Source organism: Pradoshia sp. Z4_20 (genome assembly GCF_058216035.1).
Genome location: NZ_JBZAJD010000004.1, coordinates 114,974 through 172,644 on the forward strand (window position 1 = coordinate 114,974; position 57,671 = coordinate 172,644).

A 57,671-nucleotide genomic window follows, 5' to 3' on the forward strand; every position below is an offset into this window, starting at 1 on the left:
TATCGCCAAGTAGTTCTGCTGAATAGAGTAAGGTAGGACTGATAACATTCCATAGCAATTCACCGACTCGATCTTTCGCATAAATAAGCGCTTTCAATTTACTTGCGGCGCCTTTCTCCTGCTTTGCCATATCAAGCGAAGGTGCTTTTAGCTTTTTACGCTCTACATATTCCAGAGTAGACGGGTCGAGCTCCAGTATTTCTTTACCTTTTTTCAGGAAGAATCCCTGCCCTGACTTACTTCCCAACCAGCCGTTATCAAGCATTTTTTTCATAAATTCAGGTACTTCAAATATGGATTTTTCTTCTTCATTATCTACATTGTCATAGACATTTTTAGCTACATGGGCGAATGTATCTAGACCCACTACATCCAGCGTACGGAACGTTGCACTCTTTGGACGGCCAATTAAAGGACCAGTTACAGAATCTACTTCCCCGACACTGTAGCCGCGCTCCATCATTTCACGAACAGTTACCAATAAACCGTAAGTCCCAATGCGATTACCGATAAAATTCGGGGTATCTTTAGCAATTACAACCCCTTTTCCTAAAACATCTTCTCCAAATTGTTTCATCGCTTTAACTATTTCAGGCGATGTTGCTTCTGTCGGGATAATTTCCAAAAGCTTTAAATATCTAGGTGGATTAAAGAAATGAGTGCCAAGGAAATGTTTGCGGAAATCTTCTGAACGCCCTTCCGCCATTGCCTCAATGGAAATTCCGGATGTATTTGAACTAATAATACTGCCCGGCTTTCTATATTCGTCAATTTGTGAAAACACACTTTGTTTAATATCAAGTCTTTCAACAACGACCTCAATAATCCAGTCGCAATCATTAATTTTTGACAAGTCGTCTTCAAAGTTTCCTGGCTCAATTAAAGATAAATTTTTCTTGGAGGTTAACGGTGCAGGTTTTTGTTTAAGTAGTTTTTGAATGGACATTTGAGCCAATCGATTACGGACTTGCTTGTCTTCAAGAGTTAGCCCCTTTTTTTCCTCATCCGCGGTAAGTTCTCTTGGAACAATATCCAATAGCTTAACCGGAATTCCAATGTTGGCTAAATGTGCTGCAATCCCTGAACCCATGACACCTGATCCAAGTACAGCTACTTTTTTAATTTTAAGGTTCAACATTAATCCCCCTTTAATTTGAATGAATACTCATTCATTTTTATGACAAAAAAATATGGAATAAAAATCCTACATCTTTAACTATAAAAGATTTTCGAAAATTCCGCAATTAAAAAAGCCATAAAAATGGTAATTTGTTAGAAAGTTTTTATTTGGTCAAACTACTACTGGAGGTGAATTTAATGGCGAAGCTTAAAAAGAATCCAAGCAAAGAAGGAGTCAGTGCGGCAAGTGTAAAAGGCAATGCTGGTCCGCACCATGAAAAACATTATAATAAGGTAAACAGCCAAAATAACCAGTTTAAAAAATAGTCTGCACCTGTTTTATACTATGTACAAGGCGTACTTTTTCGCTCCTATTAAACGCACATAAAATACCCCAAATCTAATGATTTGGGGTATGTGTTTCATCATTATGCCATTACTGTCTCTTCCTGCATAGATATAATCGTTCCCGCATTTCCTTTCAATGCATCTAATGCTTTTTCGAGAGATGTAATAATAGTAGTACGGCCAGGTCTTGATTCTGCAAATTGAATAGCAGCTTCTACTTTAGGAAGCATACTGCCCGGTGCAAAGTGACCTTCTTCAGCCAATGCCTTTATTTCATTGGTTGAAATAGATTCCAGTTTTTGCTGATTAGGCTGATTGTAGTTTATGTAGATATTGTCTACAGCAGTCAAAATAATTAATGAGTCTGCATCCACTAATTCTGCTAACTTCTCAGAAGCAAAATCCTTGTCGATTACTGCCTCAACACCAATCAACTCGTCGTCAGATTGCATAACTGGGATACCGCCGCCTCCTGTAGAAATAACAATTTTTCCACTTTCCACAAGACTATTAATGCTCTTATGCTCCAGGATGCTGACCGGTTTCGGTGAAGGAACGACTCTTCTCCAACCTCTGCCTGCATCTTCCTTAAAGGAAGCACCAGTCTCCTGGATCAATTTCATCGCTTCCTCTTCTGTATAAAAAGGACCAATCGGTTTTGTAGGATTCTTGAAGGCGCCATCGTTTTCATCAACTACGACCCTTGTTACAATGCCCACTACATCTTTATGAATTCCTCTTTTGCTTAGGGCTTTGTCCATGGCATTTTCCAACCAGTATCCAATCATACCTTGTGACATCGCTCCGCAAGTATCAAGTGGCATTGCTGGATTTTTCTCTGAATCAGCCGCTTTTTGCTGAAGAAGGATATTTCCTACTTGTGGACCATTACCATGCGAAATGATAATATCCATTCCATTTTCAACAAGCGTTGCAAGCTGTTCAGCTGTCTTTTCTAGTGCCAGCTGTTGAGCCTTTGCACTGGCATCTCCGGATTGAATGGCATTACCGCCTAAAGCTATCACTACTTTTTTTCTTTCCATAGTTGATTCAATACCTCCAAAAATCAGTCTGTATTTAGAACTCATTAAATGGAAATAGTTCCATTGATCAATCCAACAATCGCCATACCGGCAAATACAACAAACGCTGCTGCAATAGCCAATTCTGTTTTCGTAAATACTTGTTTAATATTCGCTTCTTTCTGTACAGCTCTGTAAATCAGGATACCTGGTGCATATAAAAGCATAGTTAATAGTAAGTATCCAATACCGGCTGCATAAACCATCCAAACACCATATACACTTGCCACAATACCAACAATAATGTTTTTCACGCGATCTGCGGCAGTATCTTGTAAGGAATATTTCAATTGATAGAATGCTGTAAATGCATACGGAATTAAAATAGCTGAAGATGCCAATGAAAATGCAAAGTTATAAGCTTGCTCAGATACAAGGAATGTCAATAGGAACACTTGAATCAGACCATTTGTAATCCATAAAGAATTAGACGGAGCCCCATTTTTATTAACTTTTGCAAACCATTTAGGGAATAATTTATCCTTACCTGCTAAGTAAGGAATCTCGGATGCCAGCAATGTCCAGCCCAACCAAGCACCTAGGACAGAGACTATTAATCCAAGATTGATGAATGTTGCTCCCCATGGACCTACCATTTCTTCAAACACATATGCCATAGACGGATTAGCCAAACCGGCTACTTCTGCACGATTCATTGCACCGATAGACATAATATTAATTAATACGTAAATGATTAACGTACTAATCAAACCAATGACAGTCGCTTTACCAACATCCTTTTTGTCTTTCGCACGGCTGGATAAAACAACCGCTCCTTCAACCCCAATGAACACCCAAAGTGTTACAAGCATAGTGCTCTTTGTTTGGGACATAACATCACTAAATTTGAAGCCAGCACCAGTTCCCCAGAAGTCGTCTAAGAAAATATCCGCATTAAAAGCAAAAATACCAATAATGATAAATAGGAAAATAGGAACTAATTTTGCAATTGTTGTTATTGTATTTACAAGTGTTGCTGAGTGAACTCCTCGTAAAACTAAAGCATGCACAGCCCATAGCAATACGCTGGCACCAATGATTGCAGCTATGTTTTGTCCACCTTCAAACATAGGGATAAAGTAACCAATGGAAGAGAACAAAAGTGTAGCGTATGCTACGTTACCTAACCATGCAGACAGCCAGTAACCCCAAGCACTGTTGAATCCCATAAATTTACCAAATCCAGCTGAAGCATAGCTGTAAACTCCACCATCAAGATCCGGTCTTTTATCATTCAAGTTTTGGAAAGATAACGCTAGCGCGACCATCCCTATACCAGTAATTGTCCATCCTAAAATAATTGCACCGGGAGAAGCTGCACCAGCCATATCTGAAGCAAGGTTAAATGCTCCTCCTCCAATCATAGAACCTATAACAATGGCAATTAAGGCAAATAAGCCAATCTTTTTATCTTCTGCCATTTTTTCTTCACCTCGTTAATTTGATAATGGTAGCAGGGAATTGTGTAGAACCAATTCCCTGCTCATCTACTTATTCAATATTTCCTAATGTCAATGCCATTACAGATTTGATTGTATGCATTCTGTTTTCAGCTTGATCAAATACTTTGGAATGCTTGCTGCGGAAGACTTCATCTGTAACTTCCATTTCAGCTAATCCGTGCTCTTCATGAATCGCACGACCATAAGAAGTTTCTAAGTCATGGAATGCCGGTAAGCAGTGTAAGAAGATCACGTTGTCATTTCCAGTCATTTTGATCATATCCATATTCACTTGATATGGAGCTAATAAAGCGATACGTTCTGCGAACTTGTCTTCTTCTCCCATTGATACCCAAACATCTGTGTAGATAACATCAGCGCCGGATACTGCCTCTTCAACATTAGATGTGATTGTTACACGGCCTTGGGACTCTTTTGCTAATTCCTTAGCAAGTTCAACAATAGATGCTTCTGGGAATAAAGATTCCGGTGAACAGATACGTACATCCATACCAACTTTTGCACCGCCGACAAGTAAGCTGTTTGCTACGTTGTTACGGCCATCCCCAACGTATACGAATTTAACGCCTTTTAAGTGGCCTACATTTTCTTTCACTGTTAAGAAGTCCGCTAAAGTTTGAGTTGGATGCCATAAATCTGTAAGACCATTCCATACAGGAACTCCGGAGTGCTCAGCCAAAGATTCCACTTTTGCATGTTCAAAGCCACGGAATTCGATACCATCAAACATACGGCCTAAAACTTTAGCAGTATCTTCAATAGATTCTTTTTTTCCAAGTTGGATATCATCTTTTCCAAGATACTCAGGATGAGCGCCTAAATCAGTACAAGCTACCGTAAAAGCACAACGTGTACGAGTTGATGGTTTTTCAAATAATAAGGCAATATTTTTACCTTCCATATAACGGTGAGGAATGCCTTGTTTTTTCTTTTCCTTTAACTCAGCAGCAAAATCAATCATGTGTAAGAATTCTTCTTCAGTGAAATCTTTCTCAGCCAAGAAACTTCTACCTTTAAGGTCTGGTCTTGTTTTAATCATTTTATATACTCCCTCCAACGATAACCTTTTAATCAACTAAATCTTTTATTAAATGTCTTCACGTACTAGAGGCATGCTCATGCAGCGTGGGCCCCCACGGCCACGAGACAATTCAGAGCTTTTGATTTCAATAACTTTTACACCATGTTTGCGTAAGCACTCGTTTGAGATATAGTTACGGTCATATGTAACAACTACACCAGGTGCAATCGCCAGTGTATTGGAACCATCATTCCACTGTTCACGTGGAGCTGCGATTTCATCTCCGTCACCACAAAGGATGATTTCAAGTTCAGGCAAGTTAAGCACTTCTTTTAAAGTCTCTTTAATGTCAGTACGGTGTGTGATATTTACATTAAATTCATCAGCGCCTTTTTCAAGGATGTAAATATTCATTTTACCGCCAGGTCCCTGAATCATCGGATGCATTGTAAATTTATTGTAGTCTACCATTGTAAATACAGTATCCAGGTGCATGAATGCACGGCAGCTAGGTATTTCAATAGCTATTACTTTCTTGAATTGATTTTGTTTATTCAAGATGCTAAGCGCGAATTTTTCGATTGCTTTAGCAGATGTTCTTGCTGAAACACCGATTGCGACTACTTCTGGGCTTAATACCAGTTCATCTCCCCCCTCAATTGGGTTATGATAAGTACGGTCAAGCCATACAGGAACATCTTTACCAGCAAAACGTGGATGATGCTTGATAATATATTCCATGAACATGGACTCTCTGCGTCTTGCAGGTTCGCGCATGTTATTAATTGTTAAACCGTTTCCGATAGCTGCTGCCGGGTCCCGCGTAAAATACAGGTTTGGCATTGGATCTGTATAGAATGGATAATGGTCTTCCATCAATTCATACAAATGTGTTTTTTTGCTGATCTCCAGTTCATTTTTGCGGATACCGGACATAATTTTGTCAACCATGTCTTCATTTGAAAATGATAATAAATACTCTTTAAGATTTTCAAATGTACCCTGTACCTTTGCATTGCTTTCTTCAAGCATGCGGCTAACAAATTCCTCTTTCACTTCAGGATTTGTAAGAGATTCTGCAGCAAGCTTCTCAAGGTATAAAACTTCTATTCCTTGATCTCTTAGTGTATTAGCAAAATAATCGTGCTCTTCCTGAATAATCGGCAAATAAGGAATATCATCAAACAATAGTCTCTCCAGATATTCCGGAGTAAGATTTTCTACTTCTTTTCCGGGACGCTTTAACATTACAGTTTTTAAAGTGCCGATTTCAGAAGTAACATGAATTGGATTTGTCATATTGCCTTTCCTCCTGCACACCTTATTTTTCTTACATTTTTAGTGTAAAGGAACGAAAAAAAGAGATTTGTGATTTTTTACACACAAAAAATGTGTAAATCCTCACATAAATCTCTTTAAATAGAAAAGTTTATGTATGAATATTCAATTAATTATTTTTAATTTCCTATTATTTCGCATAACTATGTATATTTTTTTGCATATCATACTTGAAATATAAAAAAATATTTCTTATAAATTTGCAACTGTTCTTAACCTTTCTTCCAGGGCCTCTGCTTGATGGATTGTACGGCAAATAATCATACAGGTATCATTCCCACATATAGTTGCCGCCTTCTCTTCCCACTCAAGTTCATCTAAAATTGCCCCAAATGAGTGGGCATGGCCAGGTAATACTTTTAGGATAATAAAATATTCTATTCTTTCAATATTTAATAATGCGTCTTGCATTTTTTTACGTAGTTTCATTGTGTCATTGTACTTATGATCTCCGATAAATCCATACTTCGTCCCTCCGGTCTTAGATGGATATTTTACCAGGCTTAATTCCCGGATATCTCGAGAAATGGTGGCTTGTGTAATATGCAACCCTTGCTTAGATAATTCTTCGACCAGCTGTTCCTGAGTTTTAATTTCATTATTCTGAATTACCTGCTTAATAATAGCGAGTCTTTTTTCCTTATTCATAATAAAATACTCCTTTTACTAAGTTCTATAATTCTATTTATACTCATTTGTGCATAGATGAGCAATATATTCATACAAAAGAATATTTTGTATTGACTTTCTATTCGGAATTTCTATACTATTTGTATATAAAATAATAAAGATAATATTTATGATGAAGAATAGTACTTAAAATACAAATTATAGCGAGCCGGGAATGGTGAGAGCCTGGTATTAATGGTTTTAAGGAACGCCCTTCTGAAATGCTCATTCGAACAACTTTAGTAGTTTGGGCCGGACTTTTCCGTTATAAAGTTAAGGTGGTTCATTAGAACAAGCAGAGTGGTACCGCGGGTTTACAGCCCGTCTCTTAAAGATTTTTAAGAGGCGGGCTTTTTTTATTATATTTTACTGGAGGCTGAGGATATGGATATAAAACTAGATGTAGCTTCTCATATGAATGAAGTACTAAAAGGTGACTTAAATCTTGAAACATGCTTGTCTTTGGTCGAAACCCCAAAGAACAAAGAGCATGGAGATTTGGCATTTCCCTGTTTCACTCTCGCAAAACTGTGGAAGCAATCTCCGCAGAAAATTGCAGTAACATTAGCTGACCAACTAAAGGATGAACGTTATGAGGATGTAAAAGCTATTGGACCGTATGTTAACTTTTTCCTCGATAAAAAGTCTATCAGTGAAAGAGTAATGAATACGATATTAACTGATCAACATCAGTACGGCACACTTTCTCTTGGACATGGTGAAAATATCGCAATTGATATGTCTTCACCCAATATCGCCAAGCCCTTTTCGATGGGGCACCTTCGCTCCACAGTAATCGGAGCCTCTATAGCCAATATTATTAAAAAATGCGGTTATACCCCTGTTAAAATTAATCACATTGGTGATTGGGGCACTCAATTCGGAAAATTAATTGTAGCCTATAAAGCTTGGGGAAATGAAGAAAAAGTTAAAAAGAGTCCCATCAGCGAACTTTTAAAGTTATATATTATCTTTCATGAAAAAGCTGAAACAGAACCTGAGCTAGAGCAACAGGGACGTGACTGGTTCAAAAAACTGGAAGATGGGGACGAAGAAGCCACGAAATTATGGAAATGGTTCAAAGAAGAATCCCTGAAAGAATTCGAGAAAATATATGAGCTGCTTGGCATTCAATTCGACTCTTTTAATGGGGAAGCTTTTTATAATGATAAGATGGCAGAGGTTATAGAAATAATTGAGAATAGCGGCCTGCTTGTAGAAGATCAGGGTGCCATGGTAGTCAAATTAGAGGAAGAGGGATTAACACCTTGTTTAATCAAAAAATCCGATGGTGCGACTCTTTATGTAACACGGGATTTATCAGCTGCTTTATACCGTTACCGTACCTACGACTTTGCCAAGGCTGTATATGTAGTCGGAAATGAACAATCCTTACATTTTAAACAGCTTAAAGCTGTTTTAAAGAAACTTGGATTTGACTGGGCTGACGATATTTCACATGTACCATTCGGAATGATTATGAAAGACGGCAAAAAAATGTCAACTCGTAAAGGAAGAGTGGTCCTCCTCGAGGAAGTGCTGGCCGAATCAATCGAGCTTGCTCGTAAGAATATTGAGAATAAAAATCCTGATTTAAATAACAAAGATGAGGTTGCAAAACAAGTAGGCGTAGGAGCTGTTATATTCAACGATTTGAAAAATGACCGTATGAATAATATTGAATTCTCGCTCGAAGACATCCTAAAATTCGAAGGTGAAACCGGTCCCTATTTACAATATACAAATGCTCGTGCCCATTCTATTCTTAGAAAGGCCTTCACTCCTGCTAGTGCATCAGCAGGCTTGAGTGATGAATATAGCTTTGATATTGTAAAGCATTTGCTGGCATTTCCATCCGTGATTGAGCGGTCTTTCAAAAAAATGGAGCCATCCGTTATTGCTAAATACTTGATTGACTTGGCTCAATCATTTAATCGCTATTATGGACATATACGCATATTAGAGAATGACAGTGAATTGCAAAATCGCTTGGCTTTAATAAAATCAATTACCATCGTTCTTGAAGAAGGCATGCATTTATTAGGAATGGAAGCACCGCAGGAAATGTAATCCCAGCTAACCTTCAATAAAAAATATCGGAGAACCGCTTCTATGATACACGGTTCTCCGATATTTTCTATTAAGACCATTATGATTGAATTGTAAATTCAGGTACCCCTTCGAAAGCGGCTAATTCATCAGCTGTAAATTGCACTCTAATCTCTTTTTTTTCATGAACCTGTAAATAAGCTGTTACTTGTTTTTCTTTCTTTACCGAATCGGAAACAGGAAAATGCAACGTTACCTGCTGTGATTGATGCTCATAATTTTGCAGTATAATTTTGCATTCATACAGATTACCTTCATCCTGCTCTTCTATTGTACATTCGCTTTCCAAATATTCTATAGCATTAGCTCCATTCTCAGCAGCATAAATATACGTTTTGGCAGAAGTACTTAATAGACTGTTAATTACAAAAGGAATAGCAAACAATAAGACAACCAAGAATACCGGTTCAAATTTCATATATTTCTTTAAAATCTGAGGATGCTCCATAAATAGCCATTTCAAAAATAACAAGATTCCGCTGACCTGAATGATAATGGATACAATCCAAACATAAGAGACCCCAATCTCGGCTGTAACAGGAATAGAGTACGCTTGAAACAGTTGATGGCCTATAGTTTCATCCTGACCGGGCCATTTCAGTTGTAATACTAACCCCCAAATAAATATAACTGCTCCCAGTGTATGATAGGAAGTTTTGATCACATTACCCCTCCATCCCTTTAGTATAATATTCCTATTATAGTAGGGAGATGGAGAGATTTTCAATTAATCAGTTCATAAATTTTCCTCATATAACTTCTTCTTCAAAATATTCAGGTTTATGAATATGAAGCATTCGATCTTTTATGGATAGAATCTGATCCTTCTTTAATTTATTTACGACCATACTTACGGTTTCTCTGGAGGTTCCGGACATAACAGAAATTTTGGTTGTTGTAATCGGACAGTTAATACGAATGACCCCTGATTCTTCTTCACCCAAATCATTCATTAAATAATCAATCGTATTCAACACTCTTACATGTGCACTAGGGGTCATAACGTTTTTAACTCGATTTTCTTGTACCGCAAGCAACTCATTGACTTGTAGGATTACTTTTTTAAGAAGTGCAGAGTTTTTTGCCACAATACTTTCGAATGCATCCGCTACCATATAGAAGACCCGAATATCTGTTTCTGCAACGGCACTGTGATTGTAGTCCTCATTTTTAAATAAGCCCATATAAGGAAAGACCGTGTTCTTTTTGACGTAACTTGTATATAATAAGCTACCCTGTTGATTCGATTTTTCAAGCATAACAAAGCCTTCAAGCAATATATATATCCTGAGTCTCGGATCTCCTTCAAAAAATAGATATTGACCCTTCTTATATGTTCTTTCATATATAAAAGGCTCCAGTTCTTTTATCTCTTTTTCTGATAAGCACGAAAATAGGTCAACTTGTCTTAATAATTGAATTGCTTTTGCTTTCATTCGAACACCCACTTATATGTATTGTTCAGTTTACTATCAATTCTTCTATTAAATTCAGCTTGCAAACAAAATATGTTTAGAGCTGATAACAATATAAAAATCCCTTTAAGGCAAGATTCTACTTAACCTTATTTCACTCCATTGACATACAAACATATCTGATGCTGATCGATTGGACCTTATCCTTGCAGTAATATAGTATGGGAGCGAGTAACCATACGTATGATTTGAATATAGTTTCTATTCTATTACTATCAAAATGTATAATATCTCTTCTTTAATATTATCAAAAAATTATATTAAAATAATTAAAAGTAGATAAAAAAACAAAAAAGTATGTATTTTTAATAAATTCATTATTAAAATACATACTTTTTTATCACTCTATCCATATTTATTTAATTGGAACGTCATTTACACTCGCGCAGCACTACTTATTTTTGCCTGATTCAATTCAACATTTGCTTCTTCTATAAGAATAGAGTAATCTAAATTGTCTGTCGCTACCCGTGTAGACGCTCCTATAAATACAGTAAAATCATTTATATTGGATGCTGATTTATTTTCATCTGTCAGCTGAATAAGCCCATTTCTTAATTCAGCTTGCCTCTCTCTTATTTGTTTACCAAATAGTCCTGAAAAGATGACAGCAAATCTGCTTCCCTCTATATGAGCTACAACTCCCTCTCCGTTCACTGCCTCGCATAATTTTTTAGATACTTCCATTAATACATGGTCACTATAGGTAAATTCCTGATCCCTCCTATACTCCTTCGTATAATCAATTTCGATTAAATATAATGTAACAGGTGTTCCAGACTTTTTAGATTCAAGCCAAACCTCAGTTAAATAAGAATTAAAATAACGTCGATTTGGGATATTTAAAATATAATCTGTGAATGACATTTGCCGTAATTGTTCATTTTTTTCATTTAATAGTTTTATTGAATTAAATTGGTCAGTTATCTCACTGAATACGAGTACAACTGCTTCTATATGTTTATCTGCATTTAAAACAGGATTGGCACTAACTTCGAGCCAAATAGGCTGTTGAAATTTGAAATTTTTTATGCCTATAACTTCTTTTTCAACCGGTTTACACGTATTTAATGAAACCGATATTGGGATATCATTTTTATGCATTAGATTTCCATTTCTGTCTACGAGTCCCCATAGGCCATCAATCAATGATACAGAAGAAGCACTTTCAGCTGCTATTCCAAGGATCTCACTCCCAACTCGATTTATATCAATAATTTTCCCTTGGGAATCACTGATAATGATTCCATATAAAATCGAATTAATAGATTGTCCCCTCTCCATATCACCCACGTTTATTGGCTGTCTGGATATGTAATAGGATTGAAGACTAATAACAAAAATCAATAAACCAGAGAGGAGGATTGTTCCAAATTCCAAATGTTCATAATCAAATAGGATTACTATAAAATTCAAGCCTAATAACAAGAGAAACAGAGTGAGAAATACCGGATAATATCCTATAAATAAACCCGGTAATTTTCCATATGACTTTTGTCTCATTCATTCACCTTTTCTTTACATATTATTTATATAGTTCGCACTTATGTGGTTTTATATGACTATCTCTTTATTATAAAATAAAAAATAACAATAACTGCCATGTAACATATTCTTAAACTAAATATAAAATAGTAATTTATCATTCATAAAAAACATCTATTTTGAGCCATATTAGATTGTTATTAAACAAAAAATACCCCCTGCCGATTTAAGATCAGCAAGAGGTATTCAATGTTAATTTCCTTATGAAGATGTAGAAAACATGTATTTCTTATGATGGTATCTTATGCTGAATATTAATCCGAGCGCCATCATATTGCCGAGCAATGAACTTCCCCCATAGCTTAAAAATGGTAAAGGAATACCGGTAATCGGCAGCAAGCCGATCGTCATCCCAATATTTTCAAACACATGGAAAGTCAGCATACAGATTACACCAACACATATATAGGTATTAAAATCATTTTTAGTTTCAAGTCCAATTTTTGTCATGTTATAGATCAATAAGAAGAATAAGCTGATGACAATACTTGAACCAAGGAATCCGTATTCTTCTCCAATGACAGCAAATATGAAATCTGTGTGACCTTCTGGCAAGTAAACTTCCCTATTTCCAAATCCCTTACCGGATGTGGTGCCGGATCCAATCGCTAATAGTGATTTAATTAACTGGTATCCTTCTGAGGAAGTATAGTTATACGGATCAAGCCATGCATATATACGCCCAAATTGATACTGTTTAACATGGAAATATTTCTCCATAATATTTGGATGCCATACAACGAGGTAAAAAATAACTCCAACTAACAGTGTGCCACCGCCAAATATCGGTAAAAGCAATTTCCAAGTGATACCCGATACAAAAATCATCCCAACCATAATCGCAATCATGACAAGAGAAGTACCCAAATCGGGCTGTTTCATGACAAGCAAAATCGGAATAGCTGTAGTAAGTACGATTTTACATAAAAGGATGAAGTCCGTTTGAAGTGTTTTAATCCGATGCTTCAAATGATGATTTTGGATAAGAGCCGCCAACGCCAAAATTAGAAATACCTTCATAAATTCCGATGGCTGAATTGAACCAATACCAGGAAATCTAAACCAGCTCTTTGCTCCATTGACAACTGGAGCAATACTTGTTGGTGCAATTATAATGGTCATCAATAGAAATAAGCCAAAGAAGTATAAATACCAGCTCATTTTTTTCATTTGGTCAGCATCAAATCTCATGATCACAAATGCAAGGCTGATTCCTACGATATACCAGACAATTTGCTTTACAAGAAAGTTTTCGGCATATTGACCTGTCGTTTGTGCACTATATATAGCCATACAGCTTGTTATAAAAAGCAAAAATACAATAAATAGAAGACCATAATCTATTCTCGACGTGAAATTTTTATTGTTAGACATGATAAACCACCATATTCATTACTAGTTAGGCCAGTAGCCATTTTCTTTATTATACTTGAACAAGATAAAATCACAACTGACACGGCATCAAGAATATAATTCCTGAAAAAGATAATTATACATATAAATCATTATCAATTCCACTTTCTGCAATACAGTTCTTCTTTTTACTATTTTTAATGGATTCTAATTGTACCAGTTTTATAGATTTGAACTACAAACATTTGCATCTGCAAGGAATCTTAAAATCGTTAATTTTTTCTATTTTCCATGATTAGTGTTAATGAGAAAAGTAATAAGGGTACATACTACTAAAGAGCTGACTAAAGGAGTGATCTTTTATGGAACATAAATCTAAACAAACATTCCGTCATACATATATTCCTTTAACTTCCTCTACAAGCGGAATGGGTATTGAGGTAAAAGAAGATATTTATGTCCTGAATACGCAAATTGTCAATGTGACACTGGCCGGACTTCCTAATCAAGACAATTTTGTTCTGATTGATGCCGGTATGCCTAAAGCAGATGACGAAATTATTGATGCAGTAAACAAACGGTTCGGTGAAGGCAGTATGCCAAAAGCGATTATTTTAACACACGGCCACTTTGACCATGTTGGTGCACTCGAAGAATTACTGGATAAGTGGGATGTGCCCGTATATGCACATGAGCTGGAAATCCCTTATATAACCGGACAAAAGAATTATCCTGAACCTGACTATAAAGCAGAGGGCGGACTTGTTCCGGATATTGCTCGCTTCTTTCCTAATCACGGCATTGATCTTGGCAATAAAGTGCAACCTCTTCCTGCTGATGGGAGTGTTCCTGAAATGCCTGGATGGAGATGGATCCATACGCCTGGGCATACACCTGGACATATTTCATTATACCGAGAAGATGACGGCTTCCTGATTGCCGGAGATGCATTTGTTGGTGTAAAACAGGAATCCCTTTATAAAGTCCTTACTCAAAAACAAGAAATCAGCGGTCCGCCCCGTTATTTCACAACAGACTGGAAAGCCGCAAAAGATTCAGTCATACAATTAAACCAGCTAAATCCAAACTTTGCTGTAACAGGTCATGGTCTTCCTCTCCTTGAGGAATATTTAAAAAAAGAGCTTAACATCCTAGCATCCAATTTTGATGAGATGGCCATTCCGAAACACAGTATTTACAAGGAAGAAGAATAGGCACTTTTTTCAAATGGACACCCTTTTTGATGCCTCTATAGACAATCGAGAATGTCCTGTTAAATCACCTTCTATAAAAATAAAAAAAGAGATTAGATAGTTTCTCTACCTCTAATCTCTTTTTTCATTTCTCTATTTCCGTAATCGAAGGATCCTTCAGTTAACATACAAAGAGACTCAATCATAAACAGCTGATAAATTTAAAATACATTTGTCATCGGTTACTTATAAAATACGAATCAGCTGATTATGCAGGTTCCGTATTCTAACATTACAAGAAACTCAACTATATATTTCATTTCTCTATCCCTGTACCCTCTATCACATTCGTTCACATAATCTGTAAGGTTAGAATGATTCGCACGAATTATGCTGCAATTCCATTTAATTTTAAGGATATAATAAATATTTTTACTTTGTTCGCCTTTTCCAGTGACTTACCTCTACGAAACAAACACGTTGATTGAGCCTCTTTATAGGTTAAAACTTTGTATATGATCCTTCTGCCTTAATAATAACTCATATCCCATTCAAATAAATGCCTACATTTTGAACTTTTTGTTAATTATTACCTATTTATTTTACACACCCCTCCATATTTCCTTTATGATTATCTTAGAAATGCTGAAAAGGAGCTGCCAAAGGTGAAAAGGATTCTATTGATAAGTTTTACAGCTATTATCATAATCTTACTTATTTACATATCCATTCTTCAATTCAATATGTATCGCTACGCAAATCAAGAACAGGAGAAAACAATTGATTATATTATTGTACTCGGGGCAAGAGTAAAAGGTGAAACACCATCTCTGTCACTAAAGTACCGTATTGATGCTGCGGCTGACTTTTTAATAAATCATCCTAAATGTATGGCAATCCTATCCGGTGGCCAGGGAGATGGTGAGGATATTTCAGAAGCTGAGGCAATGAAAAGAGGATTAGAGGAATACGGTATACCAAGCAACAGATTAATTCTCGAAGATGCTTCGACAAACACGAAAGAAAACATATCATTTTCTAAAGAACTTATACCAAGCCACCTAAATTCTGGTGCCGTTGTAACAAATGATTACCACCTCTATCGAACAATCAAAATAGCTGAGAAACTAGATTTAAAATTAACTGGAATCCCAGCTAAAACACCTAAAATTTCAAGGCTGAAGTCACATGTCAGGGAGTACGCGGCTATAACATCCTATCGGCTAAAAAAAGACATTAGCTGGTGATTGGAATCAAAAAAAAGAAATGTAGATTATGGCTGTCCCATTTTCTGCATTTCTTTTTAGTAACATCTTGTTATTCCCACGGTCTTTTTGTTGTGATGTATTCAGCAAGCTCCTTACTTTGGATACGATGAAGTTTTCGTTTAGCAGCGCGAATGCTCCCTGTCTCATTCAGTTTCTTCTCTTCCTCAGTTTCAGGGACGATGGTTGGAACACGACATGGCCTTCCTCCTTCATCTAGTGCAACAAAAGTAAGAAATGCTGTGGCTGCAATTTTACGTTCTCCACTCATTAAATTTTCAGCAATTACCTTTACAAATACCTCCATAGAGCTCTTACCAGTATAGGTCACATATGACTCCAAACATACAGAGTCCCGGGTTGTAATGGGATTTAGAAAATCTACAGAATCTGTTGAAGCCGTAACCACCGTTTTACGGCTATGTCTCGTCGCTGAAAGTGAAGCTGTCATATCAATATCACTCATTAACTTTCCGCCAAATAACGTATTATGATCGTTTACATCGCTCGGAAATATACGGTTTGTTTTTACAATTCTTGTTTCACTGCATGTCTTTGTTTCCAAGTTGTTACCTTCTTTCCTTCTACGCTCATTTATTCTTTTTATATCTTACTATATGGAATGTTTCAACCAATACGATTCAGTGTACAGACAATATTAGTACAATTTAAGGAATCATCAAATTTGATAAATTGTTGTATAAATTATTTAATTAAATTATGGTATGCGTATAATTCCCATAACCTTTCCTGAAGGAGGAATTTAATTGAAGAGATTATTAGCCGCACTAACAGATAGGGTTACTACTAAACGCGGCATGTGGATAACGTTAATTGCATGGTTAGTGGTGACCTTAGGATTATTCTTATTTGCACCAAGTGCCAAAGATTATGATGTGTCGAGTATACAAACATTACCTGATGATGCAAAATCCGTTATTGCCAACGAAGAACTGAACAAATATTTTAAAGATGATCAGGGGGTCCCAGCCCTTTTAGTATTCTCAGCTGAGTCAGGAAAAGCAGACACGCAGACAATAAGTCAAGCGATGGATGTGATCATTAAGGAAGATATAAAAGGAGTTAAGGAAGCTGTTCCTTTTTCTTCACTGCCTCCACAGGCACAGGTACAATTCTTATCAAAGGATGGAACAACAGCTGTTGTACCGCTTAATTTTGAAAGCTCACTTGAGTCAAAAGAGATTCAAGCCGGTATTGAGGATATCTATGCTGCAGTAGAAGATACCACTGCTGATATGACATTCAAGATTACTGGACCGGCGGGAATTGCCGCTGATACATTGGGCTTATTTTCAAAAGCCGACCTTGTCTTATTATTTTCAACAGTTGGATTGATTTTAGTCCTGCTAATTGTTATTTATCGTTCCCCATTATTGGCACTTATTCCGCTTTTGGCTGCTGGTTTTGTGTATATAGTGGTTGATCAGGTACTTGGTATAATGGGAAAAGCCGGTTTGGAAATGAGTACCCAATCTCTATCCATTATGACCATTCTCTTATTTGCAGCTGTAATAGATTATTCTCTATTTGTCTTTGCACGATATCGAGAAGAACTGAAACGTTATACCAGCAAGCATGAAGCAATGAGTTTGGCGATGCGAGAAACAGGCGAACCTGTTTTCTTCTCAGGCGGGACGGTTTTGGCTGCCATGCTTGTCCTATTCCTGGCTAAAAATGGGGACTATCAAAGCTTTGCACCTACCTTTGCCACAACGATGTTTATCATCATGATCGCATCAGTGACACTCGTTCCGGCTTTATTTACCCTATTTGGCCGAAAATCCTTTTGGCCTAAGGTCCCTCAGGTTGGGGAAAGTAATCAAACAAAAGCTACTTTCTGGTCCAGAACTGCAAACTTTGTTACCACCAAGCCTTTAATGGCTGGAGGAATTGTATTTGCTATTCTGCTTATCTCTGCCTTAAACATATTTAATATAGAATATGAATTTGATACAGTAAAAGGATTCCCAGAGGATATGCAATCTCGCGAAGGCTATGAGATTGTGGAAGAAAAGTTCGATAAAGGTGACTTGGCACCAACAACTGTTTTACTTAAATCTGAACAATCTATTTCAAAGGAACAAAGTGAAAAACTTGCAAAGTCACTTGAAGAACAAAATCTGGTGGCAAGTATTCGCCAATCAGGTGCTACTGAAGATGGGAAAGCACTACAGTACAGCCTTTCATTTTCAGAAAGTCCATATGCATTAGAATCCTTAGATGCTTTAGAGTCTATACGAGACAAATCAGATACACTCTTAAAAGAAGCAGACATTGAAGGGGAGCTATACTTCGCTGGAGAAACTGCTACCAAAGTGGACGATCGAACTATTAATGATCGAGATATTATCGTGATTGTCATTGCAGAAACATTACTCATTTTAGTTCTACTATTTGTTTTGACCAGATCATTCAAGATGCCTATCTATATGATGGGAACGATTTTGCTATCCTTCCTGGCAGCTCTAGGCCTTGGAACATTTTTAACAGATATCCTATTTGGTATTGATGCTATTAACACCCGTGTACCGCTGTATGCTTTCGTTTTCCTTGTAGCACTGGGTATCGATTATAATATTATTTTAATATCCAGATACAAAGAAGAACGTGAAAAGCACCCTGTTAAAAAAGCTGTAGAAATCGCGGTGGCTAATACAGGCGGTGTCATTTCCTCCGCTGGAATCATTCTTGCGGCCACATTCGCTGTATTAATGACACAGCCCATAGCCGTTTTATTTGTTTTTGGTTTTATTGTAGCAATAGGCATTATATTGGATACATTCCTTGTAAGAGGCCTATTACTGCCTTCTCTAATCCTGTTCTTTGAAAAAGATGCAGATCAACAGAAAGAAGTTCATTCAACTAAACTGTAATTTAACCCACCAATACCCGGTATTGATGACAGGATTTAAATGTCACCGATACCGGGTATTGATATTTTATAGTTTGGAAAAGAATAATTTGATCCGTCTTTCATTATATTCACCAAAATCAACCATTATAGAAAGTATGACTGTGTATCAATATCCGAATCACTAGGAGGACAGGATATGACCGAACAAAATTTTGCTAAACAACAGGAAGAACAACGACTATCAACCATTATCAAGATTATTGAGAATAAAGCCAATAAGCTGAACCAATCATCAGGTGGACTCAAGGATGAAGTCATTTATATTCGCAAAACCTTTTGGGAAGATGTCACCGTCAATATGGACAATATTGAGGATGCAGTCGAAACATTGGCGAGCATAAAACAGCAATCTGAATTACTGTCAGAAAGAGAAAGAACCCAATATCAGATTACGAAGCAACTAAAAACACTGGACCTACTTAAAGACTCCCCATATTTCGGCAGGATTGATTTTCATGAAGACGGTGAAGAACAAATAGATCAAGTCTATATTGGAATTGCTTCTCTAATGGATCAGAACAATGAAAATTTCCTGATCTATGATTGGCGTGCCCCAATCTCGAGTCTATACTATGACCACTCACCCGGACCCGCTGAATATCAAACACTCGAAGGGCCCATCACGGGCACGATGGAGCTAAAGAGACAATATATCATCAAAAATGGAAAGCTTAAAAGTATGTTTGATACCGGCTTAACAATAGGGGATGAACTCTTAAAAGAAGTTCTTGGCACCCGTGCGGATAATCAAATGAAGAATATTGTTGCCACGATTCAAAAAGAGCAAAATAAAATTATTCGTAACGTACAAAGTAAGTATTTGGTCGTCCAGGGTGTGGCCGGAAGCGGTAAAACTTCGGCTGCCCTTCAGCGCGTGGCTTTTTTACTATATCGTTATTTTGGGAAGATCAAATCAGATCATATCTTATTATTTTCTCCAAATCCCTTATTCAACAGCTATATAGCCACTGTTCTGCCTAATTTAGGTGAAGAAAACATGCAACAAATTACTTTTCAGGATTATATCGAAAAGTATGTAGGTAACGAATTTGATATCGAGGATCCTTTTCAGCAAATGGAATACGTATTGAAAAATGAACAGGATGAATATTACCAGGCTCGACTTGAAGGAATTCGTTTTAAATCCCATTTGCAGTATAAACAATTGATAGATGCCTATATTCACCATCTCAGTCGACAGGATTTAAAATTTAAAACAATTTCTTTCCGCGGTGAAACACTTATTTCGGCAAGTGAAATTGCGGAATACTTTTACTCTCTTGATAACAGGAGTCCTATCCAACTTCGTATGCAGACCGTGAAGGATTGGCTTTTACAAAAGCTGGATCAAAAAGAAAAACTCGAATATAAAAAAGAATGGGTAGAAGATGAACTAGAGTTACTTGAAACAGATGAATATACCGAGACTTATTTGGAGATTCAGGCAAAAGATCGCTTGTCAGAGGACACATTTAATGATTTTGAACACGAGAAAGATGAATTGGCAAAAAAATTAGTTCGTAAATATTTTAATCCAATAAAAAAAGCCATTAAAAATCTAAAATTTATCCATGTAAAAGCTATCTATAAGAACTTCTTCCTTAATAGCTATAAATATATCAATGATGCAGATTATCCTGAATCATGGCCAAGGATTTGTGATTACACCTTAGACAAATGCAAACAAAACCAATTAGCCAATGAAGATGCAACAGCTTATATTTATTTAAAGGCACAATTGGAGGGGCGAAAAACTAATAATATTATCCGGCACTTATTTATTGATGAGGCACAGGATTATTCGCCATTTCAATTTGCTGTTCTTAAACAACTTTTTCCAAATAGTAAAATGACCATTTTAGGCGACTTTAATCAGGCTATTTATGCTCATTCGATGAATGCGCCAACCCTTCTGTCTAATGAGCTGTATGAGTCAGAGAGCTTTGAGAAGATGGTTCTGACAAAGAGCTACCGATCAACCCGTCAAATTGTTGACTTTACGAAGGAAATTTTGGGCAATGTCCAAATTGAGCCATTTAATAGAACTGGGCCAAAACCTACAATAAAAATCGTAAATAACAATTCAGAACGGACCCAGGAAATAATGAATCTGATCGCTTCTTTGGAGAACACTGGTCATCAAACCATTGCGATTATATGCAAAACAGAAGAAGAAACTCGGAATGCCTACGTAGAATTATCAAAAAACCTCGATGTCCAGCTCATGCAAAAAAACACCTATTCGTATAATAAGGGAATATTAATTCTGCCTTCCTATTTATCAAAAGGAATTGAATTCGATGCTGTCATTATTTTTGATGCATCAAAAGAAACCTATAGCCGCGAATTGGAGAGAAAATTATTCTATACGGCTTGTACAAGAGCTATGCACGAACTCTATCTGGTTAGCAGTGATGAAATGAGTCCATTTCTTGATGGGATACCGACTGATTTATACCATGTTGATTAAAGGCATAAAAAGACCTGAATGGGCTATAACCCTTCAGGTCTTCTCCATTTATGGAGTTATTTATTCTTGTCCCGGAAAATAGATGGTAAAGGCTGTCCCTTCACCAGGCTTGCTTTTTACACGGATTGACCCTTTCATCGAATCAATTATCCGATATACCGCCATCATTCCAAGACCTGTTCCTTCTACCCCTTTTGTTGAATAATAGGGCTCGCCCAAACGCTTTAATTGTTCATTGGTCATACCAATGCCCGTATCGATGATATGTATATCTACACCTTTTCTCTTATGATCCGTGTTGATTGTAAGAGAACCCCCATGACCCATTGATTCGATTCCATTTTTTAAGATATTAACGAAACATTGCTGAAATAATTGCTTTTCTCCTCTCACTATAAAGGAAGCTACTTCAATCTGAATACGTACATTTCGCATAGTAGCCAGCGGCTGAACAATATCAGCTACTTTATTCAACTCTGCTTGAATATTGATATCTTCTTTACTGTTAATATGCGGTTTAGCAAACGCCAGAAAATCTTTAATAATGTTATCAGCCCGGTCCAATTCGGATAGCGCAATATCAATATACTGCTCCTTTTTTTCCTTCGTAAGATTCTCATCACTTCTTAATAATTGTAAAAATCCTTTCGTGGCTGTTAATGGATTACGAACTTCATGTGAAATTGAGGCTGCTAAATGACTGACAGACTGCATCTTTTCCGTATCAATCAATTTACTTTTAAAGTTTCTGTTTTTCTCTAGCCTTTCTATTGAATAAACAAGCCAGACCGTTCCAGTTATATACAAGAAAACATATAAAATTTGATTTAGTGTTTTAATATCGTTAATCATTATAATTGTAAAAATCTCCATAATAGCCAAAGAGGAAATAAGCGCCGTTACAAAGGAGGCTACTAAACGCTGTCTGGTCATTAGTTTAACGTATTGCTTTCTAATAACCATTGCAGAGAAAAGGGCAAAAAAACCTGAAAAGAAGTGAAACCATTCAAATGAAGTGGTGTAAAGGATAGACGTAGTAAGCGTCAGCATATATAAACTGATACCAACCGCATACCCACCATAAAAGATACCGATAAAAATGGAGATAGAACTAAAATTCATGATCTGAAAGACAGGAGGTGATTCAGCAGTGAAGAATACAATATTAATAAGAATCGCAATCGCTTGACCAATTCCAACGATTAAAGGACTAATCACTCCAGGTACCTCATATTTAACATGCCAAAAGTAAATGAATTGAATAATAATCAGAATGATAAATAGATTAATAAATAAATTTGCAATGAATTCACTTGTCATCTGATTCTCCTTCTAAACACATCTATACTTTGAAGTTTAGAGGAAAATATATCCAAAGTAAATTATTATTTTTAGAAGTCTCAGTATATTAATCTAAACTCATAAAAGCTAGAACTCTATATTATTAATCTTTTCGTAACCTTCAAAGGCGAGCCTCCAAAACATACTGCAATAATCCCCCTTCATTTCCGGGATAGAAAGTCCTGCATACATTAATTCATCTCCACCATATATTAAGGATGTATGTTTATCGAGGTATTCTTTCTCGGGATTTAACCCCCTGAGCCTCAGAATATGGAACGGTTCTGCAGGCTGTGCCATCATTCTGAAATACATCACAACCGTTTCAGATAAATCTTGACTGACAAATTGCCAAGCTGCCTGATTTCCTGCAAATGGGCTAAGTAATCGATAATACGTGCCAAATTGTATAATCGAACGAATTTCCTTATACAAGGAAATCTGGTCTTTAATCATTTTCTTTTCTAATTGACTCAGTTTGGAAAAATCCAGCTCGTATCCTAGATTTCCTGACATAGCAACATGTCCACGCATGTTTAAAGAAGTGTGACGATGCACCTGATGATTTGGGCTTGCTGACACATGAGCACCCATTGTCACCGGTGGATACACAAGGCTTGTTCCGTGCTGGATTTTTAACCTTGAGATAGCATCTGTATTGTCACTCGTCCATACTTGAGGCATATAAAACAGCATCCCTGGATCATATCTTCCCCCTCCCCCCGAACAACTCTCAAATAAGACCGTTGGATGGCGGGTAGTCAACACCTCTAATATATAATAGAGTCCCAGAATGTAGCGATGCCCTGTTTCTCTTTGGCGTTCTATAGGTAAAGCAAGTGACCCCACTTCCGTCATATGTCGATTCATATCCCACTTCACATAGCTAATAGGAGCAGATAATAAGACATTTGAAACCGATTCAATAATGTACTCACATACCTCGGCTCTTGTTAGATCGAGGACCAATTGATTACGTCCTAATGATTTCGGGCGATTGGGCACTTGAATGCACCAATCGGGATGATTTCGATATAAGTCACTTTCCATAGATACCATTTCAGGTTCAAACCAAAGCCCAAATTTCATCCCAAGCTGATTAATTTGCTCTGCCAGCTTTTTTAACCCGCCAGGTAATTTTTGCTTATTTACATACCAATCTCCAAGAGAAGTTTTGGCGTTGTTACGTTTTCCGAACCATCCATCATCCAGGACAAATAATTCAATCCCAAGCTCCTTACCTTCTCGTGCAAGCTTTAAAAGCTTGTCAGAGTCAAATTTAAAATACGTAGCCTCCCAGTTATTTAACAATACTGGCCGCAGACAATCTCTGTGCTGCCCTCTCGCCAATCGAAAGCGATATAATTCATGATAAGTTCTCGACATGTCACTGAAACCCTTATAAGAATAAACCATAACGACTTCCGGTGTTTGAAAGATTTCTCCTCTCCCCAAATGCCAACTAAAATTAGAGGGATTAATACCAATGGAAAGGCGCGTGGTTTCATACTGATCAACCTCAGCCTGCGCTCTAAAATTCCCACTATAAACCAGACTGAACCCATATACTTCTCCATACTCTTCATTTGTATCTGGCTTTGCCAGGCACATAAAGGGATTATGCTGATGACTGCTGGCCCCACGTCTGCTCTCGATGAGATGGCTTCCGGCTGTTAAACGTTTTCTCGATAGATTACATTCATTCGCATGGGCGCCATATAAAGTGAGCAAATCAAATTCGCTTTCTCTAAAATCAACAGAAGCACTCATGGCTTTAATTATACTCACGGAGTTAGCTCCATGATTTATAAACCGGACTGACCGAGTGATCACATTGGATTGCTCGTATGTACTATACGTCAATATCGCCTGAAGCCCCGTTTGATTATCCATAAGGGTAAAATCTATAGAGGTTGCTTCCTCTTCTTCTTCAATGTACGTAGCAGGTAATCCGGTTAATTTTCGTTTCCCCTTATATATGTGAAAATGTTTATATTTTAAATCAGTAACGGCTGAACCATCCGAAAATTGAACTTGATAGGCCGGCGTACGAAAATCAGTGTTGTTTGCTGGATATTCCTGAGGCAACGTATCAAGGGAAAACGTTCTGTCAAACCCTTCTGGTTGTGGAGAGAACAATCGGTACTTAAACTGTAATTGATTGCTTTCATTCACATCCTTGATCCTTTTCCCCCAATATAAATGAGACAGATATGCTTGATGATAGATTTTTATCACATAGCTCATTTCACCAGCTTGCAAATGGAATATTTTCCGTTTAGGACAGTACGACACTCCCATTTTGATCTCCCTCATATCTTTTCTTCTATATATATGTACACGAAAATACCAACTTGCTCATAAATGCAAAAAAAAGAAGCCTTAAAATAAGGCTTCAAAGCGAAATCTTCATCTATTTAAATAATGTCTTCTACCCAAGGGGGCAAGGCAGTCGACAGTTATTCTCAGTTATTATTTCTCCGTTACTGTAACAGATACGGTTTTCTCCACTCCATTTCGATAAAGCTTGATTTTGACCTTATCTCCATTTGCAGCATTAGAATACAAGTATTTTCTGAACTCCCCAAGTGTAGTGACTTCCGCATCATTGATTGCCACTACCACGTCCTTAGCCTCTATACCTGCTTCAGCAGCGGGAGAACCGGTTTCCACCTGAGTTACTAACACTCCACTTGTTATCTCGGAAGGAAGATTCAATTGTTGCTGCAATACATATTGAGGTATTTCGGATATAGATTGCAAGCCTACACCAATATATGGACGTTGTACTTTTCCATCGGCAAGAAGGTCATTCACAATATCTGAAACATCCTTACTTGGAATAGCAAACCCTATTCCCTCAACCTCTTCAGATGATATTTTCATACTGTTGATACCAATAACTTGTCCGTCGGAATTGACAAGCGCTCCGCCACTGTTCCCAGGGTTTATAGCTGCATCCGTTTGAATTGCATCCATATCCCATTCACCAGCAGATGTAGCAACCGTTACTGTACGCTGCAATCCGCTGATAATTCCCTGGGTTACGGACCCCGAGAAGTCAAGACCCAAAGGGTTACCTATTGCCAACACTGGTTCACCAACACTTAGCTTTTCAGAGTCTCCGAATTCGGCTACTTTTGTCACTTTGCTTCCATCAATTTTTAATACCGCCAAGTCTGTTAATGGATCTGTTCCAACCAGTTCAGCCGTTATCCTTGTACCTTCTGCCAAGGACACCTCAATAGTATCTGCATTCTCAATAACATGATTATTGGTCACAATAAATGCATCTTTTCCCGATTTTTTGAAAATAACCCCAGAACCAGTCCCGCTCTCCTGGCTGTTATTGGACTCCTCATTGATTGTTGGTTGGCGGTAGTCATAGTAATTAGATGAGTTTTGTATATTCACTATACCTACAACCGCAGGAGAAACCTCCTCAATCATTTGAATTAGTTCAGAGGTTGTTTTCGTAGAGTCTACAATCTTCAGGCCATCCTCATCATTTACCTTATCATTTGTAGCAATGGCTGTTTTAACAGGTCCATCATCACCTGGCAGTACGCCTGATAAATCAACAAAACCTAAGTAAGAACCTGCTCCAAGTGCCACCATTCCACCAAGAATTGCGGTAATGACTGGTGTCAGCCATCTGGACCTTTTTTTCTTCTCTCTTGTAGATCTAACCTCTGCTTGATCATCAGATGCTTGAAGCGGTTGTACTTCCAAACATTCATTTACTTGTTCATTATTTTCATCTGTCATATCTTCTTCCTTGGCAGAGCTTAGTTCATGATATCCACGATATGAAATAATTTCTGTTTCAATATCTTTCTCATCTGGTAATGCAGGAATCTGAATATTATCCTGATTAGCAGTATCTATTGGTCTATCAAAATCATCATAATCACGACGGTTATTGTTTTCCATCCAAATTCCTCTCCTCACTCATTAAAGTGTCTATTTAATATATTACGATAATTGTAGAATAATTGCATTTCTGCTCTTCTCACTATCTAATTTACTAACTGTATGTGTCAACAAAATGTCAAAATCTTTTCTCCTCTTAAAAAATTTAAAAGCTGCCTGTTCTTTGGCAGCTTTTAAACATATTCATTATGTTCTGGGGGCCTACAGGATGTAGGTCACAAAGACGTTGCCACAGGACATGGCGTTTTTAGTCTTTGTCCCTTACCCTTAATCCTTCCGAGCCTCTGTCTTATGCTCCTCGCGGGCCTACAGGATGTAGGTCATGAAGACGTTGCCACAGGACGTGGCGCTTTTAGTCTTCGTTCCTTAAACGAGGCTCTTCAGCACTATGGTAATCCGGCTTCAGAGCCTAGGAGTTCGGGACATAAGCATAGCCTCTTCGGGGAAGAACATCCCCTTCGAGCCTCTGTCTTATGCTCCTCACGGGCCTACAGGATGTAGGTCATGAAGACGTTGCCACAGGACGTGGCGTTCTTAGTCTTCGTTCCTTAAGATAAGGCTCTTCAGTACTATAGTAAAGGTTGTACCTTCTTCACTGCTATTCGTTAATACCAAATCTCCATCCATTGCATTGGCGAGCATTCTGCTGAATGGGAGTCCTAGTCCTAGACCGCGGATTTTGTATTTTTTATCTTCTCCTCGATAAAAACGTTCAAATATTAAATCCTGCTCGGCAAGCGGGATTCCCGAACCGCTGTCCTGTACATCGATTGCGACATGATCCTCATCATATTTATAAATACGGACCTCTATCCTTCCCTCTCCTTGAATAGCATGCTTGGAATTATTCAAGAGATTAATCATAATTTGCTGCAATCGCAGAGGGTCCGCCGATACTACCATATCTTCTTTTGGCTGCTGTACAGTAACTTTAACAAGTTGATCATCCTGCACAATATCCCATTGGTAAATCATTTCATTAATGACCTCACCAATTTTTACAGACTCTCTATTAACAGGGATGGCATTGGCTGTAAAGGAGTTGAACTCCAATAAGTCTCCCACCATTTTTTGCATACGAGTCGTTTCCTGTAAGGATATGGCCAGAAACTCTTTTGCTTCTTCCCCTGTTACAACTCCATCATTAACGGCTTGAAGCAAACCGCTGATAGACGTTACAGGCGTCTTTAATTCATGTGTTACACCTGCCAGCAATTCAGCTCGCATAGCTTCAAGCTGCTCCAATTTAATAGCCATTTCCTTAAAGGAATGGACTAAATCATAGACTTCCTGTTCATTTACCTCTTCAATAAGTTCAATATTATAATTTCCTTTTTGAACCTGCTTAGCTGCTTCAGCTACATTCTCAATCGGCTTAACCAGTCTTTTGGATAAAAAGTAAATCGCAACCCATCCGAGCAAGGCCAAACTTAAAATCATAATCAAAAGTAATTTGTATTCCTGATCTACTGCAGTTAACTCATCCTCAGATTGCATAACGACAATCCAACTAATCACCGTATCATTCACAATCATAGGCCGCTTAACCAAATAATAATCTCTGCCACCAATATTGTTTAATTGTTTCACTTCATCCTTACTATTAAGCAGTGCAGTTGAAAATGAAGATACATTAAGGTGATTACTTGAACGATTCTCAATTACTATTTTTCCATTTACATCCACCACATAAATGGACGGATTGCCGCTGACCTCTAATAATTTTTTTCGATTGGCAAAAACCTCTGGATTCTGCTCTGTTTGAATATCAGTTCCAACCATTTGATCCAGTATTCGCGCTGCTACTTCCTCAGCCAAATATTTATTAATATCCAGGTTCTTATTAAGAGTGGATTGCCTGATAATGATTCCTGTAAGGAATCCTATGACAATAAGTCCAATAAACAGGGTAACCAGATATCGTGTCGTCCAGTATTTCAACAAACTGACACGTTTAGTCGGATGGTTTTTCTTTTTTTGACCCAAGCGCTTCAGAAAATACATTTGCAGTTTATTATTTTTTTTCATAGACACTTAATTGATACCCCAATCCTCGCAGAGTTTTAATTTCTCCTTCAGATGCAGGCCAGTTTTGCAGAGACTTTCTCAGCCTTTTGATGGACAAATCTACCGCTCGGTCACTGCCGTCGTAATCCATCCCCCATACATGATCAATTAATTGATCTCTCGTAAATAATTGATTAGGATTTTGTGCCAAGAAGATGAGCAGTGAGAGATCGCGCGGTGTTAAGTCAAGCTCTACTCCATTTAATGTAACATTATGAGCTTTCATATTAATGCACAACGCGCCAAACTGTTTCTTTTCCTTATCATCAATGACCTGTCCAGATCTTCTCAATACTGCCTGGACACGGGCAACCACTTCATCTCCAATGAAGGGTTTAGTGATATAGTCGTCAGCTCCATCATTTAAGCCTGTGAGCTTGTAATTAATATCACCAAGTGCTGTGAGCATAATAACAGGGCATGCGCTTTTCGTACGAATTTCTTTTAATATATCCCATCCACTCATACCTGGAAGCATAACATCGAGCAAAACAAGATTCGGTTGAAACTCCTCAAATTTAGCAATGGCTTCACCACCTGTAAATACTTGTTCAACTTCGTAGTTTACTTTCTTCAAGTAAGCCTTTAAAACCTGGCTGATGGCTTTTTCATCTTCTACAATCATGATTTTTTGCATCTTTCGTACTCACTCCTCGAGGATTAAAAGATAGGACAAAAATCCCCGATAACTCGGAGATTTTCATTAAACAAAATTCACTTATTGGTGCGAATGTTCGCTTATATTATTAACAATCGTTATTTGGCCTTTAGAAAGGCGAATCGTTTGATCTGCAATGTCAGCAATATGCTGATCATGCGTAACGATGATGACACATTTATTTTCCTCATGTGCCAGCTGCATAAATAACTTAATGATGTCTTGAGCGGTATCCTCATCGAGGTTTCCAGTCGGTTCATCTGCTACAATTAAATCTGATTTACAGCAAAGGGCTCGTGCAATGGAGACACGTTGCTGCTGACCGCCACTCAGTGTGAGCACCTTTTGTCCAGCCTGCTTTTCATCGATGCCCACTTTTCTAAGCATCTCGAGTGCATACTGTTTTTTGTCCTTAACCTTATTTCCGGTAATCTCCATCGCTGTAGTGACATTTTGTAACGCAGTCATATAGGGCAGTAAATTATAGGATTGGAAGACAATCGAAACATATTTATTTCGAAACGTGGTATATCCAATTTTTCTAATATCTTTTCCTTCGTATAATACCTGTCCATCCTTAGGAGCATCCAGCGCACTCGCCAAGGCGAGAAGCGTAGTTTTTCCTGAACCGGAAGGACCGACAATTGCATAAAATAATCCTTTACTAAAAGAAACATTAATTTTCTTTACTATATCATGCTGTTTATTATTATGTCTGTACCAATAACTTAGATCCTTAAACTCCAATAATGCGCTCATTTACGGTTCCTCCTAATCCTGTCTTGAAAGTATTGCTTTTGGCTGCAATCGAAGTATGGATAATGATGGGATCAATGTAGCCAGGATGGCAATCAGTAACCCAATACCGGTTAACATACCAAGATCGGAAGCAGTTACTTTAACATCTAGATCATCCACTTGAGCTGTTTCCACCTGTGCCTGATTCGGTGCACCAGGAGCGTTTCCTCCTCCTCCCATTCCAGGGCCCATGCCGCCTCCCATTTGCATTCCTTTACCGCCAAATGGATCCATTGTGGATTGTGTATCCGTTTCTACTTGTTGGGATAATAATTGATCGCCGATTTTATCAGCTGCTACATTACCAGTGACAGAAGCTATACCAAGTGCAAATACAGCAATGATTAGTATTTCTACAATAAACTGCCCTATCAACTTGCTCTTCTTTTCTCCAATGGCCAGCAGTATGCCCATTTCATATTTACGCTCCCGTATACCAAGCATTACAATCAGTCCTAAAATAATCGCACCTGCAATAGTCACGAGATAGACAACGTTCTTAGAAAAGGATGCTACATTGTTAATTGGTTCAACCATTTGTTGATACAACTGATCGTTGGCATCCAATTTAAATATGTCCGTATCAATAGCTCCGGTCGCTTCTGCATCCTCAATAAAAGAATCCGTATCCGCTGGGTCATTCATGTAGTAGACTGCGCTTTCGATTGTATCCTTGTAATCTTCACCCTTCAATTCATTAACAAGTGTGTATGGTACATATACTTTGTTATACGGATTCATGGCAGTGAAGTTCATCATACCTGAATCAGTAGATATTGAAGAAGTTTTGTAAATGCCGATTATTTCGACTTCAACAGTTGTATCTTCATCTGTTGAAGAGGTCACCTCTAATTGGTCCCCAACTACCAATTCGTTCTCTTCAGCCAGTGTCTCTTCGATAATGGCTACATTTTTATTTAAATGGTCATCTGATAGATGAGTGCCCTCTACCATTTCGGCATCTCCATCCATAAATTCGCTTGTTGTATCTGTAAAAGCTACTCCCTGGAGACTAATATCGGCATCCGCCATACTTGGACTGCCGCCTCCTCCAAATCCCGGACCTTGGCCATTTTTGTTCGTTTCATTTGTTGTACTTGTTGACTCTGTTTCTATTGGATCAAAATTTCCAGCCACTCCAAATGTAGTAGAATAATAGTTATATCCTTTTATCTGTGACAAAGATAGTAATTCATTGGCATCCTCAACCGCGACAGGCTCTTCCATCAATCTAACAGGTTCTCTATTTTCACTGTTTTCTTGATTTTCACGTTCCTGTCGCTGCTGCTCCATTAATTTTTCTCGATCTGCACTTAGTGTGACTTCACTGCCAAGACTCTGTTTTGCGAGCTCTGCTGATTTATTTGCCGCTGTCTGAATTGAAAGACCTGATAAAACCAGCACGCAGATAGCAGTAAATATAACCAACTGCAAAATGCTCTTCCCTTTTCTGGCTTTTACACTTAAAAAAGCCCTTTTTATAAAGTTCATCTTTTTCATCCTTTCTGACAATCTATACCGGGTAAATCCTTAGAAAAGCTTTTCTATAAAAAATCTTACGACCATAATGTGTCGATAAAATGTCAAACAAAACTAAAAATATTTGTGTAGGCGAAACTATTATATTTGTATGAAAAGCTTTACAATTGACGTTAGAAATGTTGATTATGTACAGTTGAAAAGAATATAACTATTAATATAACCGCTTGATACATAGATTTTTTTATACTTCATAGACACATAACTATCTAAGCATTTTGAGCGGTTTTAGAGGAGAAACTCATGGAAAATAAAAAAATATTGCCCGTTCTATTCCTGGTCATGTTTTTAGTGATGGTTGGCTTCGGGATTATCATTCCGGTCCTTCCATTTTTAGCAGAAGAGGTCGGCGGCACGCCTACTCAACTTGGCTTACTAATGGCAGTTTATTCGTTAATGCAGTTAATTTTCGCCCCGATTTGGGGAAAGATATCAGATCGAATCGGCAGAAAACCAGTTATGTTAATTGGTATATTTGGTTTGGCTTTATCATTCTTCATCATGGCCATAGCCGACTCACTATGGTTAATGTTTGTGGCACGGATCATTGGTGGTATCCTTTCCTCAGCCAATATGCCAACTACCATGGCCTATGTAGCAGATATTACGACTGAAGAAGATCGTGGAAAAGGAATGGGGATTATAGGAGCAGCGACCGGGTTAGGCTTCATCTTCGGTCCGGCAATTGGCGGGATTCTTTCAAAATCCAGCTTAAATACGCCTTTCTTAATTGCCGGAATCCTCTCTACTTTGACGTTCTTATTAGTACTTATTGTTCTTAAGGAATCCTTAACAGCTGAACAGTTAGGAAAACAAAGCTCGGGCAACAAATCGATGTGGATGAATTTTAGCGGTGCTGCTTCTATTCTGTTCGTGCTTCAATGCGTCGTATCTTTGTCTATGGCTGGTCTTGAAGCAACTTTTGCTTATTTTGCCGCTATTAAGGCTGGAATTGATACGGTCCAGCTAGGGTATATCTTTATGATTATGGGATTTGGAAGCGCGATTGTGCAGGGAGGACTCATTGGAATTATGACGAAGAAATGGGGAGAAGGCCGAGTCATTCAAATCGGGCTAATCGTTTCAATCATCGGGTTTATACTAATCCTATTTACCAATAGCTTCTGGACTGCAACACTCTTTATAACAATCTTCGGGTTAGGCAATGGGCTTATTCGTCCAGCTGTCACTGCATTGCTGACAAAGACCTCAACAGGAGGACACGGCAGCTCAACCGGACTACTTTCATCCTTTGATTCCCTTGGCAGGATCATCGGCCCGCCACTTGGAGGTCTACTGTATTCATTCGCCGTTGGGCTCCCTTATATTTCAGGAGCTATTCTGACTGTAGGTGCATTATTGCTTTATCAGGTTTACCATGCTCAGGCAAGAAAAGTTCAAGCTTTATAAAATTATAGTATTGAAGCCTTCGATTTTTACCATCGGAGGCTTTTTTGTTTTATAAGAGGTAATCTTAAGCGCTATGGGCAGGCGCTGGCTGGTTTTTTCCTCAATCCGGCTTGATTATTCCTGCTTTCCGCTGGTTTATTCACCTAATTGGCTGGTTTCTGCCTCTTTCCCGCTGGATTTCCTGCCGAATCGGCGGGATTCCCCCTGTTACTCTCCCTAGAATATCCTAATCATCAGTTTCCTTTCCGCTATTTCACTTGCAATCTAGATTCGGTCTATATTTAGGAGGAATTTTGAGTGAATTATAGAATATAGGTATATCATAACTAACATTTTGTTAGCGGGGAGCCTTTACTTAATTTTATGCAACTTAATGGCTAGTAAGTTAACCGGAAGGATTCATGCTGAAAGAAGGAATATGATTCTTTTTGGAGAATTGAATATACATGAAACTAATTATGGACTTGGGAGACTTCTAATGGAACTTACAATAAGTAAAGATTATTTCAACGAGGCATTATCCGATGTTAGCAGGGCAGTGACAACAAAATCGCTTTTACCAATTCTAACAGGCATAAAGTTGGTCGCTAAGGAGGATTGTTTAATCCTGATTGGCAGCAATTCCAATATTGCAATAGAAAAAATAATTCCTTTAGAAATGAACGGTATCCGGATATTAAACATAGATGAAACTGGCAGCGCAGTTCTTCCAGCTAAATATTTATGTGAAGTTGTAAAAAAATTATCTGATGATATTCATATAAAGGTAACTGGAAATAACGTAGCTAAAATTCAATCTGATGAAGTCATGGTATACCTAAATGGATTTAATCCTGGCAAGTATCCCACTTACCCTTCAATAAAGACAAACCATTTTATACAGATACACAGCTCTGCCTTAATGGAAATAATCAAACAAACTACATTTGCAGTCTCCAAAAGTGAAACAAGACCTGTTCTAACTGGTGTGAATATGTCGTTTAAAGAGAATAAGCTAACCTGTGTTGCGACCAATTCCCATCGACTGGCTTTAAGGAAAGTACCAATAAACTCACAAATTGAAGCTTCTTTCATTGTTCCTGGTGCCAGCCTTACTGAGCTCACAAAACTAATGAATATTGAAAAAGATCTTATACATATTTACATATTAGACAATTATATCGTATTCAAATCGTCGACTACCTCATTATATTCCAGACTTATTGAAGGTAATTTCCCTGGCATCTCTAAACTTATACCAGCCGATTCGAAAACCGTCATGATACTAGATACAGTAAAGTTATTAAAGGGGATAGATCGGGCTCGGCTGTTTGCAAGTGAATGGAAAAATAACAATATATTGATTGAAATGATAGATGGTAAACAAATAAAGATTGCATCAAACTCAACAGACATGGGGAAAATCGAAGAAATAATGGATATCAGAATGGTTCAAGGTGAAATTAATTTAAGTATATCTCTTGATGGAGAATTTCTACTCGATGCTTTAAAAGCCATAAAAGAAAAAGAAGTAAAATTAAGTTTTGGCGGATCCTTAAGACCCGTCTTGATTGAACCAGTTAACAATCCGTCTCATCTTCACCTTATATCCCCTGTACGATCGTATTGATGTAAATCTATTTCTTTGAAAAAAAATAACGGCTGCTTGTACACGGCAGCCGTTATTTTTTATTGAATTCTGTTTTCAACTGCCTGACATACTTCCTCAGCAGTAAGACCATCAGCGTTAATCACTGAAGCTTTTGTTGCTGTATCCTGCATACCCATTACGTTAATATCCAGGCCGGATACAACACAGCAGTCACACCCTTGTGTGTCATTTTCCTGTTTTAATTCGATTACATTATGTCCTTTATCACGTAAAGCTTGTTGAACGTCTGATAAAGATTGCTCCACACCAATTTTAGCCATAACATCCACCTCCTTCTTATGTAAATTGTCCATTAAGGCGACAAATTATACCAAAAATGCAGAAGGTCAATCGAAATATTGGTATATATATTATTATTACTGGTATAGCATTTAGTATTACAATCATGTTAATATTTGAGCAAAACTATTTACTTATAACCAATTTAAGACTATTATTCTATAAAAAGGAAAGAAAAGTGGTGTGAAAATGAAGTCAACTGGGATTGTTAGAAAAGTCGATGAACTCGGCAGAATTGTACTGCCGATTGAACTTAGAAGAACTCTTGATATTAACATAAAAGATTCTATAGAGATTTTTACGGATGAAGACAAAATTATCCTGCAAAAATATACACCGGGTAAGGCTTGTGCCATTACAGGTGAAGTCAGTAATCAGAATATTTCATTAGCCAATGGAAAGATTGTGTTAAGTCAGGAAGGATTACGAATACTAAATTCAGAATTAAATCGAGTGATTGAAAGATAAAAGGCGATTCTTTATCGCCTTTTACCTCGAATTCAAGAGAATTTTGTACTTTCCAGCATAAACGCTAATATGTTTCAATTATTGAACATTTAAATTTACAAAAAGATCACGTAAAAAAGATTAACATCCTTTGAGGCACCGAGTTGTTCTAATCCTTTATGCAGCCGTCCAACTTTCTGATTTATCATGCAGGCAAAACAAAAAGCATGAGTCCAGTAAAGTACCGAACTCATGCCCTAAATCATCTGCAAAACAATATGTCATTTACTCAATTATTCTTTCACTAGATCCTCGATTGAATCTATATCCATGTAAGTAGGAACAACGAGTCCACTCTTGGCACCTTTTAGATTTGGACCCAGATCGGTTAAATCTTCCTTATACTTATCATAGTAGGCATTATGAGTTAATGGCAGCCAAGCCGCAACCATGGCATCTGCTTTTTGATTGGCAATTGATGCAAACATCGGCCCAATTTCTACCTGCTTTAATTCCGGACTATATCCATGCATTCTTAATACTTCACCAATAACATTTGTTGATGCGATCTCTGACTCCCAGGCAACATAGATTAGACTAATACTTTGTCCTTCTCCCTTTTCTGCACCTGTCAGCCATTGATCCACCTTATTTGGATATTTTTCAATCCATTTGGCGGCTGCCTCTTTTGGTGTCATTCCTCCTTCCATGTCCACCATTACCTCTTCCATATCAGCTGGAGTCCAGTAAAATTGATCTAAGATTTGTTCTGCTCCAGGCAACTCTTCTTTCAAGCCTTTTCGGACCAATGTATGGATGTTTTCACTTTGGCCATATACATTCTTGGGATCATCTAAATATTTCAGATCATATTTTTGGAACTTCCAATGCGGTGTCCAACCTGTCAGAATAATTGGATCCTGATTATCGTAAGCTTTTTGAAGCTCAGCAACCATAGCAGCAGATGATCCTTCCTGCAAAGTCCAGTCTTCTTCCAGTCCATATTTCTTCAACACTTCTTCAGTTGCTGACATAATTCCTGCTCCAGGCTCAATACCCACAATTTTATAATCCACCTGATTGCCCACATAAGCATCATCTTTTGTACCTGTTTCTGCAGAAGAAGATAATGCTATATATGCGTATCCTCCAAGGAAAATTAAGATGATGAAACTATAAACCCATTTCTTAGCAATTACTCTTTCATATACAGGAGTTCTGAGGTTTTGCGATAATCTGTCTAAAATAATTGCAATGATAACAAGTGCTAAACCAGCTTCGAATCCTTCACCTACTGCTATTTGCGAAACGGCACGGTATACCTCGGCACCCAATCCAGGCGCACCAACAAGGGATGCCATAACCACCATAGATAAAGAAAGCATGATACTTTGGTTGATTCCGGCCATTATCGTTGAAACAGCCAATGGCAGTTGGACCTTTGTGATTTTCTGCCACGTGGTGGAACCAAAGGCTTGAGAAGCTTCTATTAAATCTGCCGGAACCTCCCGGATTCCTAAGTTCGTCATTCGAATCGTCGGCGCAACAGCGAAAATAAAAGAGGCCACGATTCCCGGAACGACTCCAATTCCAAAGAAAAGGATGGCAGGAATCAGATAAACGAAGCCAGGCATCGTTTGCATGAAATCCAGAATCGGCATTACAATTCTCTTCACCGTATTACTCTGTGACGCCCAAATACCAATTGGGACTCCGACAATAACCGTAATCAGTACGGATGCCAATACTAATGCCAATGTTTGAATCATAGCATCCCATAATCCCAAATTATCAATCAATAATAATCCTATAAACGTTAATAATGCCATGCCCCAATTATTTGTATATAAAACTAGCAGAGTAATCAGGATAATTAACAGAATGGAAGGTCCTAAGCCCAGTACTTCCACACTTGTATCAATAATAGTTTGAATGAACATCGAAATCCAATTAAATAGTGGTCCACATACTTCTGTTACCCAATCAATAAAACGATCTACTCCAGAAGCTATCGGTAATTTTTCTAGGTTCATTGACTTTCCTCCTTATCTTGGAGTACATCTTTGTTACCAGCCAATGCTCCAATGACAACACCACGTACAAGAACACCCTTCAATCTGTTAGCTTCATCAACGATTGCTAATGGGATTTGTGCATTTGCCATATCGTCGAGCAAATCAGATAGAATCGTATTTTCCAATGCTGTTGGCACTTCTTTTGTCATGACCTCTTCTATAGGGATTTTCTTTAGAATAGCTTCTCTTGCCTGGTCGGCGGAGAGCGCCCCAAGCAGTGTCTGCTTGCGGTCTACGATAAATATACTGGAGTATCCCCTGTCTTTCATAATTTGTAAGGCAACACGAGGACCTCTGTCAATTGTAATACGTTCCGCCCGAGTCATAATCGAAGACGCAGTCAGAACATGTGACAAATCGATATCTTCAATAAATCGTTCAACATAATCATTGGCAGGATTCATCATGATTTCCTCAGGAGTTCCCACTTGAATTACCCTGCCATCACGCATCAAAGCGATCCGGTCACCTATTCTTAAAGCTTCATCCAAGTCATGCGTAATAAACACAATTGTTTTTTTGTAATTATCCTGGATCTCCAGCAGCTCATCCTGCATGCTTTTGCGGATAAGTGGATCAAGGGCACTAAATGCCTCATCCATAAGAAGAATATCTGTATCACTGGCCAAAGCCCTCGCAAGTCCAACACGCTGTTGCATCCCGCCGCTCAACTGGGATGGATATTGATCTTCATATCCTTTTAGGCCAACTACTTCGAGTGATTCCATTGCCTTCTGTTTTCGTTCCTGTTCAGGTATTTTTTGAATTTCCAATCCATACTCTGTATTCTCCAGGATAGTTTTATGAGGAAATAGGGCGAAGTTTTGAAACACCATACTAATTTTCTTTCTTCTAGTTTCACGTAATTCAGCCGGTGACATGTTAACTATATTCTCATTATCAATCAAAATCTCACCGGATGTCGGGGCAATTAGACGGTTTAACATTCGAATCAACGTGGATTTCCCACTCCCCGATAACCCCATAACAACAAAAATTTCTCCTTCATAGATATCAAGATTGGCATTATTAACCCCAATCGTACATCCTGTTTTCTTTAAGATATCTTTTTTTGAAGAGCCCTGCTTCAATAATTCAAGTGCAGATTGTGGAGATTTTCCAAACACTTTTACAACATTTTTTATACTTATTTTTGGCTGCAAACAACCACTCCTTCTATGTATTTTTTTGAAACAAACCATTTTCCCCTACTTATTACTATATCCTATTTCGGGAAAATCTAAACTTTTTTGCTCCTTTATACCCTTTTGCATAAGAATTGACACTAAAAAAGCCCCTCTTTTATGAGGGGCCAGACATTCAATTTATCAAATTCTATTCTTCTTCACCAATTATTTTTACTTCTGTTTCCAGGCTGACGCCAAAATTAGCTTTAACCGTGTCCTGAACATGCTTAATCAGCGCCAGATAGTCAGTAGCAGTAGCATCGCCAGTGTTAATGATGAAACCGGCATGCTTTGTAGATACCTGTGCTCCACCAATTTGAGCCCCTTGCAAACCGCTATCCTGAATCAGTTTACCCGCAAAATAGCCAGGCGGACGTTTAAATACACTTCCACAGGAAGGATACTCAAGCGGTTGCTTGGACTCCCTTAAAAAGGTTAACTCATCCATTTTTTCTTTAATTACTTTTACATCTCCCGGTACTGGAACAAAACGGGCTTCTAAAACGATATAATTTTGCTTGGCGATCAAACTGCTACGGTAAGTAAGCTCCATCTCATCCTTCGTCAATGTAAGAAGCTCACCCTTCTCATTTAACACGATAGCTGACTCAATGACCTGTGAAATTTCTCCACCGTAAGCACCAGCATTCATATACACAGCTCCACCGACTGAACCAGGGATTCCGCAAGCAAACTCTAATCCCGTCAGCTTCTGTTCTAAAGCAAAGCGGGATACATCAATAATGGTTGCTCCGCTCTGGGCAATAATTTTCCCATCTTCCATATAAATCTTATCCAAATGATTTAGAATCAGGACAATTCCTCTTATTCCACCATCTCTAACAATTAAATTCGACCCATTTCCTAAAATAGTCAACGGTATATCATTCTTATTTGCATAAAGTATCGTACTTTGAACCTCTTCATAGGTTGTAGGCAACACCAAAAAGTCTGCATTCCCACCCGTTTTAGTAAATGTATATTCACGTAAAGGTTCATCCTGTTTAATATGTTCTGCCTGAATAATCTGCTGCAATTCTTCAATTGTTTTTTGTTTATTCATACTCTCAACCTTCTGAATTTATATTTGTCATATCTTATTATATACATGATTCACTCTGGGAAATCACTGCAAATGGTTGGAAATCGCTAAAATCACATTCATGAGTAAAACGATAATCCTGTTAGTGAGATATCTTTAGAACAACCTCATTGACTATCATACTATAAATATGCCCTATAAAAAAATAGTTATATCTATACCAAGATACATCGAGTTAATTAAATGAACCATTTTTCTTTATGTATATGACATATACCTAAACTAATGTGCAAAAAGCATCATCCCTCCTTAAGGATGATGCTAAGTACACACTCTAAGCCCTTTTAATCTCTAATGTTCTTGCAACTAAGGATAAACCGTAATTAACCACAAAATACATAAGTGCAACGAGAATCAGGATGGGGTAAATATAGTTCCCGTTTTGCGCGTAAATAATCTGGCCGTTATGTGTCAGTTCTGGCAATGCAATAATAACCGCTAATGATGTATCTTTTAACAAGGAAATAAACTGACTAACAATAGGTGGAACCATGTTCCGCAAGGCCTGTGGCAAAATAATATGAATAAGTGTCTGTATGTAATTTAAACCTGATGAACGAGCTGCTTCTATATGTCCTTTTGGCACTGAGTTTAGGCCACTTCTGATAATTTCTGAAATCATGGCAGATTCAAAAATGGTTAACGCCATAATGGCCGCAGTCGTTACACTCATATTCAAGGACCAGCCTCTGCTTGGATCCTGTAAACCAAAATAAACAAAGAAAATAATTAGGATTAGTGGCAGATTTCGGATCGTTTCTACGATAACCGCCACAATCTTTGATAACAATGGTACCTTGGCATAACGGATTATTCCTAATATCCCCCCGATAATAAAACTAAGGATAATAGAAATTACAGCAACCTTTAGCGTAACAAGAAATCCATCTACTAAAAATTTAAGATTATCGGGCGTATATGCTCCTGCAAAATCCATGATTACGCCTCCTTACGAGCTTTTTGCCAGGTGTTTTTCTAAATACCCTACACCTAAACTGAGTGGAATGGTGATAACCAAATAGAATATAGCAACAAAAATATAGACATCAAATACAACAAATGTGTGGAGAGAGATCAAATCAGCCTGATACATTAATTCACCGCCAGCAATGACAGCCAAAATGGATGAATTTTTGACTAAATTAATAAATTGATTGCCTAATGGAGGAATAACAACTTTTATAGCCTGAGGCAAAACAATCATTCTCATGGCCTGCCCATAGGTTAAACCTGATGAACGGGCTGCTTCCATTTGCCCTTTGTGAATTGAAAGGATCCCCGCACGAATGGCCTCTGCTATAAAAGCCGCCGTATAGATCGTTAATGCTAATGATCCCGCCGCAAAGCCTGGCATTTTCGCTCCATAATAAAAGATAAATGCAATGATCAATAAGGGGATATTTCGGACAAATTCAACATAGGCAGTCCCAATCCAATTTAGTGGCTTGAACGGCGCAATCCTCATGACTGCAATCAATGCCCCTAAAAAAAAGCTTCCTACGAGGGCTAATAAACTAATTTGTATCGTTTTTAAAAAACCCTCCAAATACATATCCATATTTTCTGCGAGTATAGAAAAATCCAGCAATTGATTCACTCCTCTTAATCAATCAGGATGAGCATACATGCCCATCCTGATCGGAGAAATTATTTATTTTTGATCCATTTATTAAGTATCTCATCATAAGTTCCGTTATCTTTAATTGTTTTTAGAGCTTTATTTAATTCATCCACTAATTCTGTATTACCTTTTTTAACAGCGATTCCATATGGCTCTTCCGTAAATTGTCCGCCAACTAATTCATACGAAGGATCTTCATCAACCATTCCATACAGGATGGCATCATCCGTTGTTAAGGCATCTCCTTGTCCGGATTTAAGTGCTGTAAAAGCTTCTGCATAGTTTTCATATTGCAGAACTTCTGCATCCGGTGCTTTTTCAGCTATATTTATAGCAGAAGTAGAACCTTTAACGGCAAGAACTTTGGTACCCGCTTTTAAATCATCTATGCTTTTAATTTTGCTTCCCTTTTTAACAAGCAATGATTGACCTGCTTCAAAATAAACATCTGTGAAATCTACTTCTTTTTTACGCTCCTCTGTAATTGTCATAGTGGCAACAACAGCATCAATCTTTCCATTCTGCAGCAGTGGCACACGTGTTTTAGAAGTCACTTCTACGAACTCTACTTTATTTTCATCCCCAATTACCTCTTTAGCCAGTGCTTTTGCAATGTCCACGTCAAAGCCTTCTACTTTACCAGTGCTCGTATTTTTCAATCCAAACAGGCGTGTATCATTTTTCACGCCAAATACGATTTTATCTTTATCCTTAATTTTTTCCAAACCCTTTTCAGATGATCCTCCGGTTGTTTCTTCTTTACTACCGCAGGCTGCCAACACGAATACAGCAATGATTGAGAGTATTGATACCTTCCAAAACTTTTTTAATGACATTCTTTTTCCCCCTTATTAATGATTTAAAATACGGCTTAAGAACGAACGAGCCCTTTCTTCCTGTGGATTCGTAAAAAATTCAGCCGGTGTGGATTCTTCTAAGATTTTTCCTTCATCCATAAAGACAATACGATTAGCAACCTCTTTCGCAAAGCCCATTTCATGCGTGACGACAACCATCGTCATACCTTCCTTCGCCAGCGCTTTCATAACATCCAATACTTCACCAATCATCTCAGGATCGAGAGCGGAGGTTGGTTCATCAAAAAGCATAACTTCCGGATTCATCGCTAATCCTCTTGCAATAGCTACACGTTGTTGCTGCCCGCCGGAAAGCTGGGCAGGATATGCATTTGCCTTATCAGGAATCCCTACTTTTTCAAGATATAGTTTTGCAGTCTTTTCGGCTTCCTCTTCAGATTTACCCAACACTTTCATAGGAGCCAATGTTATATTTTGAAGAACTGTTTTATGAGGATATAAATAAAAATGCTGAAATACCATACCGATATCACGACGAAGCTCGTTGATATTTGTCTTTTTATCCGTCACCGAAATACCATTTACTTTTAAAGTACCGCTATCAATCGCTTCGAGACGATTAATACATCTGAGCATCGTACTTTTACCAGATCCCGAAGGTCCAATTACGACTACTACTTCTCCCTTTTCAATTTGTAGATTTATATCTTTTAGAACATGAAAATCACCAAAATACTTATTTACATGATCAAAGACAATCAAAATACTTCCCCCTTGCTGATATTTGCGGCAATATTTTATATTTTCTGATATTATATGGACTACTTAGAATTATATGTATATAAAGTTTGTCCGTCAACCAAATTAAAACAATGTTTTCCATTTTTGTGGTAATTATACTTAGATAAGATTCATGAAATAACCTCTTATTATCATGGGAATATACTATTTTATTATCTGTGTGTAGTGGTTTAATCATTCTAATAGAATTGAAGTAGCAAATTCATCTCATCTAGATGTAAAACTTGCTGTACTAAGAAGTGTCATACTCTGAGGTAATAGAAATGTAGATCTAAAGATGTTTAAAAGGAATATTTCCTCCGATAAATGAAAAAGCAAAATAGGAACATGTTACTACATTTGTTCAATCCTATTTTACCTATATTTCATCATATAATTTAGATTTTACTGGTATATTATAACATTATCAATCATATTTTTTAAAAATTATAACATATTCTACTTAAACCAGCCTTTTTCTTTAAATCGAGAGATAGCTTCTATTCGATTATTGACGTCCAGTTTATCAAGTATGACAGAGATATAGTTTCGAACCGTCCCTGTTGTTATAAATAGTTGATTGGCAATTTCCTTCGTATTTTTCCCATCAGCTATTAAGCCCAAAACCTGCTGTTCACGTTCCGTAAGAGGGTTTTCCTCTTCATAAATCATGTCAACCAGTTCGGGTGCATAAATACGTCGTCCATCCATAATAACCCTGATAGAGTTGGCCAGTTCTTCACTCGGACTGTCCTTTAACAAATACCCGCGTACATCCGCTTTTCGTGCCCTTTCAAAATAACCTGATCTCGCAAAGGTTGTAAGTATAATTACTTTGCATGCGCTTCCTTTTAATTCTTCTGCGACATCGAGTCCACTTTTTCCAGGCATTTCTATATCCATCACACAAACATCTGGCTTATGCTGTTTGATCATGGATATAGCTTCCTCTCCATTTTTAGCTTTACCAACTACCGTCATATCTGGTTCTAAATCTAACAATGCGCCTAATGCACCAAGCAGCATTCTTTGATCTTCAGCTATTACGATTTTAATCATGCCATTACCTCCTGTTGAACGTTCCGCTCTATCAGTGGAATTTTAAAAATTAATTCTGTTCCTGAATTAACCCGAATATCAAGGCTTCCATTCACAAATTCAAGCCGCTCCCTCATTCCCTTTAATCCATTCCCTTTACCCATTTCTTTTTCAACAATTCCTGTTCCATTATCCTGAATAATCATTGTTAATTCTGTATGCGTTTTTTTAATATCGAGTCTGCATTCATTGGCCCTGCTATGCTTCACGATGTTAGTAATAGCTTCCTTTAAACACATACTCAATACATTTTCCACAAGCAGCGGAATCTTCTGGATACTCTCTTCTCCTTCAACATAAAATTCCATTTGAGCTGCTCTCAATATTTGCTTGATACGGATTAATTCATCCTCCATTTTGGTGCCCCTCATATCAGCTACAATGTCACGCACTTCTTTTAATGCTGTTCTTGCAGTCACTTGAATATCTTTCAATTCATTCTTTGCCTGCTCCGGATTTATTTGTACCAGCTTACCGGCCAAATCACTTTTCAGTCCGATCAACGAAAGTTTCTGACCAAGAATATCATGTAAGTCCCTTGCAATTCGCTGGCGTTCCTGAAGCTTAACTAAATCTGATATTTGTTTGTGAGCATCTTTCAGCTCAGCCTCCAGCCTTTCTCTTTTGTGAATATTATAGGAGCTCAATGGAAGTAAAATGACACCAATTACACATATTAAAATAAAAGGAAATTGTGAAAAGAAGAGTGGATTCTGAGTAATGAATCCCCAATTAACCGTAATCACTGTGCCTCCAACATGAATACCATATAAAATAAAGAAACCTACCTTATTCTCAACAGTTCCAATATAATAAGCCAGAAAGAGTGAAAAATAAACAAATCCAAAAATTAATGACATAGCTATACAAATGGCCATTTGAATTCCTACCCAGAAATAAACAAATCCACCTTTTGAAATAGCAGAAATACGATTGCTTATAAAAAATAACAGAATAAGAATGACTCCTAACACCATCATAAGTATGGATTTTGCATGAAAAATAAAATAGAAAGGGAGAATACTAAATACGAGCCAAACATAAAGATTCAGTCCTTTATTAGTTGGTAATAACTGATTCAAAGCATTCAATTGTCCTCTCCCCCTCGATTAATTTTACTTCAGCATATACCAGTAAATAAAAAAAATACAGTAAATTTACTGTATTTTTTTGTAATATCCAAATTATGACTTTACCTTACCAGCACGCCCATTTATGTCTTTAAAGCTCACAAATCCTTTACCTTTTTCATCCCATAAGCGAAAACGGATTGCCTTTAAGCTTGAAGATATCGTAATAGTTGTAGCTTGCTGTAAAGGAGCAGTCTCATTATGGACTTTTTCAAGATGATAATTTGGTACTCTTGGGCTTAAATGATGGACATGGTGAAACCCTATATTCCCCGTCACCCATTGAAGAATTCTTGGAAGCTTATAATAGGAGCTTCCGTCGATTGCCGCTTTGACATAGTCCCAATCTTTTTCTTCCTCAAAATATGAATCTTCAAATTGATGCTGTACATAGAATAACCAGATTCCCAGAGCACCTGCAATAAACAAGATCGGCAATTGAATCAATAAAAATTCTTTCCAACCGATGAGCAAGCACATAGATGCATATATGACGACGATAGATAGATTGGTAATATACGTGTTTATGCGTTCTTTTCTTCTGGCACCCTTACGATTGAAACGATTTGTAACTAAAAATAAATAGATAGGACCTAACCCAAACATGACAATTGGATTCCGATATAGTCGATATATTAACTTTTCCTTAAACGAGGCCATCTTGTATTCCTCGACAGTCATGATCCAAATGTCTCCGGTTCCACGCTTATTCAAATTACTGCTTGTCGCATGATGAATGGAATGACTTCTTTTCCACTGTTCATATGGAAACATGGTAATAACTCCAGTTATCGTCCCTAAAATATCGTTCCATTTCCTATTTTTAAAAAAGGATTGATGGCAGCAATCATGGAAGATAATAAATAATCTAATAACAAATCCGGATGTAAGTACCGCAAAAAACAATGTCAGCCAATACGAAATCTCCAGGCTTTGATAGGCAGCAAACCAAAGAATTAAAAATGGAATAAATGTATTTAGAATTTGTTTTACGCTTGATTTTGTATTCGCCTTTTCATAGGGAGCAATTTGTTTTCTTAAGGATATATTCTTCTCCTTGGACATTTTATTCACCTCTATAACAATATTTATTCTTAATGTTATAGAATAGTTCAACTCCAAACTAGTCATAAACGTCAATAGGTGAACATGACATATGTCATATACAAACATTTTTGAATAAACTGAATAATTCATTTGCAAATCAAAAAAAATTAAACTATAGTTAATGTAATCACTTACTTAAAGGAGGAATGTATTATGGAAACTCAAATCGTAAATATAGTTTCTGTCAATTTCATATCACAGCCCTCTGGTAAGGATGCATAAAATTCCTTTATTTTAACATGATTGAATTTGCATATTTCCGTGGGCTGTGTGCGCCCACGGTTTTTATTTGTCCGAATCTGTCTATAACACAGAAACGACATAAAGGAGACCAACGTATTTGGCCTCCTTTTTATTTTGCAATCAAAAACAATCATTTGGAGGAATTTAAATTGAATTTAAAACAATTAGGCTGGAATAAACATTTTGAAGAAGCTTTCAAACAATATAGCAATAAAGAATATACAGTAGGCCGTATAGCTTTGGAGCATAAAGGTATGTATCGTGTTTTCTCAGCTGATGGTAATCTTTTAGCTGAAGTTACAGGCAAAATGCGTCATGAAGCAAAGGAAAGCTCAGATTTTCCTGCAGTCGGTGATTGGGTTACCATCACTTCCCGAAAAGATGAGCAAAAAGCAACCATCCACGCCGTACTGCCAAGAAAAAGTAAATTCTCAAGAAAGAAAGCTGGAGTGACAACTGAAGAGCAACTTGTCGCAGCCAATATCGATACCATTTTCTTAGTCAATGCACTAAACACCGATTTTAATATGCGCAGGCTGGAACGTTACTTATTGATGGCTTGGGAAAGCGGAGCAAATCCTGTCATTATTTTAAGCAAATCTGATTTATGTGATGATGTTGATCAAAAAATCAGAGAAGTAGAGGCAGTCGCATTAGGTGTACCCATTCATGCTATCAGTGCGGAAAACAGGATGGGTTTAGAGCAATTAGACCCTTATATCCAAGAAGGTAAAACAGTTGCTTTACTTGGTTCATCTGGTACCGGTAAATCAACATTAACAAATGTACTATACGGCGACAGCATCCTAGAGGTTAAATCCATTCGGAAAGATGATGATAAAGGGAGACACACAACTACACACCGAGAACTAGTTATCCTTAATGGAGGAGGGATCATAATTGATACTCCCGGAATGAGGGAATTACAATTATGGGAAGCCGACGAAGGAATCAGTCATAGTTTCACTGATATAGAAGAATTAGCTTCACAATGTAAATTCACAGACTGTAAACACAAAACCGAACCAAGTTGCGCAGTACAGGAGGCAATATCCAATAAAACGCTGAGTAAAGAACGCTTTGCCAGTTACCTAAAACTCCAACGCGAACTCGCCTACCTAAACCGAAAAGAAAACCAACGCGCCGCACTCGCGGAAAAAGCTAAATGGAAAAAAACAAAAGGCTGAAGGGCCCCGCTCAGCCGCGACAAGCGTAAGAAGAGGCGCGCAGGGAGAACGATTCTTCCTCCCGTAGCGGCTATTCTTACGACCTCGAGCGGCTAGGCCCTGAAGCTAGATTAAGCAAAAAGCGGAGACGGCTTGCCCAGAAGCGAGGAGCATAAGACAGGAACTCGGAAGGAGGTGTTCTCCCTCCTGTAGAGTTCATGCTTATGTCCTGAGCTCCTAGGCCCTGAATCTGGATTAAGCAAAAGGCTGAAGGGCTGGGTTAAGGAACGAAGACTAAATTCGCCACATCCTGTGGTAATGTCATCGTTCTTTTTCTTTTGCACTACCTTATCTTTCTGAGTGAACTGCCCACTCAAATCAAACCTCTCTTATACAAACCCTCTTACATAAAAAAAATTACAAAATTCTCCTCCCAGTGCAGAATATTCAATCATTTAACCAAAATATGTTAAAATCATCATGACAAAATGATTATCCATATTTACAAGATAAAAGGCAGGCCTTTGTACAGAAAGAGGAGATTTAAATGAATAGTCCAATAGGAAGAAAAAAGCGGACAGAAAAATTATTAAAAGAGATGGGAATCCCAATAAATACACACTTACATACATTAGAAAGTGAAAATAGCCTGCATTTTAAAGATATTGAACAGGTGATTGACCGAATTATTGCCATCACCATAGTATCGGCTAAAGGCAGCGGTGCCCCCGATGAAACGATCGACGAATTTTTAGAGAGTTACAATGCGAAAGAATTATTTTCTCCTGAGGAAAAAGAGTTCATTGAGAATGAAGAACCTGACCAGGACGAATATAACACCTACTCCTGGAAAATTGAATGTAACTCTGCCCTTTTATGGGCCATTAATCTGATACCCGATCTTCCATTCCCACATACTTTATCCGATGTAGAAACACTTTATGATCTTGTATTGCATTCTACCAAGGAAGAGCTATTGGAACGGGCTTCCTATCGGGACAAAAATGAAATACTGGATGCACTCGATCTTTTGTACAGACTCCATTGGGCTATTGCCGAAACTCGTATGAATAATGAAGAATTTCCGATTGAAATTAGTCCCGGTGTTGTTTACGAGAGAAGATATGCTCTAAATTGGATGATTAATATCTTGGATGAGGAATGGGACGATATATCAATGGATACAATCTAAACCTATACTATATTCGATCAATTCAGATGGGGATGCCTTGGCTTGCAGTTTCGTCACTACTTGTTACGAACTTACCATATCCCCTCCATTTGGATGGAGGATTTGCCCCGACATATAGCTCGAATCATCTGATGCTAAAAATACATAGCTGGGGGCAATTTCAAATGGTTGGCCTGCTCGCTTCATCGGTACCTCAGGAGTTAATGTTCCAAAAGTCTTTACCTCTTCAGCTGAAAATGAAGACGGAATCAGCGGTGTCCAAATTGGTCCTGGAGCTACACCATTTACCCGAATCCCCTTTTTTATTAAAGAAAGAGAAAGCGAACGCGTAAATGTAACAACCGCCCCTTTCGTTGCTGAATAATCCAATAGCTTAGGGTGACCATTATATGCTGTTACGGAAGCTGTATTTATAATAGAAGACCCACGCTGGAGATGTGGCAGGACAGCCTTCACCATAAAAAAATAGGAATAAATATTCGTACGAAATGTTAAATCAAGTTGTTCCTCCGTAATATCCTCAATCCGTTTTTGAACAAACTGTACAGCATGATTATTTACCAAAATATCGATCTTTCCAAATTCGTCCAAACATTGACGAACGGCAGCCACTGACATATCCTCATGGGTAAGATTTCCACATATAAGCAGGCACTTAACCCCTAGCTTCTCGATTCTTTCTTTTGTTTCCTCGGCATCCTCATGCTCATACAGATATACAATAGCAACATTCGCACCCTCTTTCGCAAAAGAATAGGCGACCGCTCTGCCAATACCTGAATCTCCTCCTGTAATAAGCGCAGTCTTCCTCTCCAGCTTTCCGCTCCCTTTGTAGTATGGATTTTCAGATATAGGTCTAGGATTCATTACATATTCCAACCCCGGATGCTCGCTTTGATGTTGAGGAGGAAAAGCAATCGGTACATCTTTACAATATCTTTCCTTCCTTAAATACTTATAGTATGGATACATATAATTCAGACCTCCCGAATTTTAGCCTCACTATTATGCGTATAGCAGAAAAGTGTCCTATATGCACCCTGGGGTTATATATTTATTAAAATAGCCCATCAAGAGACAGGTGGCTTCCTATAATCCCTTTAACATAAAAAAGACACCCACTCTGGGTGCCCTTCATTTAAATACTTTTTACATTTTGGATAATGAATCCACTTTTTGGGTAGGTTGGTATTCTGGTCTTACTGATTGCTAAGTCCTGTTCGGGTACTTCATAATCAATATCTTTAACTAGAAAATCAACAGTTGTTTGCAAAATCTTGACGGTAGCCCATTCCCCTGCACAACGGTGTCCCTTATCATAATCTCCGCCGCCTTGTGGAATAAAGGCAAATGGGCTGTCCTTCCATTCTCTAAATCGCTCAACGTTAAATGTATCTGGATCATCCCAAAGATTCGGATGATGATTGGTTCCGTATAGATCCAAAAGAACCAATGTCCCTTTTTTGAACGGATATTCATTCCAATAAAAGTCTTTGCGGACTCTGGCTCCTAAAAATGGTGCAAAAGGATAATAGCGACGTACTTCCTGTACAAACATTTTATTGTACACTTCATTATTGGTTTTCAATAATTTACGTACCTCAGGATAATCATGCATCGCTATAGCACAGAATACAACAAAATAACAATTAGCCACCACAGGTCGAATGATATTAATTAATTCGACCGCAGCCAATTCCGGTTCCAACAATTCACCAGTCAAATCACGATGATTAGCTATGATCGATAAAGCAGTACCTTGCTCAGCTCTTAGTTTCCCATCCCGTACTTGTCCAATAATATCAGCAACCCACTTATCTGAGTCTCTTCTTGCCCATCTGCCTTTTTGGTATCTTGGACCCACTCCACCAATAGAATCAACTAAATTAAACATTTCTTCTGCTCTCTTTTTTACTTCCTTTTCTTTTAACGGAACTCCAGCCCACTCACAGGCAATCCTGTAAAGAACTTGTTTAGCCTCTTCCATTAAAATCACTTTTTTACTCTTTTCCCATTTAGGGATAACCGACATCCATTGTTTTTTTGTGATTTCCTGGAGTTTGTCCAAACTTTGGTGTGTCATAATCGACATGAACATCCCTTTACGATGTCGGTGTTCTTCTTCATCCAGCGTTTGTACACCATTTTTACCAAAAAGAGATTTCTGAATTCTCATCGGAATTGCCGGTTTACGAATAAATCGATCTTCATCATAGAAGGCTCTTCCAGCTTCCTCTCCTGTCATACAAATAACCTTCTGTCCCAGAAGGCGAGTCTGAAATATGTCCGAATTGAATTGCTTTCGCCTGTTAGAAATAAATTCGTACCCTTCTGATAATAGGGTAAGGGTGTTATCAACGGTTTTTTCACGAGGAATTTCTTTTATACCTTTCATATCAACAGCTCCTCATATATAGTCCATAATAAAACAGGATACCCCTCAGAAAAGTATATAAACATACTATTCATGCATGCCATTTCCGTTCTGTACCAACTAGCTGCCCTAATAGAAATAAGACTTACGTAATCCGTAAGTCTCTAATCAATTTTCAATATATACATGCTGGGAAAGTTCATGTTTTAAATGTTGCGGTATAGGTTCTGTTTTCTGAGTCTCCAAATTAAAATTAACATATACTGCTGTCCCTTTGGCACAAACCTGACCATTCTGGTGAATCTCCTCATACAGCTCCAAGCTTGTATTTCCAATGCGTTTAACCCATGTGAAAACTTCGACATTTGTACCGAAATATATTTGTCTACTATAATCTATATTCATATTTAGAATGATCATTTTCCATTTCTGAAATGAGAGATCTGGAGTAAACAGTTTAAAAATCGGGTTCCTTGCTGCTTCAAGCCAAATGGGAATCGTCGTATTATTGACATGGCCAATGCCATCTGTTTCAGAAACTCTCGGCTCTATCGTTTTCTTATACATACCGGCCTCCCGCCTCCCTACTCAAAGGCACTCCTTTATATGCATGCTGATAAATGTTCAATATATCATCCTTATTTAAAGGGAGCGGACTTCTGGCCAGCAGCCTTGTCTGTTTGTTCGCATCATCGGACAATCCTACCAACGAGGCTTCCTTCACACCATATTCTTTCAATGTGACAGGCAATCCAACGTCCTCTATCAATTGATGAAACACCTCGAATGGCGTCTGCTTTTCATCTCCCAGCATCGTTACTAGATGACTCATTTTATCCTGGCAATGTTCCTTAATATAGTCCATTACATAAGGCAGCAATACAGCATTCGATTCACCATGAGGCAGTTTGTATTGACTTCCTAGTGGATACGCAAGTGCATGGACACCGGCTACACCTGCATTGTGAAAAGCCAGGCCAGCCAGATAACTCCCATGGCTCATTGCTGATCTTGCTTCCGGGGTCTCACCATTTTGTACAGCCCTGCGGATTGCCCCTCCAATAAGCTTAATTGCTTGAATGGCAATCCCATCCGTCACATCATTCGCTTGGACTGAAAGATATGACTCTATCGCATGTGTCAAAGCATCCACACCGGTAGCAGCCGTAATTCGTCTTGGTACAGAAACAGTCAGCTGCGGATCGACAATTGCCAGATCAGACAACAAATACTTATGGGTAATGACATCTTTTGTTCCATCAAGTGATAACACGGCAATATCCGTCACTTCACTTCCAGTCCCCGAGGTGGTCGGGATTAATATTTTTTGTTTCCCTTTACGGAGGATTGGTTTTGTCCCAGTTAAATTTAAATAGTCGGCAACATCCCCTTCATTGTCAGATATAACCGCGGCCAGCTTAGCTAAATCCAATACCGATCCTCCGCCAATACCTACAATACAATCAAAATCTTCTATTCTTGCAAAATCGACCAATCGTTGAGCACAAGCAAGAGTCGGCTCTGGCTCTACATCTGTGTAAATTTCAACTCTATATTTTGATTGCAATGGAGTCATATAAGGTGTAAGCAATCCAATATCAAGTAATATTTGGTCAGTGATTAGCAGGATTTTATTACTTTTCATAGATTGCAAACCTTCATCCAGTCTCTCCATTGAACCCCAGCCGATAAAAGTTTGACTTGGTAATTTAATAGTAGACAACACCATGACAGCCTCCTTTTCTCTATTAATGACTCTTTACTGAAAATCTAAAGACTTCTTTTACATACTTCGTTATAAACGATCTATTTCCTGTTATATTTTCAACAACCACACAATTTTCTTCCAATTAAATATAAATTTTACATCTATTATCTATTTTAATATGATAGAAGTAACCACTTTCCCATCGATATAAAACTAATATGCCAAGGATTGCAGGAGATGAAGATGCATGAAAATCAAGAAAGTCCTTAATAATAATGCCGTTATTGTCATGGATGAAAATCAGGAAAAAATTGCGCTAGGTCCAGGAATTGCATTCAATAAAGGGAAAAACGATATCATCAATCGGAATAAAATCGATAAACTGTTTGTTATCAAAAACAGTGACCATTTTGATCAGCTTTTGCCCCAAATCCCCAATGAGCATATGATTCTAACACAGGAGATTATTCAGTATGCTGAGGATTGCCTTCAAGTAAAATTAAATCCACATATCTTTATTGCTCTCGCAGATCATCTTACGTTTGCGATTGAACGCCATGAAGATGGTATATTTATAAAAAATAAACTTATCCCCGAGATAAGAGTTTTATATAAGAAGGAGTTTGACATAGGCATTTGGGCGATCAATCATGTTAAGGAGAAAATAGGTATACAAATGCCCATAGATGAAGCTGCCTTTATCGCGCTCCATCTGCATACGGCATCTATTCCATCTGGAAATCTGCAAGTCTCCCTGCGTCAAACTTCTATTATTAATGAAATTGTACATATGATCAGGGACTATTTTTCTATCAGTTTAGAAGAAACAGGACTTTCCTACGAGCGCTTAATTACTCATTTTCGCTACACCCTTTATAGAGTCGATGAAGTTCCTGAGCGCACAATGGATGAAGAAATGCTAATGATGATAAGCAGTAAGTTTCCTTCCTCTTACCAATGTGCTAAAACAATCGCAGAACATCTATCTACACAGCATGGCATACATCTTCCCTCTGAGGAAATTGGCTATATTACGATTCATATTGAGAGATTGCGAGGCAGAAAGGGATGATTATGTTATTTGTTATTTATTGCTGATAGCTTAGACTACTTCGCTCGCATGGATGTGCTTGTAAGACTGAAAAAAAAGCTCTTTCCATATCGACTGGAAGGAGCTTTCGCTTGAGTTGCATTAAATTATAGGCTGTTTTTAGATGCTTGCAAAAAATGAAGCTAAGTTGCCAATTTAATAGGATCCACTTGAAATTCTATGATTGTATCTTTCATTTAAAACGATTATGAACTAGTTCTTTACTAATTTTTTTAATTCATCAGCAACAAACTGAACGTTTGTACCGACAATAACCTGCAGACTTTCCCTTCCGGTTATCTTAATACCATGTACACCGGTTGATTTAATTTTATTTTGATCAACCGCTTCCATATTTTTGACTTCCAGTCTAAGGCGAGTTGCACAATTATCAACAGAAACGATATTTTCTTTCCCACCCAATCCTGTATAAATCGCAGCAGCTAAACTAGCATATTTATTTTCAATAGTGGCCGCAGCAGATTGCATTCCATTTGCCTCATTCTCCAATTCTTCTCCTCTTCCAGGTGTATTAAGATTAAATTTCACAATAATGAACCGGAACAAGAAATAATAAATGACTGCAAAAATTAATCCTTGGACAATCAGCATATAAGGCTGATTAGCAAGCGGTAATCTGAAACTTAGGGCAAAGTCTATAAAACCAGCACTGAATCCAAACCCCGCTGTCCAATGAAAAGTGGCGGCAACCGCTAGAGAAATTCCTGTCAATACAGCATGGACTAAGTATAATAATGGGGCTGCAAACATAAAAGCAAACTCAAGAGGTTCTGTCACACCTGTAAAAAATGCAGCAAAGCCTGCAGCAAGCATTAAGGAAGCAATCTGTTTCTTATGTTTTGTTTTCGCCGTATGATACATAGCCAATCCAGCAGCAGGTAACCCAAACATCATTACCGGGAAGAATCCGGCCTGATACATTCCGGTGACACCTTTTACACCTTCACCTTTCCAGAAGTTACTGATATCATTAATGCCCGCAACATCAAACCAGAATACTTGGTTTAACGCATGGTGTAGACCGGTTGGTATTAATAATCGATTGAAGAATCCGTAAAGACCGGCACCTACAGCTCCCAATTTAGAGATACCTTCACCAAATGAAATCAGTGTTGTATAAACAGGAGGCCAAACAAAGAGTAAAACGATAGAGACAACCAGCATGGCTAAGGCTGTCATAATTGGTACCAAACGTTTACCGCTAAAGAAAGCCAATGCATCCGGAAGCTTGACATGACTGAATCTGTTATACATGGAAGATGCTATAATACCTGATATGATTCCGACAAATGCATTTTTGATTTTATCAAAGCCTGGTTGCACATTTTCTAATTCAATCCCCTTTAACATCGCAACCGTCTCCGGTGCCAGCAGGGTCGTTACAACTAAAAAGGCAACTAAGCCACTTAAAGCAGCTGAACCATCCCGATCCTTTGACATTCCAAGCGCCACACCGACTGCAAACAGGATTGGAATACTGTCTATAATTGATGATCCGGCTTTGATTAAGAAGGCTGCCACAGGACTCTCTGCACCCCAGCCACTCGGGTCAATCCAGTAACCAAGTCCCATCAAAACAGCAGCAGCAGGCAAAACTGCGACAGGCAACATTAACGAGCCGCCCAGCCTTTGTATATACTTCTTCACTTTACTCCCTCCACTTCTTTTAATTAGTGAGCTAGACTACGCTTTCAAGCCATAAATTTGACCAGATTTTGAAAACGTTTTCAAAATAATGCACTTTCCTAAAGTTCTCATCACCTCCTTTCATGTATAATAAAAAATAGTTTTAGATTGTCATAATAACCGTTTCACCTTGTGTACACGTTCCCTTACTGCCGTAGGTAATTTCCTTATCGCTATTCATCACTATAATTGGAGTAACCGTACTTTCAACTCGCTCCTCTAAATACGCCCAATCCACCTCTATCAACAATTGTCCAGCTCTCACCTGTTCTCCTTCTTTAACAGAAGGCTGAAATCCTTCTCCATTTAAGGCAACAGTTTCAAGACCAATATGAATTAAGACCTCAATACCAGATTTACTACGGATCGCAATGGCATGTTTGGTTGGAGCAATCATGATAATCTCTCCATTAATAGGCGCATATACATGGCCGCCCGATGGCTGAATTGCAATACCCTCTCCCATCATTTTTTGGCTGAATACCGGATCGGGAACCTCTTCAATTGAAATAACTGTACCATTTAACGGTGCCACCAAATTATTCTCTTTCTTCTTAAAAAAACTAAATGCCATTCTTAATTGCTCCTCTCTGTCTATAGATATGAATTGTATTTAGAAATTAATCTTCATCCTGTCCCATTGAACAAAAAAGGCATGGCGGAATTAGAAATAGGTTACTTCTAACCTATCACTTTACCACCATGCCTGATCGTATCAGTTACATGTGAGACAGATAACATTTCTATCTCCATAGTATCATTTTTCTTATGTAAATTACAGGGGAATTTTGGATGCACTTACAATCTTTTTATATTTTCACTACCCTTATACCATTCATGAAATTCGACAACGACTTCCTTTGGTACATCAGGTAATGAAGTAATGACAACCGGCTTGGAGCGATTGGTGAATTCCAATGTAGCCACGTTAAATTTACGCTGCAGCCATGAATATTTACTCACGGTTTGCTGAATATTCTTACGTTTTGTTAAAAAGGTTTCTGTAATTAAACCGCCATTTCGTACTTGGATGAAAGCATCCGTTTGCAAATAGCTTGTAAATTTATAATTAAGGAGGCGGAGAATCAGCTCAATTACAAATACACCTATAGCCAACCAAATCCAGTCTTTCTTGAATAAAAAGAGACCGATCAAAGCAGCAATCGTCCAGTAATAAGGGCGAATTAGCCTTAGCCATAATACGTGCTTCGGTAAATGAGTCATTTCTTCTTCAATATGATAATCTGGCAATAATTCATTCGTTAACGAATAGGCTTCATGCTTTGGTAAAAATGGATAAAGTGAACTAATCTCCTGTTCACTACTCTCTGTTTGGCCGGCACTTACTACCTTGACCTCGGCCATCCCCAGAAGACGCTTGATTAAAGACTGTTTAATCGTAATCGCCTGAACCCTGCTTTTTTGTATAGAAAAAGTGTTTCTGTTCAACACTCCTTTAGAAATATAAATCCTTTGATTATCACCGGCTATTTCATAATTCCCATACTTGATGACAGTTTGGATATATCCTATTCCAAAAGAAAGAAGAAGCGCAATTACAATCAACGGAACCAATAAACCTAAGTGATTCATAAAGTAGGTAAACACTGCTTTAGTGGATTCCTCTACATTAAAAAAATCATCAATATTTGAGTACACAGCTGCCAGAAGAGGGAAAATGGCTAGAAAACTGAATGACGTCAGCGCAGCTTTTAGGTTATCTTTCTGAGTGGAGCGGAAGTAGATCTGCTTTTCAACGACTTCT

General features: G+C 37.8%; 48 protein-coding genes and 1 other annotated feature (2 of these 49 running past the window's edge). Of the genes, 12 read left to right on the forward strand and 36 right to left on the reverse strand.

All coding sequences use genetic code 11. The features are described from left to right. Positions 1–1,090, reverse strand: partial view of a 3-hydroxyacyl-CoA dehydrogenase/enoyl-CoA hydratase family protein gene (locus tag AC4BHP_RS11985; RefSeq protein ID WP_490552553.1) — the start only. 1,253 nt of this gene lie to the left of the window's left edge; only the first 1,090 of its 2,343 coding nucleotides appear in the window; its start codon is at positions 1,088–1,090; its stop codon lies off the left edge, out of view. 227 nt (positions 1,091–1,317) lie between these two features. Here AC4BHP_RS11985 and AC4BHP_RS11990 point away from each other — a divergent pair, with 227 nt between their 5' ends. After that, complete coding sequence (locus AC4BHP_RS11990) at positions 1,318–1,446, forward strand: YuzL family protein (RefSeq protein WP_077248114.1); 129 nt, start codon at positions 1,318–1,320, stop codon at positions 1,444–1,446. 101 nt (positions 1,447–1,547) lie between these two features. On the opposite strand, the gene arcC is transcribed toward AC4BHP_RS11990, so the two are convergent. The 5 genes from arcC to argR all read right to left on the reverse strand — a co-directional run bounded on the left by arcC (position 1,548) and on the right by argR (position 7,019). Beyond that, positions 1,548–2,510 carry a carbamate kinase gene (gene arcC, locus AC4BHP_RS11995; RefSeq protein ID WP_066106453.1) on the reverse strand — a complete coding sequence of 321 codons (963 nt, stop codon included), beginning with the start codon at positions 2,508–2,510 and terminating at the stop codon, positions 1,548–1,550. Positions 2,511–2,554: 44 nt separating this feature from the next. Beyond that, positions 2,555–3,970 carry an arginine-ornithine antiporter gene (arcD, locus tag AC4BHP_RS12000; RefSeq protein ID WP_066106450.1) on the reverse strand — a complete coding sequence of 472 codons (1,416 nt, stop codon included), beginning with the start codon at positions 3,968–3,970 and terminating at the stop codon, positions 2,555–2,557. A gap of 70 nt (positions 3,971–4,040) precedes the next feature. Then, on the reverse strand, positions 4,041–5,051 hold the full coding sequence (argF, locus tag AC4BHP_RS12005; protein WP_066106447.1) for an ornithine carbamoyltransferase: 1,011 nt from the start codon (positions 5,049–5,051) through the stop codon (positions 4,041–4,043). A gap of 48 nt (positions 5,052–5,099) precedes the next feature. Next, complete coding sequence (gene arcA, locus AC4BHP_RS12010; protein WP_066106443.1) at positions 5,100–6,332, reverse strand: arginine deiminase; 1,233 nt, start codon at positions 6,330–6,332, stop codon at positions 5,100–5,102. A 231-nt stretch (positions 6,333–6,563) separates the two neighbouring features. Beyond that, positions 6,564–7,019: an arginine repressor gene (gene argR / locus AC4BHP_RS12015; RefSeq protein ID WP_066106440.1), complete on the reverse strand. Its 456-nt coding sequence runs from the start codon at positions 7,017–7,019 to the stop codon at positions 6,564–6,566. 142 nt (positions 7,020–7,161) lie between these two features. Continuing rightward, positions 7,162–7,372, forward strand: a binding site (T-box leader). Positions 7,373–7,424: 52 nt separating this feature from the next. On the opposite strand from argR, the gene argS reads away from it, so the two are divergent. Beyond that, positions 7,425–9,110, forward strand: coding sequence for an arginine--tRNA ligase (gene argS / locus AC4BHP_RS12020; protein ID WP_490552427.1), 1,686 nt, complete (start codon positions 7,425–7,427; stop codon positions 9,108–9,110). 79 nt (positions 9,111–9,189) lie between these two features. On the opposite strand, the gene AC4BHP_RS12025 is transcribed toward argS, so the two are convergent. The 4 genes from AC4BHP_RS12025 to rodA all read right to left on the reverse strand — a co-directional run bounded on the left by AC4BHP_RS12025 (position 9,190) and on the right by rodA (position 13,543). Then, positions 9,190–9,813 carry a hypothetical protein gene (locus AC4BHP_RS12025; protein ID WP_139892259.1) on the reverse strand — a complete coding sequence of 208 codons (624 nt, stop codon included), beginning with the start codon at positions 9,811–9,813 and terminating at the stop codon, positions 9,190–9,192. Positions 9,814–9,898: 85 nt separating this feature from the next. Continuing rightward, entirely contained in the window at positions 9,899–10,585 is a 687-nt protein-coding gene (locus tag AC4BHP_RS12030) for a Crp/Fnr family transcriptional regulator (protein WP_066106431.1), read from the reverse strand. A 414-nt stretch (positions 10,586–10,999) separates the two neighbouring features. Next, a complete protein-coding gene (locus AC4BHP_RS12035) occupies positions 11,000–12,127 on the reverse strand; it encodes a GGDEF domain-containing protein (protein ID WP_490552430.1) in 1,128 nt (375 codons plus the stop codon). Between the two features lie 243 nt (positions 12,128–12,370). After that, positions 12,371–13,543 (reverse strand): rod shape-determining protein RodA, encoded by a 1,173-nt coding sequence (gene rodA, locus AC4BHP_RS12040; RefSeq protein ID WP_066106425.1) that lies wholly within the window; start codon positions 13,541–13,543, stop codon positions 12,371–12,373. Between the two features lie 341 nt (positions 13,544–13,884). Between rodA and AC4BHP_RS12045 the strand changes: the two genes are divergently transcribed. Further along, the gene (locus tag AC4BHP_RS12045) at positions 13,885–14,736 is read left to right on the forward strand and encodes an MBL fold metallo-hydrolase (protein WP_490552432.1); all 852 of its coding nucleotides are present in this window, start codon (positions 13,885–13,887) and stop codon (positions 14,734–14,736) included. Between the two features lie 644 nt (positions 14,737–15,380). Further along, the gene (locus tag AC4BHP_RS12050) at positions 15,381–15,962 is read left to right on the forward strand and encodes a YdcF family protein (RefSeq protein ID WP_066106420.1); all 582 of its coding nucleotides are present in this window, start codon (positions 15,381–15,383) and stop codon (positions 15,960–15,962) included. A gap of 70 nt (positions 15,963–16,032) precedes the next feature. Here AC4BHP_RS12050 and AC4BHP_RS12055 read toward each other — a convergent pair whose 3' ends face one another. After that, on the reverse strand, positions 16,033–16,545 hold the full coding sequence (locus AC4BHP_RS12055) for an acyl-CoA thioesterase (protein ID WP_066106417.1): 513 nt from the start codon (positions 16,543–16,545) through the stop codon (positions 16,033–16,035). Between the two features lie 202 nt (positions 16,546–16,747). On the opposite strand from AC4BHP_RS12055, the gene AC4BHP_RS12060 reads away from it, so the two are divergent. After that, positions 16,748–18,874, forward strand: a complete 2,127-nt coding sequence (locus tag AC4BHP_RS12060) for an MMPL family transporter (protein WP_490552434.1) — start codon at positions 16,748–16,750, stop codon at positions 18,872–18,874. A 177-nt stretch (positions 18,875–19,051) separates the two neighbouring features. Next, the gene (gene helD, locus AC4BHP_RS12065; protein ID WP_490552436.1) at positions 19,052–21,385 is read left to right on the forward strand and encodes an RNA polymerase recycling motor HelD; all 2,334 of its coding nucleotides are present in this window, start codon (positions 19,052–19,054) and stop codon (positions 21,383–21,385) included. Between the two features lie 60 nt (positions 21,386–21,445). Here helD and AC4BHP_RS12070 read toward each other — a convergent pair whose 3' ends face one another. The 7 genes from AC4BHP_RS12070 to AC4BHP_RS12100 form a co-directional block, all read right to left on the reverse strand. Continuing rightward, a complete protein-coding gene (locus AC4BHP_RS12070) occupies positions 21,446–22,705 on the reverse strand; it encodes an ATP-binding protein (RefSeq protein ID WP_490552438.1) in 1,260 nt (419 codons plus the stop codon). 108 nt (positions 22,706–22,813) lie between these two features. Further along, a complete protein-coding gene (locus AC4BHP_RS12075) occupies positions 22,814–25,027 on the reverse strand; it encodes an alpha-galactosidase (RefSeq protein WP_490552441.1) in 2,214 nt (737 codons plus the stop codon). A 171-nt stretch (positions 25,028–25,198) separates the two neighbouring features. Continuing rightward, positions 25,199–26,659: a S1C family serine protease gene (locus tag AC4BHP_RS12080; RefSeq protein WP_490552443.1), complete on the reverse strand. Its 1,461-nt coding sequence runs from the start codon at positions 26,657–26,659 to the stop codon at positions 25,199–25,201. A gap of 534 nt (positions 26,660–27,193) precedes the next feature. Further along, on the reverse strand, positions 27,194–28,687 hold the full coding sequence (locus AC4BHP_RS12085; protein WP_490552555.1) for a HAMP domain-containing sensor histidine kinase: 1,494 nt from the start codon (positions 28,685–28,687) through the stop codon (positions 27,194–27,196). Then, positions 28,674–29,363 (reverse strand): response regulator transcription factor, encoded by a 690-nt coding sequence (locus AC4BHP_RS12090; protein ID WP_139892251.1) that lies wholly within the window; start codon positions 29,361–29,363, stop codon positions 28,674–28,676. Before AC4BHP_RS12090 ends, AC4BHP_RS12085 begins: the two co-directional genes overlap by 14 nt. Before the next feature lie 81 nt (positions 29,364–29,444). Continuing rightward, positions 29,445–30,143 carry an ABC transporter ATP-binding protein gene (locus AC4BHP_RS12095; protein ID WP_490552446.1) on the reverse strand — a complete coding sequence of 233 codons (699 nt, stop codon included), beginning with the start codon at positions 30,141–30,143 and terminating at the stop codon, positions 29,445–29,447. A gap of 12 nt (positions 30,144–30,155) precedes the next feature. Then, positions 30,156–31,673 carry an ABC transporter permease gene (locus tag AC4BHP_RS12100; RefSeq protein ID WP_490552448.1) on the reverse strand — a complete coding sequence of 506 codons (1,518 nt, stop codon included), beginning with the start codon at positions 31,671–31,673 and terminating at the stop codon, positions 30,156–30,158. A gap of 291 nt (positions 31,674–31,964) precedes the next feature. Between AC4BHP_RS12100 and AC4BHP_RS12105 the strand changes: the two genes are divergently transcribed. Then, complete coding sequence (locus AC4BHP_RS12105; RefSeq protein WP_066106392.1) at positions 31,965–33,131, forward strand: MFS transporter; 1,167 nt, start codon at positions 31,965–31,967, stop codon at positions 33,129–33,131. Between the two features lie 478 nt (positions 33,132–33,609). Then, the gene (gene dnaN / locus AC4BHP_RS12110; RefSeq protein WP_490552450.1) at positions 33,610–34,740 is read left to right on the forward strand and encodes a DNA polymerase III subunit beta; all 1,131 of its coding nucleotides are present in this window, start codon (positions 33,610–33,612) and stop codon (positions 34,738–34,740) included. Positions 34,741–34,799: 59 nt separating this feature from the next. Here the strand turns inward: dnaN and AC4BHP_RS12115 are convergent, their stop codons facing one another. Then, complete coding sequence (locus tag AC4BHP_RS12115) at positions 34,800–35,042, reverse strand: YkuS family protein (protein WP_066106389.1); 243 nt, start codon at positions 35,040–35,042, stop codon at positions 34,800–34,802. A 208-nt stretch (positions 35,043–35,250) separates the two neighbouring features. Between AC4BHP_RS12115 and AC4BHP_RS12120 the strand changes: the two genes are divergently transcribed. After that, positions 35,251–35,529 (forward strand): AbrB/MazE/SpoVT family DNA-binding domain-containing protein, encoded by a 279-nt coding sequence (locus AC4BHP_RS12120; RefSeq protein WP_066106388.1) that lies wholly within the window; start codon positions 35,251–35,253, stop codon positions 35,527–35,529. 272 nt (positions 35,530–35,801) lie between these two features. Here AC4BHP_RS12120 and AC4BHP_RS12125 read toward each other — a convergent pair whose 3' ends face one another. The 10 genes from AC4BHP_RS12125 to desA all read right to left on the reverse strand — a co-directional run bounded on the left by AC4BHP_RS12125 (position 35,802) and on the right by desA (position 46,384). Further along, positions 35,802–37,541 (reverse strand): glycine betaine ABC transporter substrate-binding protein, encoded by a 1,740-nt coding sequence (locus AC4BHP_RS12125; protein WP_066106386.1) that lies wholly within the window; start codon positions 37,539–37,541, stop codon positions 35,802–35,804. Then, entirely contained in the window at positions 37,538–38,746 is a 1,209-nt protein-coding gene (locus AC4BHP_RS12130) for a quaternary amine ABC transporter ATP-binding protein (RefSeq protein WP_066106383.1), read from the reverse strand. The genes AC4BHP_RS12125 and AC4BHP_RS12130 overlap by 4 nt, the downstream gene beginning before the upstream one ends. Positions 38,747–38,918: 172 nt before the next feature. Further along, positions 38,919–39,833, reverse strand: a complete 915-nt coding sequence (gene murB / locus AC4BHP_RS12135) for a UDP-N-acetylmuramate dehydrogenase (RefSeq protein WP_066106379.1) — start codon at positions 39,831–39,833, stop codon at positions 38,919–38,921. 313 nt (positions 39,834–40,146) lie between these two features. After that, entirely contained in the window at positions 40,147–40,809 is a 663-nt protein-coding gene (locus AC4BHP_RS12140; RefSeq protein ID WP_139892246.1) for an amino acid ABC transporter permease, read from the reverse strand. Positions 40,810–40,821: 12 nt separating this feature from the next. Continuing rightward, positions 40,822–41,457 carry an amino acid ABC transporter permease gene (locus tag AC4BHP_RS12145; RefSeq protein ID WP_490552557.1) on the reverse strand — a complete coding sequence of 212 codons (636 nt, stop codon included), beginning with the start codon at positions 41,455–41,457 and terminating at the stop codon, positions 40,822–40,824. A 62-nt stretch (positions 41,458–41,519) separates the two neighbouring features. Continuing rightward, entirely contained in the window at positions 41,520–42,329 is an 810-nt protein-coding gene (locus tag AC4BHP_RS12150; RefSeq protein ID WP_490552455.1) for a transporter substrate-binding domain-containing protein, read from the reverse strand. A gap of 15 nt (positions 42,330–42,344) precedes the next feature. Beyond that, positions 42,345–43,073: an amino acid ABC transporter ATP-binding protein gene (locus AC4BHP_RS12155; protein WP_490552457.1), complete on the reverse strand. Its 729-nt coding sequence runs from the start codon at positions 43,071–43,073 to the stop codon at positions 42,345–42,347. 477 nt (positions 43,074–43,550) lie between these two features. Then, positions 43,551–44,150, reverse strand: coding sequence for a response regulator transcription factor (locus tag AC4BHP_RS12160; protein WP_139892244.1), 600 nt, complete (start codon positions 44,148–44,150; stop codon positions 43,551–43,553). Further along, positions 44,147–45,280 (reverse strand): sensor histidine kinase, encoded by a 1,134-nt coding sequence (locus tag AC4BHP_RS12165; protein WP_262366003.1) that lies wholly within the window; start codon positions 45,278–45,280, stop codon positions 44,147–44,149. Before AC4BHP_RS12165 ends, AC4BHP_RS12160 begins: the two co-directional genes overlap by 4 nt. A 93-nt stretch (positions 45,281–45,373) precedes the next feature. Then, positions 45,374–46,384, reverse strand: a complete 1,011-nt coding sequence (desA, locus tag AC4BHP_RS12170; RefSeq protein ID WP_148630687.1) for a Delta(5) desaturase DesA — start codon at positions 46,382–46,384, stop codon at positions 45,374–45,376. Positions 46,385–46,818: 434 nt separating this feature from the next. Between desA and rsgA the strand changes: the two genes are divergently transcribed. Continuing rightward, on the forward strand, positions 46,819–47,856 hold the full coding sequence (gene rsgA / locus AC4BHP_RS12175) for a ribosome small subunit-dependent GTPase A (protein WP_490552461.1): 1,038 nt from the start codon (positions 46,819–46,821) through the stop codon (positions 47,854–47,856). Positions 47,857–48,382: 526 nt separating this feature from the next. Beyond that, positions 48,383–49,027, forward strand: a complete 645-nt coding sequence (locus tag AC4BHP_RS12180) for a DUF4272 domain-containing protein (protein WP_066106350.1) — start codon at positions 48,383–48,385, stop codon at positions 49,025–49,027. Between the two features lie 63 nt (positions 49,028–49,090). On the opposite strand, the gene AC4BHP_RS12185 is transcribed toward AC4BHP_RS12180, so the two are convergent. The 4 genes from AC4BHP_RS12185 to AC4BHP_RS12200 all read right to left on the reverse strand — a co-directional run bounded on the left by AC4BHP_RS12185 (position 49,091) and on the right by AC4BHP_RS12200 (position 53,130). After that, on the reverse strand, positions 49,091–49,999 hold the full coding sequence (locus AC4BHP_RS12185; RefSeq protein ID WP_066106347.1) for an SDR family oxidoreductase: 909 nt from the start codon (positions 49,997–49,999) through the stop codon (positions 49,091–49,093). Between the two features lie 166 nt (positions 50,000–50,165). Then, positions 50,166–51,422 carry a CYP152 family fatty-acid peroxygenase CypC gene (gene cypC / locus AC4BHP_RS12190; protein WP_140461746.1) on the reverse strand — a complete coding sequence of 419 codons (1,257 nt, stop codon included), beginning with the start codon at positions 51,420–51,422 and terminating at the stop codon, positions 50,166–50,168. Positions 51,423–51,569: 147 nt separating this feature from the next. After that, on the reverse strand, positions 51,570–51,968 hold the full coding sequence (locus tag AC4BHP_RS12195; protein WP_066106341.1) for an acyl-CoA thioesterase: 399 nt from the start codon (positions 51,966–51,968) through the stop codon (positions 51,570–51,572). Then, complete coding sequence (locus AC4BHP_RS12200) at positions 51,961–53,130, reverse strand: iron-containing alcohol dehydrogenase (RefSeq protein WP_066106338.1); 1,170 nt, start codon at positions 53,128–53,130, stop codon at positions 51,961–51,963. Before AC4BHP_RS12200 ends, AC4BHP_RS12195 begins: the two co-directional genes overlap by 8 nt. A 226-nt stretch (positions 53,131–53,356) precedes the next feature. Here AC4BHP_RS12200 and AC4BHP_RS12205 point away from each other — a divergent pair, with 226 nt between their 5' ends. After that, entirely contained in the window at positions 53,357–54,181 is an 825-nt protein-coding gene (locus tag AC4BHP_RS12205; protein ID WP_490552465.1) for a PRD domain-containing protein, read from the forward strand. 231 nt (positions 54,182–54,412) lie between these two features. On the opposite strand, the gene nagE is transcribed toward AC4BHP_RS12205, so the two are convergent. The 3 genes from nagE to AC4BHP_RS12220 all read right to left on the reverse strand — a co-directional run. After that, positions 54,413–55,867, reverse strand: a complete 1,455-nt coding sequence (gene nagE / locus AC4BHP_RS12210) for an N-acetylglucosamine-specific PTS transporter subunit IIBC (protein ID WP_490552468.1) — start codon at positions 55,865–55,867, stop codon at positions 54,413–54,415. A gap of 142 nt (positions 55,868–56,009) precedes the next feature. Beyond that, positions 56,010–56,480 carry a PTS sugar transporter subunit IIA gene (locus tag AC4BHP_RS12215; RefSeq protein WP_066106329.1) on the reverse strand — a complete coding sequence of 157 codons (471 nt, stop codon included), beginning with the start codon at positions 56,478–56,480 and terminating at the stop codon, positions 56,010–56,012. Between the two features lie 224 nt (positions 56,481–56,704). Next, positions 56,705–57,671, reverse strand: partial view of a PH domain-containing protein gene (locus tag AC4BHP_RS12220; RefSeq protein ID WP_490552470.1) — the 3' portion only. Its footprint extends 476 nt past the window's final position; the window shows 967 of its 1,443 coding nt (coding positions 477–1,443); the start codon falls outside the window, past its right edge; it ends in the stop codon at positions 56,705–56,707.

Bases quoted from the DNA above. Each gene is read 5' to 3' on its own strand.
- dnaN (WP_490552450.1), top strand. From the start codon at position 33,610: ATGGAACTTACAATAAGTAAAGATTATTTCAACGAGGCATTATCCGAT.
- AC4BHP_RS12075 (WP_490552441.1), bottom strand. From the start codon at position 25,027: ATGGGAGTGTCGTACTGTCCTAAACGGAAAATATTCCATTTGCAAGCT.
- AC4BHP_RS12100 (WP_490552448.1), bottom strand. From the start codon at position 31,673: ATGAACTTTATAAAAAGGGCTTTTTTAAGTGTAAAAGCCAGAAAAGGG.
- rodA (WP_066106425.1), bottom strand. From the start codon at position 13,543: ATGTCTAACAATAAAAATTTCACGTCGAGAATAGATTATGGTCTTCTA.
- helD (WP_490552436.1), top strand. From the start codon at position 19,052: ATGACCGAACAAAATTTTGCTAAACAACAGGAAGAACAACGACTATCA.
- argF (WP_066106447.1), bottom strand. From the start codon at position 5,051: ATGATTAAAACAAGACCAGACCTTAAAGGTAGAAGTTTCTTGGCTGAG.
- murB (WP_066106379.1), bottom strand. From the start codon at position 39,833: ATGAATAAACAAAAAACAATTGAAGAATTGCAGCAGATTATTCAGGCA.
- AC4BHP_RS12085 (WP_490552555.1), bottom strand. From the start codon at position 28,687: ATGAAAAAAAATAATAAACTGCAAATGTATTTTCTGAAGCGCTTGGGT.
- cypC (WP_140461746.1), bottom strand. From the start codon at position 51,422: ATGAAAGGTATAAAAGAAATTCCTCGTGAAAAAACCGTTGATAACACC.
- AC4BHP_RS12215 (WP_066106329.1), bottom strand. From the start codon at position 56,480: ATGGCATTTAGTTTTTTTAAGAAGAAAGAGAATAATTTGGTGGCACCG.
- arcC (WP_066106453.1), bottom strand. From the start codon at position 2,510: ATGGAAAGAAAAAAAGTAGTGATAGCTTTAGGCGGTAATGCCATTCAA.
- AC4BHP_RS12125 (WP_066106386.1), bottom strand. From the start codon at position 37,541: ATGAACCTAGAAAAATTACCGATAGCTTCTGGAGTAGATCGTTTTATT.
- AC4BHP_RS11990 (WP_077248114.1), top strand. From the start codon at position 1,318: ATGGCGAAGCTTAAAAAGAATCCAAGCAAAGAAGGAGTCAGTGCGGCA.
- AC4BHP_RS12160 (WP_139892244.1), bottom strand. From the start codon at position 44,150: ATGATTAAAATCGTAATAGCTGAAGATCAAAGAATGCTGCTTGGTGCA.
- arcA (WP_066106443.1), bottom strand. From the start codon at position 6,332: ATGACAAATCCAATTCATGTTACTTCTGAAATCGGCACTTTAAAAACT.
- arcD (WP_066106450.1), bottom strand. From the start codon at position 3,970: ATGGCAGAAGATAAAAAGATTGGCTTATTTGCCTTAATTGCCATTGTT.
- AC4BHP_RS12205 (WP_490552465.1), top strand. From the start codon at position 53,357: ATGAAAATCAAGAAAGTCCTTAATAATAATGCCGTTATTGTCATGGAT.
- argS (WP_490552427.1), top strand. From the start codon at position 7,425: ATGGATATAAAACTAGATGTAGCTTCTCATATGAATGAAGTACTAAAA.
- AC4BHP_RS12105 (WP_066106392.1), top strand. From the start codon at position 31,965: ATGGAAAATAAAAAAATATTGCCCGTTCTATTCCTGGTCATGTTTTTA.
- AC4BHP_RS12140 (WP_139892246.1), bottom strand. From the start codon at position 40,809: ATGGATTTTGCAGGAGCATATACGCCCGATAATCTTAAATTTTTAGTA.
- AC4BHP_RS12195 (WP_066106341.1), bottom strand. From the start codon at position 51,968: ATGTATAAGAAAACGATAGAGCCGAGAGTTTCTGAAACAGATGGCATT.
- AC4BHP_RS12200 (WP_066106338.1), bottom strand. From the start codon at position 53,130: ATGGTGTTGTCTACTATTAAATTACCAAGTCAAACTTTTATCGGCTGG.
- AC4BHP_RS12185 (WP_066106347.1), bottom strand. From the start codon at position 49,999: ATGTATCCATACTATAAGTATTTAAGGAAGGAAAGATATTGTAAAGAT.
- AC4BHP_RS12120 (WP_066106388.1), top strand. From the start codon at position 35,251: ATGAAGTCAACTGGGATTGTTAGAAAAGTCGATGAACTCGGCAGAATT.
- AC4BHP_RS12180 (WP_066106350.1), top strand. From the start codon at position 48,383: ATGAATAGTCCAATAGGAAGAAAAAAGCGGACAGAAAAATTATTAAAA.
- AC4BHP_RS12080 (WP_490552443.1), bottom strand. From the start codon at position 26,659: ATGGAAAACAATAACCGTCGTGATTATGATGATTTTGATAGACCAATA.
- AC4BHP_RS12030 (WP_066106431.1), bottom strand. From the start codon at position 10,585: ATGAAAGCAAAAGCAATTCAATTATTAAGACAAGTTGACCTATTTTCG.
- AC4BHP_RS12090 (WP_139892251.1), bottom strand. From the start codon at position 29,363: ATGCAAAAAATCATGATTGTAGAAGATGAAAAAGCCATCAGCCAGGTT.
- AC4BHP_RS12150 (WP_490552455.1), bottom strand. From the start codon at position 42,329: ATGTCATTAAAAAAGTTTTGGAAGGTATCAATACTCTCAATCATTGCT.
- argR (WP_066106440.1), bottom strand. From the start codon at position 7,019: ATGAATAAGGAAAAAAGACTCGCTATTATTAAGCAGGTAATTCAGAAT.
- AC4BHP_RS12070 (WP_490552438.1), bottom strand. From the start codon at position 22,705: ATGACAAGTGAATTCATTGCAAATTTATTTATTAATCTATTTATCATT.
- AC4BHP_RS12035 (WP_490552430.1), bottom strand. From the start codon at position 12,127: ATGAGACAAAAGTCATATGGAAAATTACCGGGTTTATTTATAGGATAT.
- AC4BHP_RS12115 (WP_066106389.1), bottom strand. From the start codon at position 35,042: ATGGCTAAAATTGGTGTGGAGCAATCTTTATCAGACGTTCAACAAGCT.
- desA (WP_148630687.1), bottom strand. From the start codon at position 46,384: ATGTCCAAGGAGAAGAATATATCCTTAAGAAAACAAATTGCTCCCTAT.
- AC4BHP_RS12095 (WP_490552446.1), bottom strand. From the start codon at position 30,143: ATGAGCGCATTATTGGAGTTTAAGGATCTAAGTTATTGGTACAGACAT.
- AC4BHP_RS12045 (WP_490552432.1), top strand. From the start codon at position 13,885: ATGGAACATAAATCTAAACAAACATTCCGTCATACATATATTCCTTTA.